The 55,777-nt window shown below is 73.9% G+C and carries 51 protein-coding genes and 1 pseudogene (2 of these 52 running past the window's edge); 21 read left to right on the top strand and 31 right to left on the bottom strand.

What is annotated here, in order from left to right:
- Positions 1-97, top strand: partial view of an AAA family ATPase gene (locus ACQYWQ_RS02480; protein ID WP_431032220.1) — the end only. It extends 2,909 nt beyond the left edge of the window; the window shows 97 of its 3,006 coding nt (coding positions 2,910-3,006); its start codon lies off the left edge, out of view; the stop codon is at positions 95-97.
- 20 nt (positions 98-117) lie between these two features.
- Here ACQYWQ_RS02480 and ACQYWQ_RS02475 read toward each other — a convergent pair whose 3' ends face one another.
- Positions 118-588 carry an Lrp/AsnC family transcriptional regulator gene (locus ACQYWQ_RS02475; RefSeq protein WP_431032219.1) on the bottom strand — a complete coding sequence of 157 codons (471 nt, stop codon included), beginning with the start codon at positions 586-588 and terminating at the stop codon, positions 118-120.
- 93 nt (positions 589-681) lie between these two features.
- Here ACQYWQ_RS02475 and ACQYWQ_RS02470 point away from each other — a divergent pair, with 93 nt between their 5' ends.
- Positions 682-1,152, top strand: a complete 471-nt coding sequence (locus ACQYWQ_RS02470; RefSeq protein ID WP_431032218.1) for a rhodanese-like domain-containing protein — start codon at positions 682-684, stop codon at positions 1,150-1,152.
- Positions 1,153-1,217: 65 nt separating this feature from the next.
- Here the strand turns inward: ACQYWQ_RS02470 and ACQYWQ_RS02465 are convergent, their stop codons facing one another.
- Positions 1,218-2,900 carry a DUF885 domain-containing protein gene (locus tag ACQYWQ_RS02465; protein ID WP_431032217.1) on the bottom strand — a complete coding sequence of 561 codons (1,683 nt, stop codon included), beginning with the start codon at positions 2,898-2,900 and terminating at the stop codon, positions 1,218-1,220.
- Between the two features lie 212 nt (positions 2,901-3,112).
- Complete coding sequence (locus tag ACQYWQ_RS02460; protein ID WP_431032216.1) at positions 3,113-4,519, bottom strand: GNAT family N-acetyltransferase; 1,407 nt, start codon at positions 4,517-4,519, stop codon at positions 3,113-3,115.
- Between the two features lie 118 nt (positions 4,520-4,637).
- Between ACQYWQ_RS02460 and ACQYWQ_RS02455 the strand changes: the two genes are divergently transcribed.
- From ACQYWQ_RS02455 to ACQYWQ_RS02445, 3 genes are all read left to right on the top strand, one after another.
- Positions 4,638-5,093 (top strand): SRPBCC family protein, encoded by a 456-nt coding sequence (locus ACQYWQ_RS02455; protein ID WP_431032215.1) that lies wholly within the window; start codon positions 4,638-4,640, stop codon positions 5,091-5,093.
- Positions 5,094-5,173: 80 nt separating this feature from the next.
- On the top strand, positions 5,174-5,698 hold the full coding sequence (locus tag ACQYWQ_RS02450; protein ID WP_431032214.1) for a GNAT family N-acetyltransferase: 525 nt from the start codon (positions 5,174-5,176) through the stop codon (positions 5,696-5,698).
- 250 nt (positions 5,699-5,948) lie between these two features.
- Positions 5,949-7,586 carry an alkaline phosphatase D family protein gene (locus ACQYWQ_RS02445; protein WP_431032213.1) on the top strand — a complete coding sequence of 546 codons (1,638 nt, stop codon included), beginning with the start codon at positions 5,949-5,951 and terminating at the stop codon, positions 7,584-7,586.
- Between the two features lie 134 nt (positions 7,587-7,720).
- On the opposite strand, the gene ACQYWQ_RS02440 is transcribed toward ACQYWQ_RS02445, so the two are convergent.
- The 3 genes from ACQYWQ_RS02440 to ACQYWQ_RS02430 all read right to left on the bottom strand — a co-directional run bounded on the left by ACQYWQ_RS02440 (position 7,721) and on the right by ACQYWQ_RS02430 (position 10,010).
- Positions 7,721-8,728 (bottom strand): zinc-binding dehydrogenase, encoded by a 1,008-nt coding sequence (locus ACQYWQ_RS02440; RefSeq protein WP_431032212.1) that lies wholly within the window; start codon positions 8,726-8,728, stop codon positions 7,721-7,723.
- 78 nt (positions 8,729-8,806) lie between these two features.
- Entirely contained in the window at positions 8,807-9,460 is a 654-nt protein-coding gene (locus ACQYWQ_RS02435; RefSeq protein ID WP_431032211.1) for a TetR/AcrR family transcriptional regulator, read from the bottom strand.
- Between the two features lie 100 nt (positions 9,461-9,560).
- Positions 9,561-10,010, bottom strand: a complete 450-nt coding sequence (locus tag ACQYWQ_RS02430) for a DUF6194 family protein (protein WP_431032210.1) — start codon at positions 10,008-10,010, stop codon at positions 9,561-9,563.
- Between the two features lie 41 nt (positions 10,011-10,051).
- Here ACQYWQ_RS02430 and ACQYWQ_RS02425 point away from each other — a divergent pair, with 41 nt between their 5' ends.
- A complete protein-coding gene (locus ACQYWQ_RS02425) occupies positions 10,052-10,777 on the top strand; it encodes a MerR family transcriptional regulator (protein ID WP_431032209.1) in 726 nt (241 codons plus the stop codon).
- Positions 10,778-10,794: 17 nt separating this feature from the next.
- Here ACQYWQ_RS02425 and ACQYWQ_RS02420 read toward each other — a convergent pair whose 3' ends face one another.
- Entirely contained in the window at positions 10,795-12,783 is a 1,989-nt protein-coding gene (locus ACQYWQ_RS02420; RefSeq protein ID WP_431032208.1) for a sigma-70 family RNA polymerase sigma factor, read from the bottom strand.
- 209 nt (positions 12,784-12,992) lie between these two features.
- Between ACQYWQ_RS02420 and ACQYWQ_RS02415 the strand changes: the two genes are divergently transcribed.
- The 3 genes from ACQYWQ_RS02415 (at position 12,993) to ACQYWQ_RS02405 (ending at position 15,573) form a co-directional block, all read left to right on the top strand.
- On the top strand, positions 12,993-13,577 hold the full coding sequence (locus ACQYWQ_RS02415) for a TetR/AcrR family transcriptional regulator (protein WP_431032207.1): 585 nt from the start codon (positions 12,993-12,995) through the stop codon (positions 13,575-13,577).
- A complete protein-coding gene (locus ACQYWQ_RS02410) occupies positions 13,574-14,281 on the top strand; it encodes an LmeA family phospholipid-binding protein (protein WP_431032206.1) in 708 nt (235 codons plus the stop codon). The genes ACQYWQ_RS02415 and ACQYWQ_RS02410 overlap by 4 nt, the downstream gene beginning before the upstream one ends.
- 545 nt (positions 14,282-14,826) lie before the next feature.
- Entirely contained in the window at positions 14,827-15,573 is a 747-nt protein-coding gene (locus ACQYWQ_RS02405; protein ID WP_431032205.1) for a GntR family transcriptional regulator, read from the top strand.
- Between the two features lie 129 nt (positions 15,574-15,702).
- Here ACQYWQ_RS02405 and ACQYWQ_RS02400 read toward each other — a convergent pair whose 3' ends face one another.
- The 3 genes from ACQYWQ_RS02400 to ACQYWQ_RS02390 form a co-directional block, all read right to left on the bottom strand.
- Positions 15,703-16,857: an ROK family transcriptional regulator gene (locus ACQYWQ_RS02400; protein ID WP_431032204.1), complete on the bottom strand. Its 1,155-nt coding sequence runs from the start codon at positions 16,855-16,857 to the stop codon at positions 15,703-15,705.
- Positions 16,858-17,060: 203 nt separating this feature from the next.
- On the bottom strand, positions 17,061-17,720 hold the full coding sequence (locus tag ACQYWQ_RS02395) for a response regulator (RefSeq protein ID WP_431032203.1): 660 nt from the start codon (positions 17,718-17,720) through the stop codon (positions 17,061-17,063).
- Entirely contained in the window at positions 17,717-18,937 is a 1,221-nt protein-coding gene (locus tag ACQYWQ_RS02390) for a sensor histidine kinase (RefSeq protein ID WP_431032202.1), read from the bottom strand. Before ACQYWQ_RS02390 ends, ACQYWQ_RS02395 begins: the two co-directional genes overlap by 4 nt.
- A 107-nt stretch (positions 18,938-19,044) precedes the next feature.
- Here ACQYWQ_RS02390 and ACQYWQ_RS02385 point away from each other — a divergent pair, with 107 nt between their 5' ends.
- The 3 genes from ACQYWQ_RS02385 (at position 19,045) to ACQYWQ_RS02375 (ending at position 21,303) form a co-directional block, all read left to right on the top strand.
- Complete coding sequence (locus ACQYWQ_RS02385) at positions 19,045-19,974, top strand: ATP-binding cassette domain-containing protein (RefSeq protein ID WP_431032201.1); 930 nt, start codon at positions 19,045-19,047, stop codon at positions 19,972-19,974.
- A gap of 55 nt (positions 19,975-20,029) precedes the next feature.
- Positions 20,030-20,773 carry an ABC transporter permease gene (locus ACQYWQ_RS02380; RefSeq protein ID WP_431032200.1) on the top strand — a complete coding sequence of 248 codons (744 nt, stop codon included), beginning with the start codon at positions 20,030-20,032 and terminating at the stop codon, positions 20,771-20,773.
- A gap of 104 nt (positions 20,774-20,877) precedes the next feature.
- A complete protein-coding gene (locus ACQYWQ_RS02375; RefSeq protein WP_431032199.1) occupies positions 20,878-21,303 on the top strand; it encodes a hypothetical protein in 426 nt (141 codons plus the stop codon).
- 32 nt (positions 21,304-21,335) lie between these two features.
- Here the strand turns inward: ACQYWQ_RS02375 and mug are convergent, their stop codons facing one another.
- Together mug and purB are read right to left on the bottom strand one after the other, a co-directional pair.
- Entirely contained in the window at positions 21,336-21,881 is a 546-nt protein-coding gene (gene mug / locus ACQYWQ_RS02370; RefSeq protein ID WP_431032198.1) for a G/U mismatch-specific DNA glycosylase, read from the bottom strand.
- A gap of 52 nt (positions 21,882-21,933) precedes the next feature.
- Positions 21,934-23,367: an adenylosuccinate lyase gene (purB, locus tag ACQYWQ_RS02365; RefSeq protein ID WP_431032197.1), complete on the bottom strand. Its 1,434-nt coding sequence runs from the start codon at positions 23,365-23,367 to the stop codon at positions 21,934-21,936.
- 512 nt (positions 23,368-23,879) lie between these two features.
- Here purB and ACQYWQ_RS02360 point away from each other — a divergent pair.
- Positions 23,880-24,521: a ScbR family autoregulator-binding transcription factor gene (locus tag ACQYWQ_RS02360; protein WP_431039038.1), complete on the top strand. Its 642-nt coding sequence runs from the start codon at positions 23,880-23,882 to the stop codon at positions 24,519-24,521.
- A gap of 41 nt (positions 24,522-24,562) precedes the next feature.
- Here the strand turns inward: ACQYWQ_RS02360 and ACQYWQ_RS02355 are convergent, their stop codons facing one another.
- Positions 24,563-25,213: a ScbR family autoregulator-binding transcription factor gene (locus tag ACQYWQ_RS02355; RefSeq protein ID WP_431032196.1), complete on the bottom strand. Its 651-nt coding sequence runs from the start codon at positions 25,211-25,213 to the stop codon at positions 24,563-24,565.
- A gap of 234 nt (positions 25,214-25,447) precedes the next feature.
- Here ACQYWQ_RS02355 and ACQYWQ_RS02350 point away from each other — a divergent pair, with 234 nt between their 5' ends.
- The gene (locus tag ACQYWQ_RS02350) at positions 25,448-26,398 is read left to right on the top strand and encodes a ScbA/BarX family gamma-butyrolactone biosynthesis protein (RefSeq protein WP_431032195.1); all 951 of its coding nucleotides are present in this window, start codon (positions 25,448-25,450) and stop codon (positions 26,396-26,398) included.
- A gap of 2 nt (positions 26,399-26,400) precedes the next feature.
- Positions 26,401-27,396: an NAD-dependent epimerase/dehydratase family protein gene (locus ACQYWQ_RS02345; RefSeq protein ID WP_431032194.1), complete on the top strand. Its 996-nt coding sequence runs from the start codon at positions 26,401-26,403 to the stop codon at positions 27,394-27,396.
- 384 nt (positions 27,397-27,780) lie between these two features.
- Here ACQYWQ_RS02345 and ACQYWQ_RS02340 read toward each other — a convergent pair whose 3' ends face one another.
- From ACQYWQ_RS02340 to ACQYWQ_RS02295, 10 genes are all read right to left on the bottom strand, one after another.
- Positions 27,781-28,500 carry a 2OG-Fe(II) oxygenase gene (locus ACQYWQ_RS02340; protein ID WP_431032193.1) on the bottom strand — a complete coding sequence of 240 codons (720 nt, stop codon included), beginning with the start codon at positions 28,498-28,500 and terminating at the stop codon, positions 27,781-27,783.
- 196 nt (positions 28,501-28,696) lie between these two features.
- On the bottom strand, positions 28,697-29,236 hold the full coding sequence (locus tag ACQYWQ_RS02335; protein ID WP_431032192.1) for a methylated-DNA--[protein]-cysteine S-methyltransferase: 540 nt from the start codon (positions 29,234-29,236) through the stop codon (positions 28,697-28,699).
- A gap of 28 nt (positions 29,237-29,264) precedes the next feature.
- The gene (locus ACQYWQ_RS02330) at positions 29,265-30,065 is read right to left on the bottom strand and encodes an MGMT family protein (protein WP_431032191.1); all 801 of its coding nucleotides are present in this window, start codon (positions 30,063-30,065) and stop codon (positions 29,265-29,267) included.
- Positions 30,062-30,652: an RNA polymerase sigma factor gene (locus tag ACQYWQ_RS02325; RefSeq protein WP_431032190.1), complete on the bottom strand. Its 591-nt coding sequence runs from the start codon at positions 30,650-30,652 to the stop codon at positions 30,062-30,064. Before ACQYWQ_RS02325 ends, ACQYWQ_RS02330 begins: the two co-directional genes overlap by 4 nt.
- 48 nt (positions 30,653-30,700) lie before the next feature.
- Positions 30,701-31,477 (bottom strand): AfsR/SARP family transcriptional regulator, encoded by a 777-nt coding sequence (locus ACQYWQ_RS02320; protein WP_431032189.1) that lies wholly within the window; start codon positions 31,475-31,477, stop codon positions 30,701-30,703.
- Positions 31,478-31,733: 256 nt separating this feature from the next.
- Positions 31,734-32,966 (bottom strand): methionine adenosyltransferase, encoded by a 1,233-nt coding sequence (gene metK, locus ACQYWQ_RS02315; protein WP_431032188.1) that lies wholly within the window; start codon positions 32,964-32,966, stop codon positions 31,734-31,736.
- On the bottom strand, positions 32,963-34,414 hold the full coding sequence (locus ACQYWQ_RS02310) for a class-II fumarase/aspartase family protein (protein ID WP_431032187.1): 1,452 nt from the start codon (positions 34,412-34,414) through the stop codon (positions 32,963-32,965). The genes metK and ACQYWQ_RS02310 overlap by 4 nt, the downstream gene beginning before the upstream one ends.
- Positions 34,411-36,363 carry an FAD/NAD(P)-binding protein gene (locus ACQYWQ_RS02305; RefSeq protein ID WP_431032186.1) on the bottom strand — a complete coding sequence of 651 codons (1,953 nt, stop codon included), beginning with the start codon at positions 36,361-36,363 and terminating at the stop codon, positions 34,411-34,413. The genes ACQYWQ_RS02310 and ACQYWQ_RS02305 overlap by 4 nt, the downstream gene beginning before the upstream one ends.
- Positions 36,364-36,413: 50 nt before the next feature.
- Positions 36,414-37,427 (bottom strand): methyltransferase, encoded by a 1,014-nt coding sequence (locus ACQYWQ_RS02300; protein ID WP_431032185.1) that lies wholly within the window; start codon positions 37,425-37,427, stop codon positions 36,414-36,416.
- 2 nt (positions 37,428-37,429) lie between these two features.
- Positions 37,430-39,148 (bottom strand): class I adenylate-forming enzyme family protein, encoded by a 1,719-nt coding sequence (locus ACQYWQ_RS02295; protein WP_431032184.1) that lies wholly within the window; start codon positions 39,146-39,148, stop codon positions 37,430-37,432.
- Positions 39,149-39,365: 217 nt separating this feature from the next.
- Here ACQYWQ_RS02295 and ACQYWQ_RS02290 point away from each other — a divergent pair, with 217 nt between their 5' ends.
- Positions 39,366-41,027 (top strand): FAD-dependent monooxygenase, encoded by a 1,662-nt coding sequence (locus tag ACQYWQ_RS02290; RefSeq protein WP_431032183.1) that lies wholly within the window; start codon positions 39,366-39,368, stop codon positions 41,025-41,027.
- Between the two features lie 186 nt (positions 41,028-41,213).
- Positions 41,214-42,086 carry an AfsR/SARP family transcriptional regulator gene (locus ACQYWQ_RS02285; protein ID WP_431032182.1) on the top strand — a complete coding sequence of 291 codons (873 nt, stop codon included), beginning with the start codon at positions 41,214-41,216 and terminating at the stop codon, positions 42,084-42,086.
- 168 nt (positions 42,087-42,254) lie between these two features.
- Here ACQYWQ_RS02285 and ACQYWQ_RS02280 read toward each other — a convergent pair.
- The 3 genes and pseudogenes from ACQYWQ_RS02280 to ACQYWQ_RS02270 all read right to left on the bottom strand — a co-directional run.
- Positions 42,255-43,502, bottom strand: a pseudogene (locus ACQYWQ_RS02280) (MFS transporter); the annotation flags it as partial.
- Positions 43,503-44,126: 624 nt separating this feature from the next.
- Entirely contained in the window at positions 44,127-44,933 is an 807-nt protein-coding gene (locus ACQYWQ_RS02275; RefSeq protein WP_431032181.1) for an SDR family NAD(P)-dependent oxidoreductase, read from the bottom strand.
- A gap of 119 nt (positions 44,934-45,052) precedes the next feature.
- Positions 45,053-45,679, bottom strand: coding sequence for a cupin domain-containing protein (locus ACQYWQ_RS02270; RefSeq protein ID WP_431032180.1), 627 nt, complete (start codon positions 45,677-45,679; stop codon positions 45,053-45,055).
- A gap of 258 nt (positions 45,680-45,937) precedes the next feature.
- Between ACQYWQ_RS02270 and ACQYWQ_RS02265 the strand changes: the two genes are divergently transcribed.
- The gene (locus tag ACQYWQ_RS02265) at positions 45,938-47,614 is read left to right on the top strand and encodes an FAD-binding oxidoreductase (protein WP_431032179.1); all 1,677 of its coding nucleotides are present in this window, start codon (positions 45,938-45,940) and stop codon (positions 47,612-47,614) included.
- Positions 47,615-47,689: 75 nt separating this feature from the next.
- Here ACQYWQ_RS02265 and ACQYWQ_RS02260 read toward each other — a convergent pair whose 3' ends face one another.
- Entirely contained in the window at positions 47,690-48,352 is a 663-nt protein-coding gene (locus ACQYWQ_RS02260; protein ID WP_431032178.1) for a class I SAM-dependent methyltransferase, read from the bottom strand.
- Positions 48,353-48,554: 202 nt separating this feature from the next.
- Here ACQYWQ_RS02260 and ACQYWQ_RS02255 point away from each other — a divergent pair, with 202 nt between their 5' ends.
- The 3 genes from ACQYWQ_RS02255 to ACQYWQ_RS02245 are packed head-to-tail and all read left to right on the top strand — an operon-like array spanning position 48,555 to position 51,935.
- On the top strand, positions 48,555-49,118 hold the full coding sequence (locus ACQYWQ_RS02255; RefSeq protein ID WP_431032177.1) for a flavin reductase family protein: 564 nt from the start codon (positions 48,555-48,557) through the stop codon (positions 49,116-49,118).
- Positions 49,119-49,144: 26 nt separating this feature from the next.
- Positions 49,145-50,725, top strand: coding sequence for a 4-hydroxyphenylacetate 3-hydroxylase family protein (locus tag ACQYWQ_RS02250; protein ID WP_431032176.1), 1,581 nt, complete (start codon positions 49,145-49,147; stop codon positions 50,723-50,725).
- Between the two features lies 1 nt (position 50,726).
- The gene (locus tag ACQYWQ_RS02245) at positions 50,727-51,935 is read left to right on the top strand and encodes an MFS transporter (protein ID WP_431032175.1); all 1,209 of its coding nucleotides are present in this window, start codon (positions 50,727-50,729) and stop codon (positions 51,933-51,935) included.
- Positions 51,936-51,987: 52 nt separating this feature from the next.
- Here ACQYWQ_RS02245 and ACQYWQ_RS02240 read toward each other — a convergent pair whose 3' ends face one another.
- From ACQYWQ_RS02240 to ACQYWQ_RS02225, 4 genes are all read right to left on the bottom strand, one after another.
- Entirely contained in the window at positions 51,988-52,866 is an 879-nt protein-coding gene (locus ACQYWQ_RS02240) for a bifunctional transcriptional activator/DNA repair enzyme AdaA (RefSeq protein WP_431032174.1), read from the bottom strand.
- Positions 52,863-54,254: an AMP-binding protein gene (locus ACQYWQ_RS02235; RefSeq protein WP_431032173.1), complete on the bottom strand. Its 1,392-nt coding sequence runs from the start codon at positions 54,252-54,254 to the stop codon at positions 52,863-52,865. The genes ACQYWQ_RS02240 and ACQYWQ_RS02235 overlap by 4 nt, the downstream gene beginning before the upstream one ends.
- A 63-nt stretch (positions 54,255-54,317) precedes the next feature.
- Complete coding sequence (locus ACQYWQ_RS02230; RefSeq protein WP_431032171.1) at positions 54,318-55,427, bottom strand: 3-dehydroquinate synthase II family protein; 1,110 nt, start codon at positions 55,425-55,427, stop codon at positions 54,318-54,320.
- On the bottom strand, positions 55,427-55,777 hold the 3' portion of the coding sequence (locus ACQYWQ_RS02225) for a 2-amino-3,7-dideoxy-D-threo-hept-6-ulosonate synthase (protein ID WP_431039037.1). 453 nt of this gene lie beyond the right edge of the window; only the last 351 of its 804 coding nucleotides appear in the window; the start codon falls outside the window, past its right edge; it ends in the stop codon at positions 55,427-55,429. The genes ACQYWQ_RS02230 and ACQYWQ_RS02225 overlap by 1 nt, the downstream gene beginning before the upstream one ends.

Genomic DNA, 55,777 nt, shown 5'->3' with positions numbered 1-55,777 from the left:
CGTGAGCCACGTCGGCGAACTGCGCCGCCGCGTGCCCGCGCAACTGGAGGTCGTGAAGGGGCGCGCGGGCTCGACGGTAAGGGAGCGGGGGCTGTAGCCGCAGCCCCGGCTGGGCGCTCAGTCCTCGGGGGCGCGCAGCGCCCGGCCGGGGAGCGGCGAGGAGTACACGACGTTCGTCGTCACGGCGCCGAGCGTACCGATCCGCCCCACCTGCGTCTCCAGGTCCCGCATCGAGCGCGCGGCGACCTTCAGGAGGAAGCAGTCCTCACCCGTCACGTGGTGCGCTTCGAGCACCTGCGGCATGACGGCCATGAGGTCGTGGAACGGCTTGTAGTTCGTCGTGGGATAGCGAAGGCGTACGAAGGCGAGCACCGTGAGTCCGAGCCGCTCCGGGTCGAGCACCGCCGTGTACCCGCGCACGTACCCCGCCTCCTCCAGGCGCCGCACCCGCTCGGTCACCGCGCTCGGCGACATCGCGACCTCGCGCGCCAGCTCGGCGAACGAGGCGCGCCCGTCCCGCTGGAGCGCGTCGAGAAGGCGCCAGTCCGTCGCGTCGGGGGAGTGGGGTGAAGGGGAATGCGTGGTCATGGGGCGGGTATACCAGGGATTCCCTGGTCGTCGCCAGGAAAGGCCGGGGATCGCCCCTGTGAGTGCCCGCCCCCGCTTCGTACCGTTTCTCCCATGCACCCCACCACCCTGCTCGGCGCCTTCGCCGAACCCGCCGCGGCAGCCGCCCACTTCCGCACCCTCCTCGCGCACGCCGCCGACGTCTCCGACCTGGCCGCCGCGCTCGCCGACGGAGGCGACCCCGGTGTCGTCCTCGTCGACACCCGCTCCGACGCCGCCTGGGCCCAGGGCCGCATCCCGGGCGCCCGCCACCTGCCCACGGCGGTCCTCGCCGCGGGCGCCCACGGGCTCGATCCCGCGGTCCCCGTCGTCGTGCACTGCTGGGGTCCCGGCTGCGACGGCGCGCGCCGCGCGGCCCTCGTCCTCGCCGAACAGGGCTATCGGGTCAAGGAGTTGATGGGCGGCTTCGAGTACTGGGTGCGCGAGGGCTTCCCGTACGAGACAGGGACGGCGCCCGCCGTGACGCGCCGCGACCCCGCCGACCGCCTGACGGCCCCGCTCGCCGCGGACGACTGCGGCTGCTGACCCGCGGGGCCGCACGGCACGGGGGCGGGAACCCCGTGGGTTCCCGCCCCCGTTTCCCGCGTCGCTCAGAGCCGCGACAGCTCCTCGACCAGGTCGTCGAGACCCAGCGAGCCCTGCGAGAGCGCGGCCATGTGCCACTTCTTCGCGTCGAAGGAATCGCCGTGCGCCTTCTGGGCGTTGGCGCGGCCCGTGAGCCAGGCGCGCTCGCCGAGCTTGTAGCCGATGGCCTGGCCCGGCATCGACAGGTAGCGGATCATCTCGCTCGCGACGAAAGCGGCCGGGCGGCTGCTGTGCGCGGCGAAGAACTCGTGCGCGAGGGCCGGGGTCCAGCGCTCGCCCGGGTGGAAGGGCGAGTCCGCCGGGATCTCCAGTTCCAGGTGCATGCCGATGTCGATGATGACGCGGACCGCGCGCATCATCTGCGCGTCGAGGTAGCCGAGGCGCTTCTCGGGCGTGTCGAGGTAGCCCAGCTCGTCCATGAGCCGCTCGGCGTACAGCGCCCAGCCCTCGACGTTCGCCGAGACCATGCCGATCCCGGCCTGGTAGCGCGAGAGGGTGTCGGCGACGTGCGTCCACTGCGCGAGCTGGAGGTGGTGCCCCGGGACACCCTCGTGGTACCAGGTCGACGTCAGGTCGTAGACGGGGAAGCTCGTCTCGCCCATCGTGGGCAGCCACGTACGGCCCGGGCGCGAGAAGTCCTCGGACGGCTCCGTGTAGTACGGGGCCGCCGCGCTCCCCGCGGGGGCGATGCACGCCTCGACCTCGCGGACCCGGTCGGCCAGTTCGAAGTGGGTGCCGTCGAGCTGCTCGATGGCCTCGTCCATGAGGCCCTGGAGCCACTGGCGGGTCTCCTCGACGCCCTCGATACGAGTGCCGTGCTCGTCGAGGTGCGCGAGCGCGACCCACGGGGTCGCGGCGCCGGGCAGCACCTTCTCGGCCTCGGCGCGCATCTCGGCGAGCAGCCGGTGGAACTCCGACCAGCCGTACGCGTACGCCTCGTCCAGGTCCAGGTCGGCGCCGTTGAAGTTCCTGGCCCAGCGCGCGTAGCGCTCGCGGCCCACGACGGCCGGGGCGTCGGCGATCTCGGGCGCGTACTCGTCGCGCACCCAGTCCCGCAGCGCGGCGACGGCGGCCGTGGCGCCGCGCGCGGCCTCGTCCAGCTCGGCGCGCAGCGCCTCCGGGCCCGCGGCGACGAAGTCGTCGAACCAGCCGCGGCCCTCGCCCGCCCACTCGGTGAGCTGCTCGACGAAGGTCGCGGTCGGCTCGGGCTGCGCGGGCAGGTCGCGCTCCAGGCCGAGCGCGAGCGACTCCTGGTAGCCCTCAAGGGCCGCGGGGACCGCGCGCAGGCGCGCGGCGATCGCCCGCCAGTCCTCCTCGGTCGCGGTCGGCATCAGCGTGAAGATGTCCCGCACCGGGTGGGCGGGGGTGTTCATGTTGCCGACGGTGCGCAGGTGCTCGCCCGCCTCGTGGACGGCGAGTTCGGCGGTGAGGCGCTCGCGGAGCAGGCGGGCGCAGCGCCGCTCGATGTCGCTGTCGGCGCCCGGCGCCCGCTCGGCCTCGGCGAGCCGGTCCAGGGTGGTACGGGCGAGCGCGGCGAAGGCCTCGGCCCCGGTGGGGGAGAAGTCGGGCAGCCGCGTGGCGCTCTCGGCGACACCGAGGTACGTACCGGTGATCGGGTCGAGGGCGACGAGGTCGTCGACGTAGGCGTCGGCGACCTCGCGGGGGAGCGGGGTCTTGGTCTCTGGCATGGGGCTCATCTTGGTACCTGACGGCGGGCGGTGTCATCCGGATGGCGGGCCCTGGGGTGTCCGGTTTCCGGACGGCTTGCCGAAAGGTACGGGGTGAAAGCGCCCGTTCGTGCCAGAAAACGGGCCGGGGACGGAGGCGCCCCGGGCCCGTTTTCGCGGCGGCGCGGGCGGGTGCACCGCTCCCGCGACGCGGGTTCTCCGCCGGTGCGGACTCAGGCGTTGCGGCGCCCCTCGGCCACCGTGTCCCGCACCGGGGCGCGCTCCGGCACGTACCCCGTCAGGCGCGCCGTGATCACGAGCGTGCCTTCCTCGATCTGGTAGTCGAGCGGCAGCCCGAGGCCCCGCATCGCGGAGACCATGCCGGTGTTGGAGGCCTGCGTCACCGCGTACACGCTGTCGGCCCCGGCGTCGGCGGCCATCGCGACGAGCCGTTCCAGGAGCCGCGAGCCGACGCCCTTGCGCTGCCAGGAGTCCTCCACGAGCAGCGCGATCTCGGTCTCCTCGCCGTCCCACAGCAGGTGCCCGAGCGCCACGAGACGCCCGGACGCGGTCCGTGCCGCGAGGGTGCGGCCGTGCCGGGGGCTGAGCAGGTGCGCGAGGTAGCGGTCCGCGTCGCGCACCGGGCCGTGGTAGCGGCGGGCGAGCGTCGCGGGGGAGCAGCGGGCGTGGAGTTCCTTCGCCTCGTCGAGATCGCCCTGCCCGGCGCGCTCGACCGTGACGGCCTCGCCGCGCGGCAGCGTGTAGACCTCGGCACCGCCGGGGAGCCGGGGGCCGAGGCGCGCGTCGAGCGCGAGGAGCGCGCGGGCGCGGGCGAACTCGGTGGGCGTGAAGGGCAGGTAGGCCCGTTCGGCGGTGACGACGTCTCCTTCGGGGGTGTGCAGGCGCAGGACGGTGCCGGGACCGCCCTCGCCGTCGTGGATGCCCTCCGCGCCCTGTGCCGCCTTCCCCGCGGGCAGGGAGCGGATCGCGCAGCGGCCGAGCAGTTCGCGCAGCGCGAGGGGGAGTTCGGCGGGGTCGAGCGCGGTGCGCGTGGCGAGGTGCAGGATGCGCGCGGGCGGGTCGACGAGGTCGTGGGCGTCGGCCCGCTCGATCCACGTACCGCTGCCGCCCGCCGCGGCGACCGCGCGGGTCAGCGCGCTCGCCTCCAGGCTTGCCGGGGCGCGCAGCGAGAACTCGTCCACGGTGCCCTCGGCGAGCGGGTGGGTCTGGAGGCTGAGGATGTCGACGCGGTGCCCCGCGAGCGCCCCGCACAGCGCGGCGAGCGAGCCGGGCTCGTCGCGGACCGTGGTGCGCATGCGCCACAGGACGGTCGCGCCGGGCTGCTCCCGGGCGTCCGGCTCCGTACCGGTACCGCTGTCGCCCTCGGTACCGGTACCGGTATCGAGCGGGGGAGGGGCGTGTCCGTGGCGGCGTGACCACCACACGTGGAAAGCGGCCGTCGCCGCGAGCAGCACCGCCGAGGTGATCAGCAGTTCGGGGCCCCCTGGCCCGTGCGCGACGGTGTTGGCGACCGCGTCGGCGACGGCGACGGCGGTGAAGAGCGCGGCGAGTTCGACGAGTTCGCGGCGCCAGTGGCGGGGGCGCGGGGCCGCTTCGCGCACAGGGGTCTCAGTGTTCATGCGCTCAGCTTTGGGCACGGGTGTTGCGCGACAACGAACGCTTTGTGACTGATCGGTTAAGTATCGTTCCGATCCGGAACACACCGATCTGCTCGCTATTCTCCGGGAAAGGCATCTCTTGGCTCTCTTCGTGATCGAGCGTGGCAGCCCGCTCCCGGCGGCACGCGTCTGGGACCTGCTCACCGACTGGCACCGGCACGGGCGCGTCGCCCCGCTCACCGCGGTACGGGTCAGGAGCGGACCCCCGGGCGGCGGGCTCGGCACGGTCTTCGTCGCCAGGACCCGTGTCGGCCGCTTCGGCTTCGACGACCCGATGGAGGTCACCGTGTGGCGGCCCCCGCGGGGGGACACCCCGGGGACGTGCCGCCTCGACAAGCGCGGGCGGGTCTTCACGGGCTGGGCGCTCATCGATGTCCTGCCGCTCCCCGCGGGGTGCCGGGTCCGCTGGACGGAGGATCTGGGGCTGCGCGGGCTCCCGCGCGCGGCGGACCCGCTGACACGAGGCGTCGCCGCCGCGGTCTTCGGGCGGGCGGTGGACCGGCTGCTCGTCCCGGACGGGCCACCGGAGCACTGACGGGCCCGCGCGCTCGTGGCCGGAAACCGCGCCGCCCCTCCCGACGGCCCGAAGGCCGACGGCCCCGTAGGCTCCTCGTCATGCCCGTACTCACCGCCCCTGCGACCGCCACGGCCCCCGCCCTGCGCCTGCGCCCCTGGTCGGCGGCGGACGCCGCCGCGCTGGCCGAGGTGTGCCCGTACGAGGACCTGTCCACCGGACCCCACGACGCCGCCGCGCTGCCCGCGTGGCTGCGGACGCAGGAGGAGGGGTGGGAGCGCGAGGACCGGTTCGGCTTCGCGATCCTGGAACGGGACGGAGCGGGGGAGCGCCTCGTGGGACACGTGCTGCTCAAGGACCTCGCCCCGCCGCAGGCCGAGGTGGGCTACTGGACGACGCGCGCCGCGCGCGGCAGGGCGGTCGCCCCGCGCGCCGTCGAAGCCGTCACCGGGTGGGCCTTCGCGACACGCGGCCTGACCCGTCTTCACCTGCTCCACCAGGAGGACAACACCGCCTCGTGCCGCGTCGCGGAGAAGAGCGGATACGCCTTCAGCCGGGTCCTGCCCGCCTTCCCTCCCGCCTTCCCGCGCGACGGCCACCTGCACGTACGGCACCTGACGGCCTGACGCCCCGTTCTCGCGCGGGCGCCCCCCGCCCCGCGCCCGGCAACGCGTCCGCCCCCGCGCTCGGCAACGCGTCCGCGCCCCGCCCCTTCGTCCCCGTCCTCCGTCCCGCTCTCCCGCCCTCCGTCCGCGCGCACGTCCTCCCCGGGAGAAGTTCATCCTCCGTTCCCCCGCACGCCCCGGCGCCCGTGGGGGCGGCGCCGGGCACACTGCGGCCCGTAGTGACAGGCCGCCCCGAGGAGGAGCAAAAGCGATGAGCGATGCCGTCCGCCCGAACACCGCTTCCGGCGCACCCGACGCCGACGCACCGGCGTCCCCCCGCCCGGCGCGCAGATCCCTCCTCGCCGGGGCCGCCCTCGCGGGCGCGGGGCTCGCCGTTCCCGCGTTCACCGCCGGGAACGCACGCGCCGCGGGGCCCGCGCGTGCCTGGTCGGGGCGGCCCTCGGCCGACTGGGGCGTGCAGGCCGGGGACGTCGGGGAGCGCTCCGGGGTGATCTGGGCCCGCAGCGACCGCCCGGCCGTCATGACGGTCGAGACGGCAGCGACCGAGTCCTTCCGGGGCGCCCGCCGCTGGCGCGGCCCGCTCCTCGGGCCAGGCACCGACTTCACCGGCACGACGGCCCTGCACGGGCTCCCGCCGGGCGAGCAGATCCACTACCGCGTCACGCTCGCCGACCCGGACGACCCGCGCCGCGCCTCCCGCCCCGTGACCGGCACCTTCCGCACCGTCCCCGCGCGCCGCTCGGCGGGCGTGCGCTTCCTGTGGTCGGGGGACATCGCGGGCCAGGGCTGGGGCATCAACCCCGACCGGGGCGGCTGGCGCGTGTACGACGAGATGGCGCGCCTGGACCCGGACTTCTTCCTGTGCAGCGGCGACACGATCTACGCGGACGGGCCGATCGCGCCCAGCGTGACGCTCCCGGACGGCACGGTGTGGCGCAACCTCACGACGGAGGCGAAGTCCTCCGTCGCGCAGACGCTCGACGAGTACCGGGGCGCCTTCCGCTACAACCTCCTGGACGCCCACCTGCGCCGCTTCAACGCCCAGGTCCCGCAGATCACGCAGTGGGACGACCACGAGGTGCGCAACAACTGGTACCCGGGCCAGATCCTCGACGACCCGCTCTACACCGAGAAGCGGGTCGACGTCCTCGCCGCCCGCGCCCGCCGCGCCTTCTCCGAGTACTTCCCGCTCAGCACGCTCGCGCCCGGCGACCCCGACGGACGCGTGCACCGGGTCATGCGGCACGGCCCGCTGCTCGACGTGTTCGTCCTCGACATGCGCACCTACCGCGACCCCAACTCGCGCAACCGCCAGGTCGACGACCCGCAGGGCATCCTCGGCGCGCACCAGCTGAAGTGGCTCAAGCGTGAGTTGTCGCGCTCGCGGGCCGTGTGGAAGGTCATCGCCGCCGATATGCCGCTCGGTCTCGTCGTCGCGGACGGCGAGACCGACTTCGAGGCCGTGTCCCAGGGCGATCCCGGCGCCCCGCTCGGCCGCGAACTCCAGATCGCCGAACTCCTGCGCCACATCAAGCACTCCCGCATCACGGGCACGCTGTGGCTCACCGCGGACGTGCACTACACCTCCGCGCAGCACTACGCCCCGGAGCGGGCCGCCTTCAAGGACTTCGCGCCGTTCTGGGAGTTCGTCTCGGGGCCGCTCTCGGCGGGCGGCTTCCCGAGCGTTCCGCTCGACGGCACCTTCGGGCCCCGCCAGACCTTCCTCAAGGCGCCCACGCGCGCCAACGTCTCCCCGGCCGAACTCCCGCCGAACTACGGCGAGGTGAGCATCGACGGGCACTCCGGAGAGCTGACGGTCCGGCTCCGCGAGGAGGGCGGCAGGGTGCTGTACACGCAGGTGCTCAAGCCGGGTCGGGTCGGCCAGTAGGCAGCCGGTCCCGGCAGGCCCTCGGGCCGGTACGGGTGGTGGCCGGTACGCGTACGCGTACGGGCACGCCACGGGCCCGGTGCGTGCCGTCCCCCACGCACCGGGCCCGCGTCACGCCCGTACCGCCGTGGACGTCACGGCTTCAGGACGAGCCGCACCGGGGCGGGGCCGCCGGTCTTGTGGAGCAGGCGGTCGACGGCCTTCGGGGCCTCGCTCAGCGGCAGGACCTCGCTGATCGAGCGCGCGAAGTCGAGCCGGCCGCGCGCGGCGAGCCGCACGAGCTGGTCGACGTGGGCGTCCGAGGAGCCGTAGTGGCCCAGGATCTGCTGCTGGAAGTAGCTGAAGGCGGTGCCGTCGGGGATCGTGAGGGGCTTGTTGGTGAGGCCCACCAGGACGAGGCGGCCGCCGGGCGCGAGGCACGTGATGGCCTGCTCGCGCACGGCGGGGACACCGGCGAAGTCGAAGGCGGCGGCGAGACCGGCGCCGCGCGTCTCGGTGCGGATCTTCTGCCGCAGCTCGGGGTCGGCCGCGTCGAGTGCGAGGTCAGCGCCGAAGGCGAGGGCCCGCTCGCGGGCCTCGGGCGAGGGGTCCACGGCGATGACGGGCGCCGCGCCGATCGCGCGCAGGAGCTGCACGCCGTGCGCGCCGAGGCCGCCGACGCCCCACACGCCGACCGGCTGCGCCGGGCGCACCTGGCCCGTCGTGGTGATCGCGGCCCACGGCGTGGAGACCGCGTCGGGGATGATCGCCGCCTCCTCGAAGGAGAGGGTGTCGGGGAGGGCGAGCAGCGTCTCCGCGGTGGCCACGGTGTACTCGGCCCAGCCGCCGTCGTAGTCGACGCCGCGCGTCCACACGGCGCCGTCGCGGTGCTCACCGGCCTGGAGCAGCACGCGCTGCCCCGGCTCCCAGCCGGTCACGCCCGCGCCGAGCTTCGCGACGGTGCCGGACACCTCGTGCCCCAGCGTCACCTCGTCGCCGGTGAGGTAGAGCGGTGTGAGCGTGCCGTCGACGAGGTGCGCGTCGGAGAGGCAGACACCTGCGGCCTCGACCTTGACGAGTACCTCACCTGCGGCGGGCTCGGGGGTGGGCACCTCCTTGACGGCGAGGGTGCGGGAGGGGATGTGAAGTCGTCCGGCGAGCATGCCGATCACCTGTCCTGATGTGCGGGAGAACCGTCGCGGGTTCTGGGGGGGGCGAAGTCCCGGGGGTCCGGGGCGGGGCTAGGGGCGGGGTGGGGAGCCGAGCGCGGCCAGGGCCCCGGCGAGCGCGCCCACGGCGCTCTCGACCAGCGGGCTCCGCAGCTCCTCGGGGCGGCCGGCCTCCCACCAGCGCAGACAGGCGTTGTCCACGTAGGCGAGATAGCCGTCCACGACGAGGCGCACGGCGGGGTCATCGGCGTCGAGGCCGAGGCGCGTCGTCACGCGCTCGTGGAAGACGGCCCTGCCCCGGTCGCGCTCGGCGAGCGCCTCGGGCGGTACGGAGCCGGGGGCGCGCAGGAGCGTGGCCCAGCCGTTGGCGCCCTCGGCGATGAAGCCGAGGTAGACCCGCAGGCTCGCGCGCAGCCTGGCCCAGCCGTCCTGCTCCGGGCCGAGGTCCGCGTCGCACGCCGCGTCGCGGGCGAGCAGTTCGCGCAGTCCGTCGGTGACCATCGCGGCGTACAGCCCGGACTTGCTGCCGAAGTAGCGGTGCGCGAGGGCCTCCGAAGCCCCGGCGGCGTGTGCGATCTCGGCCACGGAGACCTCGGTGTACGCCCGGGTGCGGAAGGCGGCGTGGGCCGCTTCGAGCAGCGCGGCCCGGCGCTCGTCCGCGCCGAGCCGACGCCGTACCGGCCGGACGGTACGGTCCGGGTCCGGAGTGTCCTCCTTGGCGTTCATGCGACCACCGTACCTCTTAGTGAGTCGGACTCAATAAGAGGTGGATGTGACACCGCTCTCCTGGTGCGGACGGTTTCACGGCGGCCGGGTGAGGCGTCGGCTAGCGCGGTCCGGCGCGGCGCTCGTGCCGGGCGCGTGCCGCCGCGTGGGCCGTGCGGAGGAGCCCGAGGAGGGTGTCCGTGGTGCGGGGGCCGGGGTTCACGACGCTGAGCCAGCCCTGCGCCCCGTAGAGCGGGTGCGGGAAGAAGACGTCGGTGGCGGCGGGGTCGGCGGGGCCGGCGGGAGCGTGACGGCGCGTCGCGAGGCGGCCCGCGTGCACGTTGACGCGGTGGCGCCCGGGGGCGTCGAGGCGTGAGGAGGTGTCGCCCGGATAGTCCTTGGTGATGACCGTGCCGTAGGGCTGGGTGCGGGCGGGGACGTGGCCGTCCGGCGCGTGGAAGAAGAAGGCGTCGCCGTGGGCGAGCGGCGGGATGCCGCTGTCGGGGCCCGCTACGACGACGAGGGCGCCGTCGAGGCGGCGCACGGCCGCGAGGATGTGCTCGATACTCATGGTTCGAGCATGACCTTCGAGTGCTTCTGTGGGGTTCCCCGATGAAGAACGCGGCGCCGCTGCGCACCGCCGAGCTGGTCCGCCGCTCGGGCTACTCGTTCCAGCAGGTCCGTGACCTGGAACGACTCGGTGTGCTGCCGCCCGCACCGCGCGCCGCGAACGGCTACCGCGAGTGGTCCGAGGTCCACATCCACGCCCTGCGCGCCTACCGGAACCTCGCCCACGCCCTCGGCCCCGTCGCGGCCCGCCGCCTCCTCGCCGAGGCCCGCACCGCGCCGTTCGCCGAGGCGGCGGCGGCCGTCGGCGCGGCGCACGCGGATCTCGCCCGCGCCCGCGAGGAGACGCTGCGCGCCCTGGAAGCGGTCCGTGCCCTCCGCGCGGAGGGCACGGACCCCGACGACGACGCCATGACGATCACCCAGCTCGCCGCCGCCCTGGGCGTGCGCCCCTCCACCCTCCGCTTCTGGGAACAGGAGGGACTGCTCACCCCGGACCGCGTCACCTCCCACGGCGCCCGCCGCTACCCCCAGCCCGCGATCCGGGCCGCCCGCGTCGTCGCCGTCCTGCGCGCCGCCGGCCACGGCATCCCGCGCGTGCGTGAACTCCTCGCGGCGCTGGACCGCTTCGACGGGGCCGAGGAGGCCGCCCGTCTCCTGTCGGCCCGCCTCGACCACCTGGGCACGCGCATGCTGGCACTGCTGCGGGCGGGATCGGACGTGGCGGAGGTGGTGACACGGGCGCACGAGGAGGCGGGTCCGCCCGCCTGAGAGCGCGCGCCGCCCCCTCACCTGGCCGTGCGGAACGCCTCCCCCGCCTCCGTCCAGGAGCCGTCCGGGCGGTAGAGACCGGTGTTCGCCTCCCCGGCGGCGGAGGGGAGCCCGAACCAGGCGTAGCGCTGGAGCCAGGGCAGGGTGTCGAGCATCCTCGTCGCGGAGGAGAGGAACGCCGCCTGCTCGGCCGGGGCGGGGAAGCGGACGCCCTGCGAGAAGTCCGTGAGCGCGAACTCCGTGAGCCACACCGGTTTCCCGTACCTGCGGTGCACCGCCTCCAGGTAGGACTTCAGCTGCTGGACCGCCGCCTCGGTGCGGAAGTCGCCCCCGTACCAGTGCACCGCGACGAAGTCGACGCGGTAGCCGCGCTCCCGCGCCCCCGTCATGAAGCGGTCGAGCCAGCCCCCGGGGGTGTCCCCGCCGTAGGCGACGGCCGGGCTGCCGAGGATCTTGCCGTGCTCCATGAGCTTCGGCCACAGAGCGAGGGCCCGCTCGACGGACAGGTTCGCCTGCCCGTCCATGTCCGGCTCGTTGAAGCCGAGGAGGTACGGACCGTTCGCGCGCGCCGTCGCGAGGGTCGCGGCGTCCGTGTTCTTCTCGCCCCAGATCATCGGGACGAAGCCGGGCGCGCCCGAGTCCACGATCCCGCGCGGACTCGCCGACCACGTGTAGTACCAGCGCGCCCCCGAGGCGGCGAGCCCCCGCTCGTCGCCGGGCGCGTCCCACACCCCGACGCCCTTGCGGTCCGAGGCGACGACGGCGGTCTCCGGGGTACGCGCCGGTGTCGTCTCCCGCTTCGTGGGGGCGGGGCTCTTCCGCGCGGGGGTACGGGGCGAGGGCGTGGGGCTCGCCGAAGGGGAGGGGGTGGGTGACGGGCTGGGCGACGATGTCGACGGTGCGGGCGTCCCGGGAGCGGAGAGCGGCGCGTCCGCGACCCGCACCGCCTCGTCGGCCGGCTTCTCGCCCCCGCCCAGGAGGAGGGGCGTCGCGACGGCGGCGGCCACGGCCACGGCCGCCGCGCCGATCCCGACGGGGCCGTGGAACAGCCGCGCCGCCGTGCGCGGACCCCGGTGCGCACCGCCCCGCCGGGGGGAGCGCGGCGCGGTGCGCGGGCCCGCCGCGGGGGCGGCGGGGGAGTGGGAGCCCGCGGGGGCGTGGGGGTGGTCCACGGGAGTGTGCGCGGGTGCGGGCGCGGTGCCCCCCGCCCCGTACCCGGGCAACTGCGGCGCGTGCGCGGCGGGGAGCAGCAGCGGCAGGCCCGCGAGCAGGCGATCCATCGGCAGGAGCCTGCGCCCCTCGCCGCAGCGCGCGCAGCCGCGCACGTGCCGCGCGATCCGCTTGCGCCACAGCGGCGAGGGCGTCCCGTCCCAGCCGCCGAGCACCCCGTCGAGTTCCGCGCACTCGCCGCGCAGCGCGAGCGCGTGCACGACGGTGCGCGCCGTCTCCATCTGCTCCTTCATGCGCTGCACCCGTACCGCGGCGTGGCGCCGCGAGACGCCGAGCGCGTCGGCGAGTTCGGCACGCTCCAGCTCGCCCGTCTCCTCCAGCCACCACAGCGCGAGCAGCGCGCGGTCGTCGCCGTCGAGCCAGCGGGTCGCCTCGGCGATCTCCCTGCGCTGGTCGGTGAGACCGAGCCGCAGCACCGTCAGGCCCACGAAGTCCGCGGCGGGATCGGGTACGTCGGCGGCGCTCTCCCAGTCGGCGAGGTGCTGCCCCGCCGCGCGCAGGGCCCGCTCCCTGTCGCGGATGCGCCGCACCGTGATCGCCATGAGCCAGGAGCGGTACGCGTGTTCGTCCCGCAGTTGGGGCAGGGCGCGCACGACGCGGAGCAGTGTCTCCTGCACGACGTCGTCGACGTCGCTGTGCCCGTTGAGCGCGCGCCCCACGACGTTGTAGACGAGGGGCAGGCTCTCGGCGAGCAGCCGGTCGAGCGCCGCCTCGTCCCCGGCCCTCGCGGCACGCACCGTCCCGGCCCCGGGCCCGCTGTGACCGGTCTCCCGCATCTGGCTGCTCCTTCACGCGCTGTACGCAGATCCGCGCGGCACGCCGACCGTGCCGCCCTGCCTGGGAGACGGAACGCCCCGGCTCACGACAACGAAAACTTCCGTACCCGGCCCGCGAAATCCATCCCCGGGCGATGACGGACCACGTGGTCCGTGAGGGACCACGTGGTCTGTTACGGTGCGTGAGACCAGAGACTGAGGAGGGGCACATGCCACGCCCCAGCAGGGCCGCGCTCGACGCGGAGATCGTCGACGCCGCCACCGCGCTCTTCGCCACGCGCGGTTATCCCGGCACCTCGGTGCGGGAGATCGCCGACCGCGTCGGCTACTCCAAGACAGGGCTGCTGCACCGCTACCCGTCGAAGGAAGCCCTGCTCGTCGCCGTACTGCGGGGCCCGCTCACCGAGTTCGCCGCGCTGCGGGCCACCTGGAACGCGCTCCCGGCGGGCCCGGAGCGCGCCTCCGTCGCGGCCGGGGACCTCGTCGGGCTCGCGCTGCGCCACCGCGGCGCGCTCGCCCTCCTCTCTCACGCGGGCCTGCCCGTGCTCCCCGACGCGCTCGCCGTCCTCATCGGCGGCGCCGACATCGGACGCCATCGCGCCGAGACCCTCGCGGCCCTGGCCGACCCGGCCGACATCGAGGCCACCGTTCGCGCCGAACTCGCCGTCACCGGGCTCGTCCACACCGTCGCCGCCCGCCAGGAGACCCCGGCCGATGACCTGCGCGGCCCGCTGCTCCGTGCCTTCCGCGACGCGGCGGGACTCACGGCGGTACGGGACGGGGGCGCCCCGTGAGCGCGATACGCCGGGTCCTGTACGGGTGGCGGAAGTACGCGCTCGCCGTCGTCGCGCTCGCCGGTGTCGGCACGGGCGCCGACCGGGGGCTCGCGCGGTGGCCGGAGAAGTCCGCCGCCGAGGCGTTCCAGGAGGCCCAGGACCTGCCCACCACGCCCGAGGTCCACGTGCGCGGCTTCCCCGTGCTCACGCAGGCGGCGGGCGGCAGCCTCGACCGCGTCGACGTCACGGCCGATGACGTGCCGGGGCGCGGCGCCCGCCCGGTCCCCGTCACCCGGCTCGACGTCCGCCTCGACCACGTACGGCGTGCGGGCGAGGCCGGGGCGGCGCACGCGGACACGGCCCGGGCGACCGCGTACCTCTCCTGCGCCGACCTCTCCTCGGCGCTCGGCATCGACATCCGCTCCGCGGGGGACGGCCGGGTCACCGCGGGGACGGCACCGCCGCTCCTCGGCGAGGCCACGGCGAGCGCCCGCCTCGCGGTCTCGGGCACGCGCGGCATCGTCTTCCGTGACGTCGAGGTGGACGCGCGCCCGCCCGCGCGCCTGCGCACCGCCGTCGCCGGAGCCCTCGGCCGCGGGATCACCCTCGAAGGTGTCCCCGGCAACCTCCGCCTGATCCGCCTCACCACGGGCGAGGACGGAATCCGCGCCGACCTCGCGGGCGAGAACGTCACCTTCCGCACGGACGAGGAGCGGGCCTGAGGCGTGCGGGGGGGGGCGGGCCTGAGGCGTGCGGGGGAGGACGGGGGCGGCGACCCTGGGGCGTGCGAGGGAGGACGTCGGCATCCCGCCGTGGCGGGTGCTCGCCGTGATGCCCTCGCCCACGACGTGGCAGCCGTGCCCGAGTGCGTGCCGCGTCGTGGGCGCGGCACGTTCGACGGTGGCCCCGCCCGGCGCGTCCCGCTCGCGCTGTCGACCCGCACCGTCACGAGGACCGCCTCCTCCATTCGCCCCGCCTCCCGCGCCCTCTCAGACGGGCGAACTCCCGCTCTCCTGTGGCACGGAAACCCCCGGAACGAGTGATTCGCGAACACCTGATGAACCCTTTGCCAGGATCTGACCGCGCCGTGGGAGAGCCGTCGATGATTGGTCTTGACCAAGGGTGGGGGCGGGCCTACGCTCGCCAGAGTCGGATAGTGCAACAACCTTTAATAAAGAAGTCCGCGTAAAGCTCTCCGGCACGTGAGGGACGCGAGTCCAGCGGGACGCGGCACCACGCACGGCACACGGCGAAGGCGGAGGACAGGGTGGGGACCAGGCTGCACACGGTGCCGGAGCCCAAGTACCGGCATCTCAAGACGGTCATCGGCGAAGCGCTCGACCACGAGTTCGCGGTCGGCGAGGTGCTGCCCAATGAGCGCGAACTCGCCGCCCGTTTCGGGGTGGCCCGCGCCACGCTCCGTCAGGCGCTCGAACAACTGGAGCTGGAGGGCCGCCTCCAGCGCCGCCGCGGTGTCGGCACCACGGTCGCCCCGCCCCGCGTCGGCGTCGATGTCGGCAGCGAGAACTGGCCGGGCGCCCCGTGCGACCCCTGGCAGGCCCGTGACGCGCACCGTGCGGTGCCGCCCGCCGCCGTCGCCGAACTCCTCGGCACCGGCGAGGAACCGGTGCACGTCCTCACCCGCGTCCGGCTCGACGAGGCCGTACCCGTCGCGACCGAGGTCCTCTACGTCCCCGCCGCCTCCGTGCCCGGGCTCAGCGCCATCGACGCCCCAGGCGGCACCGCGCGCGCCCGCGCCGTCCTGCGCGAACTGGGCCACCTGGACCCGGAGGGCGAGGACCGCGCCGTCGAACTCGGCTCCGCCGAGGCCGAGGACGCCCGCCGCCTCGACCGTCTCCCCGGCTCGCCCGTCCTCCTCGTCACGACCCGCTTCTTCGCCGAGGGCGCCACGGCCGCCGTCTCCGTCGCGACCTACCGCGCCGACACCTGCCGCCTCACCTTCGGCAGCGACGGCGCGGGCGTCGAGATCGCCACAGCGCGCCGCGCCTCCTGAGCGGCGGCACTCCTCCGGCCGGTACGGGTACGGGGCCGCGCACACCGGGGCGCGGCCCCGTACCCGTACCGCCGCCCCGCGGGGGCCGCCCCGGCCTACCGCCGTCCTGCCCGGCCGCCCGCCCGCCCCTCACCGCCGCGCCGACACCGTGCTCTCCACGGCGAAGAGTTCCTTCTCGACGTGGTCCAGCGCGAGCCGCAGTGCCCCCGTCGTGATCGCCGCCTCGCCGAGCGCGGACAGTTCGACGCGCGGCGTGCGCAGACAGTACTTCTCCAACTGCTGCCGCAGCGGCTCCAGTACGCCGTCGAGCCCGGCGGCCCAGCCGCCGATCACGACGAGTTCGGGATCGAGCGCGAGCACGAGCGCGGCGACGTCGTGCACGAGCCGCGCGAGGAACCTGTCCACGGCGGCGCGTGCCTGGTCGTGGCCCTCGCGGGCCAACGCGAACACCTCCGTCACGGCCCGCTCGTCGAGCGGGTGGAGCGGCCGCCCCGTCGTCGAGAGCAGCGTCTCCGGCGTCTCCTCCTGGCCCAGCAGGTGCAGGGCGCCGATCTCCCCGGCGGCGCCGCCGAAGCCCCGGTGGAGCCGCCCGCCGATGAGCGAACCGGCGCCCGGGCTCAGCCCCGCGAGCACCACGACGACGTCCTCGCTGCCGCGCGCGACGCCCTGCCAGTGCTCGGCGAGCGCGGCCGCGTTCGCGTCGTTCTCGACGAGCACGGGACAGCGGAACGAGCGCCGCAGTCGTTCCCCGAGCCTGAGCCCCGTCCACTGCGGCAGCGCGGTTCCCAGGCGGATCGTGCCGTCCGCCTCGACGATCCCGGGGCTGCCGACTCCCACCGCGCGCAGCGAGTCGCGCGCGACACCGGTACGCCGCAGCAACTCGCCCACCGTCGCGCGCAGCCGCTCGATCCTGTCGTCGGCGCCCGCCGACTCCTCGACCTCACGCGCCGCCGTGCCGAGTTCGCGGCCCTCCAGGTCGGAGACGGTCGCCGCGACGCGGTGCGGCCCGATCTCCAAACCGAGCAGGTGCCCCGCCTCGGCCCGGAAGCGGTACAGACGGGCGGGGCGGCCCTGCTTGCGCGTCCCCGCGTCGGCGGCCGTCTCGACGACGAGCCCCGCCACCGTGAGGTCGTCCACCGAGCCTTCGACGGTGGGCCGGGACAGTCCGGTGAGGCGCGCGATCTCGGTGAGCGTACGAGGCTGCCCGCCGCGCAGCGTGTCGAGGACCACGGCGGAGTTGATGCGCCGCAGCAGAGAGGGATCGCCACCGGTCAGCCGCCCCACGTCCCGTCCTTCCCGCTCGCACTCTGTGTGGCCGGATCGTACAAGGCGGGGGAGCGCCCGGGGACGGGGGAGGCAGGACCGTACGGGGCTTGTGACCTGGGAGGCGGGAAGGTCCGTACCAGCGCCGCCAAGGTACGGACCAATGCGGGGTCCCTTGTCCGCACCCCCTCGCCGGCCCCCTCGCCCGCCCCCCGGTCCGCCGCTCAGCCCACCCCCTCCGCGCTGCCCGGCGTCACGAACCCCGAGTCGTACGCGCGCACCACCGCCTGCGTGCGGTCCCGCGCCCCGAGCTTCGCGAGCACCGCGCTGACGTGCGTCTTCACCGTCTCCGCGCCCACCACGAGCCGCTCGGCGATCTCCGCGTTCGACAGCCCGCGCGCCATGAGCCGCAGAACCTCTCCCTCGCGCTCCGTCAGCTGCGGGAGCGGAGCCGGTCCGCGCCCGCCGTGGTGATCGGCGAGGCGGCGCACCGCGGCGGGGAAGAGCAGCGAGTCCCCGGCGGCGACGACCCGCACCGCGTGCACGATCTCCGCCGGACGGGCCCGCTTGAGCAGGAAGCCGTCCGCGCCGGCGCGGAGCGCGTCGTACACGTACGCGTCGTTCTCGAACGTCGTCACGACGAGGATCTTCGGCGGCGGCCCCGCCATCGCGAGCACCGCGCGCGTCGCCTCGATCCCGTCCATGAGCGGCATCCGCACGTCCATCGCCACGACGTCGGGCCGCAGGGAGCGCACGAGCGGCACGACCTGCGCGCCGTCCCCCGCCTCGCCGCACACCTCCAGGTCCGGCTGCGCTTCGAGCACGGCCCTCAGCCCGGCCCGGACAAGGGGCTCGTCGTCGACGAGGAGCACCCGCAGCGTCATCGCGCCGCCTCCCCGAGCGGCAGCCGCACCCGTACGTGCCACACGCCGTCCTCCGGGCCCGCCGTCGCCGTGCCGCCGAGGATGCCCGCCCGCTCGCGCAGTCCGCGAACGCCGGTGCCGCCGCCGGGGAACGGCGGGGCGTCGGCGGGCAGCGGATTGGTGAAGTCCAGGGTCAGCGCGCCCCCGCCGACCCGGAACACGACGTCCACGCGGACCGGGCCCGCGTGCCGCAGCACGTTCGTCAGGGCCTCCTGCGTCATGCGGTACGCCTCGCGCGAGACGGGCCCCGGCAGCGCGTCGAGCGCCCCGTCGACCCGTACGACCACATCCGCGCCCGCACCCCGCGCCGAGGCGAACAGGCGCTCCGCCCGGTCGAGCCCGGGACGCCCGCGCGCCGCGCTCTCCGGCTCGCGCAGCACCCCGAGCACCCGCTCCAGGTCCTCCAGGGCGGCCCGCCCGGTCTCCTCGATCGCCCCGAGCGCCCGCTCCGTGAACGCCGCGTCCCCGGCGGCGCGCGCCGCCCCCGCCTGGAGCACGGCGACCGTGAGCGCGTGCCCGATGGAATCGTGCAACTCACGAGCCAGGCGCGTCCGTTCGAGCAGTTCCTCGGTACGCGCCTCAAGCGCGGCGACGCGTTCGGCGCGCGAGGGCCCGAGCAGTGCCCCGGCGAGCCGCGCCATGAGCGCCCCGGCGCCCACGATCACGCCGTACAGCGCGAGCAGGGGGAGCGGCGCGAGCCAGGCCCACCAGTGCGCGCGCGGGGGCAGGAAGCCCAGTTCCCTCGGCACGGGCCCGTCCAGCATGACCTCCGTGAGCGCCGGCAGCCACACGCACAGCATCACCACGCCCATGCCGAGCATGAGGCGCGACTCCAGCCACACCAGGAGCCGTACGCGCTCCGCCGCCCCCGCCGAGGCCCGCGCCACGATGCCGGAGTCCGCCTCCACCCGCCCGAACAGCAGCCGCGCCTGGAGCGCCTCGCCCGTCCGCATGGCGGGAAGCAGCCCGAGGACGAGGAGGACGAGCGCGGCCACCGCCAGCGCGGTGCCGAAGTCGCCCGTGAGGAAGACGAGCAACCCGGGCCCCGCGGACACGATCAGCAGGTGCAGGAGCCTCGTGTACGTGACCGAGCGCACCAGCGGGCGCACGGCGGCGCCCAGCGCGCGGGCCGGGCGCGGGAGCCGCCGGGGTGGTACGAGGAGGGCGGTGGCGTTCACCCCGCCATCATCACCCGCGCGCTCGCGCACCGTCTCCCCCGCGCGGGGGAGCACGTCCCCCTCGGCGGGGGAGGTGGGGACAGGGGTCCGGGCGCGAGGCTCGGGGCATGACAGCGATCGACGTGCACGAACTCACCAAGGAGTACGGCGGGAACCGCGTCCTGGACGGGCTCGGCTTCTCCCTCGCCCCCGGACAGGTCACCGGCTTCCTCGGCCCCAACGGCTCCGGCAAGTCCACGACCCTGCGGCTGCTGCTCGGCCTCGCCCGCCCCACCGCGGGCACGGCCCTCGTCGACGGCCGCCCGTACGCCGCGCTCACCGCCCCGCTCCGCCGCGTCGGCGCCCTCCTCGACGCGAACGCCGCCCACCCCCGCCGCTCCGCCCGCGACCACCTGCGGGTGCTGGCCGCGAGCAACGGCATCCCCGCGGCCCGCGTCGGGGCGGTGCTCGACCGGGTCGGCCTCACCGAGGTCGCCGGACGCCGCGTCGGCACGTACTCGCTCGGGATGCGCCAGCGCCTCGGCATCGCGGCGGCGCTCCTCGGTGACCCCGACGTCCTCGTCCTCGACGAACCCGCCAACGGCCTCGACCCCGAGGGCATGACGTGGCTGCGCGAACTGCTCCGCGAGCACGCCGCGGCGGGCGGCACCGCGCTCGTCTCCAGCCACCTCACGCACGAGACCGCGCGCTACGCCGACCACCTCCTCGTCATCGGCGGCGGTGTGCTCCTCGCCGACCAGCCCCTCGACACCTTCCTCACCGACCGCGGGGCCCGCCTCGTCCACTTCCGCAGCACCGACGGCGAACGACTCGCCGAGGTCCTGCGCTCGCGCGGCCACCAGGTGCTGCCGGGCGAGGAGGGGGCGTGGCGCGTGCCCGGCGCGCGGCCCGACGAGATCGGCGCGATCGCCGCGGCCGAAGGGCTCGGCGTCCTCGAACTGCGCGCGGAGGAGACCGGGCTGGAGGACGTCTACCTCGCGCTCACCGAAGGCACCGGGGCCCACCGCGGGCGGCCGAGCACGCCCACCGGGGGCTGAGCCGTGCCCGCCCGCCCGCCCCGGCCCCGTACCTCCCCTCACCCAGGAGTCCCGCATGACGACCCCGACCGCCTTCTCGCCGCTCGGCGCGGCCGTGCGTGCCGAACGGCTGCGCATCCGCACCCTGCCCTCGCTGCGGCTCACGCTCCTCCTCGTCCCCGTCCTGACCGCGCTGACCTCGCTCGCCTACGCGAACGGGGACGTGAGGGACGGTGATCCGCTCTACCACGCCTTCTTCGGCGTGATGTTCGGGCAGCTCACCGCGCTCGTCCTCGGCACGCTCGCCGTGACCGGGCAGCTCGCGGGGGACGGCGGGGCGCACGTGCTCCTCGCGGTGCCCCGCAGGGGCCGCGCCTACGCCGCGCGGCTTCTCGCCACCGGGGTACACGTGCTGCTCGCGGGGCTCCTCGCGGGTGTCCTCACGAGCGGGTGCGCGCGGCTCGCGACGGGCGATCCCTCGGTGGGGCCGGGGGACGCCACGGCTTGGCGCGCCATCGTCGGCTGCGCCCTCTACCTCACGTGCGTCGCGCTGCTCGCGACGGGCGTGGCGACGTGGCTGCGGCACGGGGTCGCGACGCTGTCCGTCACCGTCGCCGTGTTCTTCCTGCTGCCTTTCATCGTCGGCGACTCGGCCGGCGGGGCCGCCCGCTTCCTGCCCGCGACGGCGGGACAGCTCGTCCTCCAGGCTCACCCGGCCGAGGGACCACTCGGCCCGTGGACGGGACTCGGGGTGCTCGCCCTGTGGACCGTGCTCGCGCTCGGCGCGGGGTGGCGGCGGCTGAGCGGGCGCGACGTCTGAGGCGGGCGTACGGGGTCCGCGTGCGGGAAGGCGCGGGGCGCTCGTACGAAGAGGTGCGGGGGCCGCCGTACGGGGGAGTGCGGCGGCCCGGTTTACTGGACCGCATGAGCGGCACGGCCCAGCACCTGGACACCATCGAGTCCCTGTGCGCCTTGCCGTTCCCCGAAGTCGATTCGCCTCTCGGGTACGAGAGTTCGGGGCCGCGCCACCACCTCGTCACGCTGGTCGTCGCGTCCGCGGGGGACACGGACGAAGGGTTCGAAGACCAGTTCGAATCCGAACGCGAGGCGCTGTCCCTCCTCCTGACGGTACGGGGCTGGGGCCCGCCGGACCGTTTCGCCCTGACGGGCGCCGCGCTGCGGTCGGCCGACGAGCCGCTCCCCGCCCCCTGGGACTTCCTCGTCCACACGGTTCCCGACGTGCACCTGTGGCGCCGCGCGGACCGCTGGACGGGCATCGGCACGGCGCACCACGGCCCCGGCCTGCCGCTCGCCCTCGTCGCCTTCACGACGACGGAGGACCCGCCCTGAGCGGCGCGACCCCGCGGACCCCGCAGGCCCCGCTACGACTCCTCGGCTGCCTCGCGCAGCCGCCCGAACTCCTCCGCCATCGCCGCGAGCGACCAGTGCGCGTTGAGCCCGCTCGGATTGGGCAGCGCCCACACCCGCGCCCCGCCCACGCGCTCCTCCTGCGGCCCGATGACCGCCTTGGGCGCGTCGAAGGCCGCCCGGTACGCGGTGATCCCGACGACGGCGAGCCACGCGGGCCCGAGCCGGGCCACCTTCGCGGCGAGCGCGGCACCGCCCGTACGGAATTCCTCCGCGCTCAGCTCGCCCGCCCGCGCCGTCGCCCGCTGGACGACATTGCTGATCCCGAGCCCGTACGACAGCAACTCGCCCTGTTCGTCGGGGCGCAGGAGACGCGGAGTGAACCCGGAGAGGTGCAGCGCGGGCCAGAAGCGGTTGCCGGGGCGGGCGAAGTGGTGGCCGCTCGCGGCCGACAGGAGGCCCGGGTTGATTCCGCAGAAGAGCACGCGCAGGCCCGGGGCCACGACATCGGGAAGCAGCGTGTCCCGTGCCGCCTCCAACTGCTCCGGCGTGAAGCGCACCGCGCTCACCGCCCGGCCAGGAGGGCGGACGGCGAGCGGGGCACCGGGCGGTTCAGAGGATCGCGCCCGGGGCGTAACCGGCGGCCTCGGGGCGCTCGGCGACGACGGCCTCGACCCGCGCGACGACCGCGGCGACCTGGTCGCGGGCGGCACCGGTGAAGGAGAGCGGGTCGCCCATCAGCGCCGCGAGCTGGGCGCGGTCGAGCGGCAGGCGCTCGTCGGCGGCGAGCTTGTCGAGCAGGTCGTTGCGCTCGGCCCCCTTCTCGCGCATCTCCAGGGCGGTCGCGACCGCGTTCTCCTTGATCGCCTCGTGTGCCACCTCGCGGCCCACGCCCCCGCGCACCGCGCCCATGAGGACCTTGGTCGTGGCGAGGAAGGGCAGGTAGCGGTCCAGCTCCCGCGCGACGACGGCGGGGAAGGCGCCGAACTCGTCGAGCACGGTCAGGAAGGTCTCCAGGAGACCGTCGAGCGCGAAGAACGCGTCCGGCAGCGCGACGCGGCGCACCACCGAGCACGAGACATCGCCCTCGTTCCACTGGTCCCCCGCCAGCTCCCCGGTCATCGAGGCGTAGCCGCGCAGGATCACCATGAGGCCGTTGACGCGCTCGCAGGAGCGCGTGTTCATCTTGTGCGGCATCGCGGACGAGCCGACCTGGCCGGGCTTGAAGCCCTCGGTGACCAGCTCGTTGCCCGCCATGAGGCGGATCGTCTTGGCGAGCGAGGAGGGCGCGGCGGCGAGCTGCACGAGGCTCGTGACGACCTCGTAGTCGAGCGAGCGCGGGTAGACCTGGCCGACCGAGGTGAAGACCTCGCCGAAACCGAGGTGCGCGGCGATACGGCGCTCCAGCTCGGCGAGCCGCTCGCCGTCGCCGCCGAGCAGGTCGAGCATGTCCTGCGCGGTGCCGACCGGGCCCTTGATGCCGCGCAGCGGGTAGCGGCGCAGCAGCTCCTCGACGCGCCCGTAGGCGACGAACAGCTCGTCGGCGCCCGTCGCGAAGCGCTTCCCGAGCGTCGTGGCCTGCGCGGCGACGTTGTGCGAGCGCCCGGCCATGACCAGCTCGCCGTACTCACCTGCGAGCTTGCCGAGACGGGCGAGGACGGCGACGGCGCGGTCCCTGATCAGTTCGAGCGAGAGGCGGGTCTGGAGCTGCTCGACGTTCTCGGTGAGGTCGCGCGAAGTCATGCCCTTGTGCACGTGCTCGTGGCCCGCGAGGGCGTTGAACTCCTCGATCCGGGCCTTCACGTCGTGCCGCGTGACCTTCTCGCGCTCCGCGATCGAGGCGAGGTCCACGGTGTCGACGACGCGCTCGTAGTCCTCGACCACCCCCTCGGGCACCTCGATGCCGAGGTCGCGCTGGGCGCGCAGCACGGCGATCCACAGCCGGCGCTCCAGCTTCACCTTCTGCTCGGGCGACCAGAGCTCGGCCAGCTCGGGGGAGGCGTAGCGGCCTGCCAGGACGTTGGGGATACGGGGCTTCGCAGTCACGAGGTCGCAGTCTACTTGGCGATTCCCGCAGGTAGGCGTGGCGGGCGCCTTCGGAGGAAGCTCCAAGGGCGGGACGCGCGGCGGAGGGGCCGGTCCGTGTGCATCCGGCCGTCACCCGCGGGCGGCGCGCGAGCGGGTCAGGGGACGGAGCGGGGCGAGGCGAGGCGGGGAGCGGGGCGGGGCGGGGGCAGGCCGGGCCCTGGCGCGGGGGCGGGGGAGCCGGGCCGGGTCCTCGCCGGGGCATCGGGCCGGGTGGGCCCGTCGGGGCGCCGTGTTCGCTCCCGTCCGTGCCCGCTCCTGAGCCCCCTCGCGGGGGCCTCGTGGACGCCGTCGTCCGGCGCGGCTGCCGGGCCGCTCAGTGCTCCGTCGGCGGCCTCGGCAGGCTCCTTGACATACCGTTCGACCGGTTTCTAGCCTGGCGTCCGACGGGAGAAGCCGCCCCGGCCTGGGCGGGATCGCCCTCGGGTGCGTCGGGTGGGGCGGCCGTGGCGGGTGGAGGCGGGGGCGTCGTGATGGCGAAGCAGGAGCGTGCTGGGCGCACGCGGGAGAAACTGGTGACCGCCGCGGCCGGGCAGTTCGCCGCGCACGGATACGTGAAGGCCACGCTCGGTGACGTGAGCAGGGAGGCGGGGGTCACGAAGGGCGCGCTGTTCTTCCACTTCGCGACCAAGGACGATCTCGCGGCCGCGGTGCAGGCGCGCGGTCGGGACCTGCTGGAGATCATGGTGGAGGAGCTGGCCTGCGAGAGGGGCGCCTCCCTCCCGGTGCTCGTGGAGGCCACGCACCGCCTGAGCCGCATGCTGCGCGACGACCCCTTCGTCAGGGCCGGTGTCCGCATCACGAGGGAACGCGTGACGGGATGCCCCTCGCCCCTGGACTTCTACCCGGTGTGGCTCGAACGGCTGTGGGAGGTGCTGGAGGATGCGCGCGCGCACGACGAGCTGTCTCCCGCCGTCCCCGACGCGTCCGCCCGTGCCCTCGTCACCGCCGCGGTCGCCGGGGTGGAGATCCTGGCCTGGATGGGGGTGCCCGCCGAGGAGGGGGAGGAGTGGCTGCGGCACTTGTGGGGGCTGCTGCTCCCGCTGGTCGCGGCCCCGCGCGGCTTCGGCGATTCCCCCGGGGTGCCCGGTCTGCCGTCGGCCGACGCCCTGTGAGCCTCCCGCCCTGTGAGCCTCCCGCCCTGTGAGCCTCCCGCTCAGTCCCGCCCCGGGGCGCCCTTGATCGTCGCCCACACGTCCTCGGACCCCGCGGGCGTGAACCGCGACTGCCGGCGCGGCGGGACGACCCCCGGCAGCAGCCAGCCCCACAGGTCCGCCACCCGTTCGTGGAGGTCCGTCCGCGAGGTGCGCACCTGCGAGGTGATCTGCACCCCCGTGAACGCCCCGACGATGTACGTCGCGAGGTCCCCGATGTGCACCTCGGCCCGGAGGTCCCCGTGCCCCTGGGCATGGGCGAGCAGTTCGCGGACGGTGTCGATCCACTTGTTGTACAAGGTGGGATCGGGCTCCGTGAAGGAAGCGAGTTCGATGACGAGGCGGATGCCCGCCCTCATGCGCACGCTCGTCCGCAGTCCGTGCGCCATCCGGTGCGTCAGGTCGATGGCGCCCTGAAGACCGCCCGGACCACTTCCGCCGGGACCCGCGGGGAGCAACTCGAACTGGGTGGCCATCAGTTCCCGCGCCAGCGCCTCCTTGGAGGGGAAGTGGAAGTACATCGCCCCCTTCGTGACACCGGAGTGCTGGGTGATGTCAGTCAGGCTGGTGCTCCCGAACCCGCCCGCGTCGAACGCCGCGGCCGCGCCGTCGAGGATCGCCTGTCGTGTGGCCTCCGCTCGCTCCTGACGCACTCTGCCTCCTGATGTCACAGGAAGTCCCCTCCTGTCGTACGCGGTTGGGTGCGCGTTCACCCTCGTGTCACGCGCCCGGATTCTTTTTCCCGCATCTTGCTCACTCCAGTCAAAAAATACCAGTCGACTAGTATTCTCATCCCTGCGATGAGCCGCACGCGTCTCGGTATCCGGGACATGGTTCCTCCTGTTCACAGCGCCACTCCATCCGCAACTTCCCCACGGGAGTCCGTAATGGGTGCACTTCTCCACGCCGGTCGGCCGCTTCGCGCGCAGGACGACCCCGAGTTGTTCGAACAGACCGTTCCCCGCAGTCTCGTCCACCGTGCCGCCGTCTCGGAGGTGCTGCTCACGGGCCGGCGCTCCACCCCGGACGCACACCACATCGGCGCGCAGTGGTCGCGAGGCCACGGCTTCTACGGTGTCGTCGACGGACGGTGGCACGACCCGATGGTGTTCGGTGAAACCCTGCGGCAGGCCTGCCTGTTGCTGGCGCACGAGGCCCTCGACGTCCCGATGGACTTCAGCTTCCTCACCGAGAGCACGTCCTTCGAGGTCTCCGAGGCCGGAATGCGGCTCTCCCGGCCGAGCGGCCCGGCGCACGTGGTGTTCGAGATGCGTCTCGAAGAGGTCAAGCGCCGTGCGGGAGTGGTCAGTTCGTACGCGTACGGGGTGATCGCCCAGCGCGAGGGCGTACGTGTGGGCAGCGGCAGGCTCGGCGGCAAGTGCATCTCCCCGGCCGTCTACCGGCGGCTGCGCGCCGACCGGCTCGAAGCGGTGCCCCCGCGGACCCCCGTCGAGCCGGTGGACCCCCGGCTCGTGGGCAGGGACAGCGCGGCCGACGTGGTGCTGGGCGCCTCCGTCCGCGAAGGCGCACGCCCGCTGCGCATCGCCGCTGAACACCCGGTGCTCTTCGACCACGCCGTGGACCACGTACCGGGCATGGTGCTCATGGAGGCCGCCAGACAGGCCGCCTTACTGGCCCTCGGCACCCCGCGCGGACTGCTGGTCGCCTGCGCGGCGCGCTTCCTGCGCTACGTCGAGTTCGACAGCCCCTGCCTCGTGTCGGCCGACCCGCCGGAGCGCGAGGAAGCGGGCAGGCACGCGCTCACCGTCCGCTTCCACCAGGACGGGACCGAGGTCGGGAGCTGCCGCGTCGCGATACACGCGGCGGACGGGGAGTGAGCGTGCCGGAGGCGCCAGGCCCGGCCCTCCCTGCCGCCCGCACCGTCGTCGGCACCGTACTCGTGGCGGGCGGTACGGGGTTCATCGGCGGCGCGGTCGTCCGCGCCCTGAAGGACCACGCCGAACGGCACGGCGGACCAGGTGTCCGTGCCCTGTCCTCGCGCGGCGCTCCCGCCGGAACCTCGACCGGCCCGGTGACGCATCTCGCCGCGGACCTCACCCGCCCAGGGACACTGCGGGGGGTGTGCGAAGGCGCCACGACACTCGTGCACGCCGCCTCCTACGTCGGGCGCGACAGCGAGCGCTGCGAGGCCGTCAACCGGCTCGGCACAGTGGCCCTGCTCGCCGAGGCCCGCAGGGCAGGGGTCCGGCGCGTGCTGTACGTCAGCACGGCGTCCGTCTACGGGACGGGACCCCACCGCGGTCCCGATGAGGGGGCTCTCTCGCCGCGCCCCGCGTCGGCCGCCAGCGCCTCCCGGCTGCACGCGGAGCGCGCGGTCCTCGCCGCGGGCGGCGTCGTGCTGCGACCGCACCTGGTCTACGGGGAAGGTGACCGCTGGCTGATCCCGGCACTCGCCGCGATGGCGCGCGCCGTACCGGACTGGCCCGTGGCGGGACACCCGCTCACTTCGGCGATCTCGGTGACCGATCTCGCGCGCTGCGTCGCCGCCCTGGCCCTCGCCCCCGGCGGACCGGAGGGACCCGAGATCCATCACCTCGCCGATCCGCGTCCGCTGCCGGTGAGCCGGCTGGTGCGCGCCGCGCACGACCTCCTCGGCATGCCCCCTCCCGCGGGCGCCATCGCGCCGGAGACGCACAGGTCGCGCCTCGCGGAGGCGCTTCCCTCGCTCTCCGCCCACCAGTACGCCCTGCTGACCCGGGATCACTGGTACGACAGCCGCAAGGTGTGGCGCCGCACCGGCCGGGACCCGGGACCGGGCTTCGCGCACCGGTTCGCCGAGTCCCGTGGGTGGTACGCCGGTTACCTGGGGCTGTGACGGGAGAACCCTCGCAGGCCCCGCGACAGCGGTCACGACGTCGCGCGCCCTGCCGAAGCACGGCCGGTGGGCCCCGTCACCGCGGACGCCGTCGAGTGGGCCGCGGGCATCCCGCGGGACGCGTCTCCGTCTTCGCCGACCGCGGTGCGGGTCCGGCCGGTCGGGTGCGGGTGCGGGAGGCGCGCGCGGTGCGCCGCTGGTGGCTGTGGTGCCGACCAGGCCGCCCCTGTGGTGCGGACCGCGCCGCCCGAGGCCCGCGCCGTCCACGACGCCGGGGGTGTCGGGCCGTGAGGGCTTCGTGGCGCCGAAGCCGCGGGAGACGCCGGTGCGCACGCACGCTCCGGCGGGAGGCTACGGGTTCGGCCGGACTCCGCCCGCCGCCCGTCAGGGGGCGTCGTGGAAGATCACCCCGAGCACGTGCCGCTGCCCGTCGTGCACCGCGCTCACTCCGTGCCGCACCATGTAGCGGCTCCACCCCCGTGCCGAGGGCACCGGGCGGCTGTGGACCGAGAAGACCAGGCCCTGGCCCTGCGAGGGACGCTTGACGACGGGGCGCGACTGCGCCCGGGGGCGCTGCTCGACGAAGACGCTCTCCCCGCCGGTGAAGTCCACGTCGGGGCGGTCGAGCATCACGGCGACCTGGAGCGGGAAGGTTAGCGCACCGTAGACGTCCTGGTGCATGCAGTTGTAGTCACCGGCGACGTAGCGCAGCAGCAAAGGCGTGGGTCGCGTCTGCCCCTCGGCGGCGCACGCCTTCGTCAGTTCCTCGTGGGTCCCGGGGAAAGGGGGCTCGCCCAGGCGCGCGGCCCACTCGTTCGCGATCCGGGCGAGGGGTGGGTAGAGCCCTTCTCGCAGGGCCCGCACGACAGGGGGCAGGGGAGCGGCGAAGTACCGGTACCTCCCGCTGCCGAAGCGGTGCCGGCGCATGTCGACCGTGCTGCGGAAGGCCTCGTCCCGCGTGAACAGGGCACGGACATCGGCGCACTGTTCGGGCGTGAGGAGCGGCGGGGTGACGGCCACCCCCTCCTGGTCGATGGCCTTGCCGAGCGCGGACCAGTCGATCCGGTCGAGCGCGGGGAGCGCGATGTGCCCGGTTGCGGGCACGGCCTGTGCCGGTGCCTGAGGCCCGCCCGGCGTTTCGTGTGCGGCGACTTCCGGCAGGTGGGGTGTCTCGTAGCTGGTCAGCGTGGTCTCCGCGAGAGGTGGCGGGCAGGAAGGGGAGGCGGGTGCCGCGCACGGGGGATGGAGCGACACCCGCCGTCTGAGGGGCGGCCGGGACAGGACCGCGTCGGGCGGGGGCTCAGCTCGCCTCGGCGCGCTCGGACTCCAGGTCCAGGAGGTAGCGCTTGGCGGTGACCCCGCCGGCGTAGCCGGTCAGCCGCCCGCCCGCGCCGACGACGCGGTGGCAGGGAAGGACCACGCACAGGGGATTCGCGCCGAGAGCCGTGCCCACGGCCCGGGCCGCGCGCGGCCGCCCGAGCAGGGAGGCCAGCTCGCCGTACGTGGCGGTGCTCCCGTAGGGCAGGAGTTCCCCGAGGCGTGCCACGGTCGCGCGGCTGAAGGGTGTCGCCAGGCGCAGGTCCGACGCGACGGTGAACGCCCTGCTCCGCCCGTCGAGGTAGGCGTCCAGCTCGCGTCGCGCCTCGTCGACGAGCCGCCGCTGCGCGAGGTTCGCCCCGCCGCCCTCCACGGCCGCCAGCTTGCCGCGCGCCAGCCGTGCCTGGGCCTGCTCGGGTTCGTCGAAGGCGCACAGGACGAGCGCGTCGTCGGTCGCGGCGAGGGAGAGCGGGCCAAGGACGGTGCGGTGCGTGCGGAGGGTCGCGGTGGGGAGGGGGCTCATACGGGTGCCTTTCTGTGGTGCGCCGGGCTCAGGCGGCGAGTGGCCGGCAGTTCTTGCAGGCCCGGAATCCCGCCTCGCGGGCGAGGCGCGCGCTGGGAAAGGGCACCCGGTGCCTGGGGGTGATACGGCGCGCGTGCGCGCACGTCGGATGGCAGTAGATGAAAGTGGTGTCGCTGCCGAGGAAGACCGTGCCCGCGCGCGACAGCTCCGTGACCCGCTCCATGTCGATGCCCTCGGCCCGGCGCAGCGCGTCGGCCGCGTCGGGCGGGTGGACGGCCTCGGTGGGCAGCCCGTTGTCGTACGTGATCCGGTGCGTGGGGATCAGCACGGCGACGGGATTGGCCGCGAGCGCGCCGAGCACGAACGGGGCCGGGGGCGGCTCCGCCGGGTCCACCTCGTGGGCGATCCACCGCAGCGGCCGCAACTGCCCGGCGGGTACCGTGCGGACGGCGTGGAGGACGGCCTGCTGCGCGGCCGACAGGCCGGTCAGGTCGAGCGCCAGCCGGTGCGCCCGCCCGGTGCGCAAGGCGGTCACCAGGCCGGGGAACGGCCTGTCACCGGGAAGCGCGGACCGCCCGGTGCGCGCGAGGTGCAGTTCCTCGAACTCCGTGGGGCCCAGGCCGTCGACGGCCAGGGCGGCGCCCGTCACGGCCTCGGGGCCGGACGCCACGAACAACTCGCCCGCGGCGGTGCGACGGCGTACGTACGTGTCGTAGCGGTGCGCGGGGATGTTCACGTGACGCGCCACGCGCAACGCGAAGTCATCCGGCGCGTCCGATGCGAGGCCGTGCAGGCGCCGGGCGAGCACGTCGCCGTCGCTTTCGTTCACATCGTCACCTCCCTCAGGGCCGCCGGTTCCGGAGCGAGCAGGCTACGCAGGCTGTTCAGCCCGCGCGAGACCTGGGCCTTGGCGGTTCCGACGGCGCACCCCTGCACCTCGGCCACCTCGGCATAGCTCATCCCGATCACATGGTGGAGCACGACCGGTATGCGGTGGTGCTCGGGCAAGGCCGACAACGCCGTGACCAGGCGGGACCTGTCGTCGGTCGTCGCCGCGCGTTCCTCCGGGCCGGGATTGTGGTCCGGCCAGGCGTCCACGGTCTCCTCCACGGGCACGCCGACGGTCGCCGGTCGCCGGGTACGCGTGCGTACGTGGTTGCGCCAGACGTTCGCGGCGATGGTCATCAGCCACGCACGCGGACGCAACTCGCGCCGCCGCCCCGGGGCGTAGCCCTGGAGGGCGGTGTAGGCACGCAGAAACGTGTCCTGTCCCAGGTCGTCCGCCTCGGCGGACGAGCCGGAGACCCGGTACAGGAACGCGTGAACCGCCTTGGCGTGCACCCGGACCAGCTCCGTGAAGCCGGTGTCGAGATCCACTGCCAAGAGCTCGGTCATCTGCTCGGCCTTGTCGTCCATCACTGAAACAAACACCGTCCAGGGGCAGAGGGTTGCAGACGGGCGAGGTCACTTCCGCGCGGCGGGCGCGTCCAGTGCGGCGCTGCCGGCCAGCACCGCCTGGTACAGGCGGCGCATCCGGGGGGCGGGTTCGATGCCGAGCGATTCCCCGAGCACCTGACGGAGCCCGCGGAAGACGTCACCCGCGCGCTTGCGATCACCGGAGCGGTACAGGGCCACCATCAGCTGGGCGTGCACGTTCTCGTGCGTGGGGTGCCGCGCGATGAGATCGCTCAGCTCGTCGACCAGCTCCCTGTGACGGCCCAGGGCCAGGTCGGCCTCTATGCGTTGTTCGAGGACGCCTTGCCGCGACTCCGCCAGTTCCGCCAGGTGCGGGGAGCTGAGCGGACCGGGACTGACGTCGGACAGGGCGGTGCCGCGCCACTGGGACAGGGCCAGCGAGAACAGCGCCGAGGCGGTGCGGTTGTCCCCGGCGGCGGCCGCGGCCCTGCCCTGCCAGGCGAGGTCCCTGAACCGGTGACGGTCGTACTCCGCGGTGTCGAGGGAGAGCTGGTACCCGTGGTTGCGGGTCACAAGGAGGTGGCTCCGGTCGACCCGGTGGCCGCGCAGGGCCTGCCGTACGTGCAGGACGTAGGTCTGGAGTGTCGACATCGCGCTCTTGGGCGGTGCGGAGCCCCACAGCTCGGTGATGCAATCGCTCGCCCGCACCATCTGAGGAATGTTGAGCATCAGGTACGCGAGGAGCTGACGCGGTTTGGGGGCGCTCGGTACCAGGTTCTCCCCGGCGTCCACAAGTAAGAGAGGGCCGAGAACACCTGAGTTCATGGGAATTCCCATCACAGTTAACCTTGGATTCTGAACAGGAATTGTGCTCCAGTGGAGAATAAAGATACGGGGTTTCCGTGTCAATTATGCGGAAGGGGAGGGGCGTGAATGAAATTCGGCCGGCCGGTAGGTTATTTTTCCGGCCGGGCGGCCGCTTTTTCTTGGTTTTACCACCGGATTACGGGCGGATTTCGGGGGCGGGAAGGGGAACGGCCCCGGACGAGTGTCCGGGGCCGCGGTCGCGCGGGCGAGAGGACTAGGACCGGACGGCCCTGCGGAGCGCGTCGACCCGGTCGGTGCGCTCCCAGGTGAAGTCGGGAAGTCGGCGGCCGAAGTGACCGTAGGCGGAGGTCTGGGCGTAGATGGGCCGCAGCAGGTCGAGGTCGCGGATGAGGGCGGCAGGGCGCAGGTCGAACACCTCGGTGACGGCCTGTGCGATGAGGGACGGGGAGACGGTCGCCGTCCCGAAGGTCTCGACGAACAGGCCGACGGGCGCGGCCTTCCCGATGGCGTACGCCACCTGCACCTCGCAGCGGCTCGCCAGCCCCGCGGCGACCACGTTCTTGGCGACCCAGCGCATGGCGTAGGCGGCGGAGCGGTCGACCTTGGAGGGGTCCTTGCCGGAGAAGGCGCCGCCGCCGTGGCGGGCCATGCCGCCGTACGTGTCGATGATGATCTTGCGCCCGGTGAGCCCCGCGTCGCCCATCGGGCCGCCGATCTCGAAGCGCCCCGTCGGGTTGACCAGCAGCCGGTACCCGTCCGTCTCCAGCTTGATGCCGTCCTGGGCCAGCTGTTCCAGCACGTACTCGACGACGTGTTCGCGGACATCGGGGGTGAGCAGCGCGGCCAGGTCGATGTCGCTCGCGTGCTGCGAGGAGACGACGACGGTGTCGAGCCGCTTCGGCTTGCTGCCGAGGTACTCGATCGTCACCTGGGTCTTGCCGTCCGGGCGCAGGTAGGGGACGGTCCCGTCCCGCCGCACCTCGGCCAGCCGCCGCGAGAGCCGGTGGGCCAGTTCGATCGGCAACGGCATGAGGCTGGGCGTCTCGTCGCAGGCGTAGCCGAACATGAGCCCCTGGTCCCCCGCGCCCTGCTGGTCGAGCGCGTCCTCGCCCGCCGGGGCCTGGGCGGCCGCCGCGGTCCCGGCCCGCTTCTCGTAGGCCGTGTCCACGCCCTGCGCGATGTCGGGCGACTGGGCGCCGATGGACACCGAGACCCCGCAGGAGCCGCCGTCGAAGCCCTTGGCGGAGGAGTCGTAACCGATCTCCAGGACCGCCTCCCGCACGAGCGAGGGGATGTCCGCGTAGGCCGTCGTGGAGACCTCTCCCGCGACGTGCACCTGACCGGTGGTGATCAGGGTCTCGACAGCCACGCGTGCCGAGGGGTCCTGCGCCAGAATCGCGTCGAGGATCGTGTCGCTGATCCGGTCCGCGATCTTGTCGGGGTGACCCTCGGTCACCGATTCCGAGGTGAAAAGCCGTGTCGTCATGAGTCCTCCAGGGGTACGGAACGAGCAACGGAAGTTCGGCCGGCGCGGGCGTCCGCGAGGGCGAGCCGGACGAGCGAGGAGGCGGCCCCGGTGTACGCGGCCGGGTCGAGGAGCGCGGCGATTTCCTTCTCGTCCGCCACGGCGGCCACCCCGGGATCGCTGACGAGCAGTTCGGCGAGAGGGCGCCCGGTGCGCGCCGCCGCGGCGGCCGCGTCGGAGACGACTCGCTTGGCGGTGGACGTGCCGAGCCGGAGGGCCAGGACGGCCGACACGCGTTCGGAGGCCATCAGCGCGCCCGTGGCACGCGCGTTGGCACCCATCCGCGCGGCATCGACGGCGAGGCCCTCGCACAGTTCGACGGCGGTGTGCGAGGCGCCCCCCGCCAGCCGCAGGCACTCGCGCAGCAGCAGCCATTCGGCGTGCCACACGCCGCCCGAGCGCTCGTCCTCGGTCACCAGGCACTGCGTCAGCGCCCCCGCGAGCGCGGGAACCTGGAGCGAGGCCGCACGGATCAGCGTGGCCAGCACGGGATTGCGCTTGTGCGGCATGGCCGACGAGGCGCCCCGCCCGGACACGGCAGGCTCGGCCACCTCGCCCACCTCGGTACGGCCCAGGGACTGCACGTCCACGGCGATCTTCCCGAGCGACCCCGTGACGAACGCCAGGGCGGCGGCGACGTCCGCGAGCGGCCCCCGCAGCGCGTGCCACGGCAGTACGGGCGCAGCCAGCCCGGTCTCCGCGGCGAACGCCCCGGTCAGCGCGGTCGCGTACGCCGCCGGGTCCGGGGCGGGGGAGCCGTCGGGCGCCGCGTACTGGAGATACCCCGCGAGCGTGCCCGCCGCCCCGCCGAGCGAGACGGGCAGACCGCCGTCGACGAGCCGCCCCACGCGCACCCCGGCCTCGCGCACCTGCGCGCCCCACCCGGCCGCCTTCAGCCCGAAGGTGGTCGGCACCGCGTGCAGGCCCAGCGTCCGGCCCGCCATCAGCGTGTCCCCGTGCCGCTCGGCCAGCGCGTCGAGCGCGTCGGCGACGCGCAGGAGGTCCGCCCGCACCAGCCGAAGGGCACGGGCGCACACCAGCATGGCGCCGGTGTCGAAGATGTCCTGGCTCGTCGAACCACGGTGCACGTACTCGGCGGCCGACGGATCGTGCGCGGCGACGACCTCGGTGAAGGCACGGACGAGGGCCACCACGGGGTTGGCGCTCTCGCGTGCCGCCACAGCGAGAGCCCGCAGGTCGATACGGTCCGCGCGCGCCACGCGGCCGATCACGTCGGCCGCCTCGGCGGGCAGCGCCCCGAGCCCGGCCTGCGCCCTGGCCAGGGCCACCTCGGCGTCCAGCATGGCCTGCAACCACGCGTCGTCCGCGACCTCCCGCTCCACGGGGGTGCCCGCCCGTACGGGGGAGAGCAGCCCGGAATCCATGCCCGGTGTCTCGTCGTTCGTCATGCCGAAGCCTCCGTCAGACTCTCGTCCTGCCGCGGGGAACACACGGAGAGCGCCAGGACCGCGCGCGCGATGGCGTCGGAGTCGCCCAGCGTCACCGAGTTGACCCCCGGCCTGATCCCCGCCGCTGTCACCCAGTGCACGGCCTCCGTCGGCACCCCGTAGGCGAACCGCCGGGGGTGCGGACGGCCGTAGGCGTCCACGACGTGGTACGGGCGTTCCGTGACCTCCAGGCCGCCCGTTTCGTAGCTCGTGCCGCGCGGGCCCCGGATACGGAAGGGACGGCACTGACCGGCGCGCAGCAGACCGCGCAGCAGCGGGTCGGCCGACTGCCGCAGGTCCGGCTCAGGCAGCCGGGCCTCGATCAGCACCCTGGCCCGCGTCGGGGCGCCGCCCACACGGTCCGAACCGGCCACGAACACGCCCGCCGTGTGATCGATGCCCACCTGCATGCCGGGGCCCACGAGATCCAGCACGCCCGCCTCGATGAGCGCGATCAGCTCCTCGATGCGCGAGACCGGGGGGCCGATCGAGAGGAAGGCGTTGAGCGGCGTGTACCAGCCCTCGATCTCGTCCCGGTAGGAGTCGCCGTCCAGGCCGCCGTGATCGACCGCGAGCCGCACCTCGTTGCGCAGGTCGCGCAGGACGTCCAGCGCCGCCTTGAGCGGGCCGCTCACGTTGCCCGCCAGCGCCTCCCGCACGTCCTGGCGCAGGTGCTCCAGGAGCCAGCCCCTGAAGTCGGCCCGGTCCGTGAAGTGCCTGTCGCCGTAGGGCCTGGAGATCCGGTCCCAGTCCCACCGGTCCTCGTCCGCGATCCCGTGGGCCGCCAGCAGTTCGGCCACGGGCGTGCTCCCCCCGGTGTGCGCGAGGTAGTCCCGTACGAACGCCTCGCGCGCGTCGGGGCGCCCCCGGGAAGCCAGGAGCGCCGCGTAGTAGACGCTCTCCACCTCGCGGGCGATGAGCGGCCACAGGTCGGCGGCGAAGAGGACACGTTCCTCCGCCGCCGCGCGCTTGCGCAGCCCGGCGACGACGTCCTCGGTCAGCAGCCGGGGCTCGTACCGGCCGTGCGCGCCCTTCTCGTTGGCGCCGCGCGCGTGGTAGGGCACCCCGCGCCGCGAGCCGGCGACAAGGAAGGGCTCGCGTCCCGACGGGCGGTACACGAGCCGGTCGCCGACGCGGTCGAAGCGGCCGCCCCGCCCGGCCGTCAGGAGGGCCATGTGGTCGAAGAAGTTCAGGCCGAGGCCGCGCAGCAGCACCGTCTCACCTGCCCGTACGTCCGAGAGGTCGAGATCCGCGGGATTGGCGGGCGGCACGTACGACAGACCCTTGCGCCGCGACCGCCGCGCCAACGACTCCCCGTCCGGCGCCCGCGCCGCGGTGTGCCCCTGCGCGAGCACCACGGCGTCGACCCCGTCCAGGACCGCACCGCTGGACAGGACGACCTGCTGCGCCCCGTGTGCCTGCTCCTCCCGCAGCGCGACCACGCGCGCCTGGTGCACCCGGACCCGCAGGTGCGCGGGGGCACCGGAGACGACGCGGGCGAAGGCGTCCTCCAGGTAGCGTCCGTAGAAGGCGCGCGAGGGATAGTCGTCCGGGCCCAGCCTGCGTGCTTCGAGGAGCACCGCCTCCTCGTACAGCCCCGGCGGCGCGGTACCTGCGGCGAGCGAGCGCGCCCACTCGTACAGGCTCGGACCCGGCTCGACGGGGCCGTTCATCTCCACGCTCGCGTCCGTGAACACGGTGACCTGCGAGGCGACGGTGTTCATCAGGAGGCGGCGTGACTGGCCGGTGCGCCACACCTTCCCCGCGCCCGGCCGGTAGGGGTCGACGACGTGCACGGTGACCGTGCGGTGTCCCGGCGAGGCGCGTTCGTTGGCGCACAGCCGTTCCAGCACCGACAGTCCGCGCGGACCCGCGCCGACGAGGCACACATCGAGGCCACCGCTGGGCATACGTACTCCATGAGTGTTGAGGGGCCGAAGGCGGAGGGACGCCGACCTCGTCAGAGGGGGGCGGCGACCAGGAGGGTCGTCTCCAGCGACAGGGCGTGCGTGCTCTCCAGGCGCAGCCCCGCCGCGTGCAGCACGGAGCGGTACCCGTCGAGGGTGCGTTCGCGCCCGCCCGCCGCCATGAGGAGGTGCAGGTCCCACAGGAGCGGCAGCACCGGCGGCTCGCCCTCCGTGGCGATGACGCGGTCCAGGACCAGCAGCCGTCCGCTCCCGGGCATCGCCTCGCGGATGTTGGCGAGCAGCGTGGCGCAGTGCTCGTCGTCCCAGTCCTGGAGCACGCGGGACAGCAGATAGACGTCGTGCCCCGCGGGCACCTTGTCGAAGATGTCGCCCGCGACCGTCTCGTAGCGGCCGGAGTCCACCACGTCCCCGAGGTACCGCTCCGCCACCGGCAGCATGTGCGGCAGGTCGAAGACGGTGCCGCGCAGGTGCGTGTGCGCCTTGAGGACCGCGGCGAGCAGCAGCCCGCTGCCCCCGGCGACGTCGACCACGCTCTGCGCCCGGGTGAAGTCGAAGGCGGCCGCCACCTCGGGGAAGAAGACGTTCCCCGCGTTCATCGCGCGCAGGAAGCGCGGTCCCGCGCCCGGCTGTTCGCGCAAGTACGTGTGCAGCGAGACGCCGTGCGCGTGCGCGAAGCCGGACGTGCCGCTCCGCACGGCGGGCACGACCGCGCCCCAGGCGCGGTGGAACTCCTCGCCGTACAGCAGCACCATGTCGCGCATCGACTGTTCGCCGTCGCCGGTGAGCAGCGCGCCCACCTCGGTGAGCCGGTAGCCGTGCTCCTCGTCGCCCGCGAGGACGCCGAGCGCGGCGAGCAGCCGTGTCAGGCGGGCGAGCGCGTCCTCGTTCGCGCCGGTGCGATCGGCGAGCGCGGACACCGTGCCGTGTCCCGCCGCGATGTGGTCGGGCAGCGACAGGGCGGCGGCCGCGTGCAGCGCCTGGGCCCGCCAGGTCCCCGTGATCAGCTCCACCACCCGGCGCGCCGCTGTGGTCTCCGTTCCGGCCATGATCAGTCCTCTCGTACGGCGGTGGACACGGCGAGCGCCGGGTCGCCCGTGCGGGCCAGGGCGGAGCGGTGGCGCTCGCGCAGGGTGCGCTTGAGGACCTTGCCCGTCACACCGACGGGCAGCTCGGAGCGGTCGGCGGCCAGGAGCAGTCCGCCGAGCCGGGGAAGACCCTCCCGCTCCAGGGCCGCGTCGCACGCGGCGAGGAACCGCGCCGGGTCCCCCTCCTCGCCCTCGTGGAGCAGGACCACCGCGAGGGGAAGGGCGTGACCGGGCGACGCGGGGTCCTCGACCGCCACGACCGCCGCGTCCAGGGCTTGCGTCGCGAGCAGCACGACCTCCTCGGCGGGCAGGCTGTACACCGGTCCTCCGGCGGTGTGGATCACGTCGGGGGTGCGGTCCAGGTGGTACCAGGTCCCGTCGCTCTCGCGGCGCATGATGTCGCCCGTGAGGAAATAGCCGTTGACGGTCGACTCCTCGGTCAGCCCGGGGTCGTCCAGGTATCCGGCGGTCACGCTCGCGCCGCGCACCCCGAGGCGGCCGGCCTGCCCGTCGGGCAGCTCGCGGCCTCGCTCGTCCAGCACCGCGGCCTTGCGCACCACCTTGGCAGGGACCCCGATGTGCCGCGCGTAGCGGGTCGTCCCGGGGTCGTACGCCTGCTTGAAGAGCACCATGCCCATCTCGGAGGAACCGAGCCCGTCGAGGTAGCGCGAGCCCTCCAGCGTCCTGCCCCCCGACACCCGTTGTCCCAGCGCGATCAGCGGCCGGATGTGCCGCTCGTGGGAGGCGTCGCCCATCCCGTGCCAGGTGTGGAGGTGCCGGGCGGACGCGGGCCTGATGTCCCCGGGACGGATCTCCGCGAGGGTCAGCGGGAAGGCCAGGACGGTGGTGGGACGGAACAGGTTGATCGCCGAGGCGGTCCCGGCGCCGTCGGCGTCGTCGAGTATCAGGGTCGGGATGCCCAGGAGTATGGCGATGCTGAGGTAGCTGATCCCCGCCGAGTGACTGTGCGGCAGCGCTGTCAGCAGCCGGTCGGAGCGGGAGGAGGGGAAGGTCCACAGCCGTTCGCGCTTGCCCGCGAAGAAGGAACCGTGGTGGAACACCGGGGCCTTGGGCCGCCCGGTGGTCCCCGAGGAGTGGGAGATCATGACGAGGTCGTCGTCGGTGTGCCGGTGCGGGAAGTCCGCCAACCGGCCCGGCGGCGCGGAAGCGGTGCTCGCGAGGGCGGCGATGTCGGCCACCTCCGGGAGCTGGTGCGCCCCCGGCGTGGCGTCCCAGGAATCGCGCAACCCCTTGAGGAGGTCCGCGTCGCCGGCCAGCACGGTCACGCGGGTGCGCAGGAAGTACTCCGCGGCCGTCGCGGGCGCCATCTTCGGGTTGCAGTGCACGGCGGCCGCGCCAAGACCGGTGATCGCGATGTGGTGGACGAGGCCGAGGAGCCCGTCGCGGGTGTGCAGCCCCACGTGGGACCCGGGCCGCACGCCCCGCTCGCGGTACCAGTGCGCGTAGCGGATCGCGGCCCTACGGATGTCGTTGAGCGAGACACCCCGCGGCTCCTCCTCCGCCCACGCCGGGGAGCCGACGTCCGGGTGGAACAGCAGGGGACGGTCCCGGTCCGTGGCGACGCGCCAGGCGTGCCAGAAGAAGTTCCCCGCGCCCAGCCCTCGGTTGGTGTACAGGCGCAGCCGCTGGGCGGCCGACCTGTGTGTACCGAACAAGAACATTGGAATACCTCACACTTCGCAGTGACGCGCCGAATTCGTCGACCCGGCGAGATGGCGCGGCCCAGGACACCCAGCGGTCGGAAAGGTGCGACCAGAAGTCTCCGGGCGGCTGCTAAAGGGCCGATGGAAAAGGGCCGGGCGATCTTGCTTCGTTCTTCAGAATGGCCTGCGACGATCACGGCTGTTCCCCTCGGGAAAGGGCTGGAGGCCGCATCGGATGGACACTTCGTTCACCACCCCGGTAGCCGTCGTGGGCGGCGGGCCCGTCGGGTTGTTGCTCGCTCTGCTCCTGGACCTGCACGGCGTCCCCTGCGTGGTGTTCGACGCGCAGGAGAACGTGCCGGCCCAGCCCCGGGGCAGCACGCACGGCGCGCGGACGATGGAGCACTACCGCCGGCTCGGCCTCGCCGAGCGCGTCCGGGCCCTCGGGCTGCCCGCCGGGCACGCGGCCGGGATCTCCTTCTCCACCCGCTACGACGCCCACCCCCTCGCCCTCCTGCCCTGGCCGGGAACGGCGGAGGTCCTGCGGCGCCGTGAGACGGCGGACCGCGCGGACCCCACCCCCGAACCGATGCACCGGGCCAACCAGATGTACGTCGAGCGACTCCTGCGCGACCACGCCCGCAGCCGGCCCCGCATCACGCTGTGCTTCGGGCACACGGTCACCGCGCTGCGCGAGCACGCCGCCCACGTCGATGTGGACGTCCGGCACGAAGGCGGCGAACGGACCGTCAGGGCGGGATACGTCGCGGGGTGCGACGGCGGGCACAGCGTCGTGCGCCGTCACCTCGGCATCAGGTACGAGGGCGAGGGCACCCTCGACCAGGACGTACTCGGCCGCAGGTCCACCGCGGCCCACCTGCGCGTGCCCACGCTCTACCGCGACTTCCTCGGCGGCCGCGCCGCGTGGAGCAACTGGGCCGTCAACAGCGAGCTGGCCCTCAACCTGATCGCCCTCAACGGCGTGGACGAGTTCTTCCTGCTCACGAGTTCCGTCGACCCCGACACCGCGACCGCGGCGGACCTCGCCGGGCTCGTACGGCGGGCGGCGGGACGGCCGCTGCCCGTCGAGGTACTGAGCCACCGGCCCTGGACCGCGGGCGCCGCCCTGGTCGCCGAGTCCTTCGGCACCGGCCGGATACGGCTCGCCGGTGACGCCGCGCACCTCTTCACCCCCAACGGCGGCTTCGGCATGAACACCGGCATGGACGACGCGGCCAACCTCGCCTGGAAGCTCGCCGCCGCCGTTCAGGGCTGGGCCGGGCCCCGGCTCCTGGACAGCTACGGCATCGAGCGCCGGCCGACAGCCCTGCGCAACACGCACGCCGCCAGGACCCTCGGCCAAGGGCTCGGCGCGATCGCTCGCCCGGCTCTCCTGGAGGAGGATTCGGCCGCAGGGCAGGCGGCGCGCGCCAAGACAGGCGCGGAACTGGCCGCATACGGCACCCGCACCCTGGAGACCCTGGGCGTGCAACTCGGCGCCCGCTACGACGGCTCGCCCGTGGTGGCCGAGGACGGCTCAGCCCCCGGCCCCGACTCCTTCGCCACGTACACGCCTTCCGCCGTGCCGGGCGGCCGCGCCCCCCACCTCTGGCTCGACGGGCGGCGGACGGAGGGCAGTTCGCTCTTCGACCGGTTCGGTCCCGGCTTCACCCTCCTGAGACTGGGCCCCCGCGCCCCCGCAGCCTCCGGGCTCGAAGCGGCGGCGCTGCGGCGCGGTGTCCCCCTGCGCACCCTCGGTCTCGACGACCCGCTCGCACGCGAGGTGTACGAGCGGCCCCTGGTCCTCGTCCGCCCCGACCAGCACGTCGCCTGGCGCGGCACCCACGATCCCGGCGACCCCGACGCGCTGTGGGCGAGGCTGACGGGCACACCGTGATCCACGCGGGTACGAGAGAACCCTCGCGGTCAACACCCCTTGTGTGAGCCGCGTTTCATGCCGGACGCGGCCGGTGCGAGGGGCCGCGATCTGTGGTCCAATCCGCTGGATGCCGAACCGGGACACCACCTGGCCCGACGGGGTGACCTCCCGGCGATCGGTGCTCGGACAACGATGGGGGAAGCGATGGACTTCCGAGTCCTCGGACCTATGAGCGTGTACGACGACGACCGGCACAAGACACCGACCGCGCCGAAACAGCGCCAACTGCTGGCCCTGCTCGCCCTCAACGCGAACCGTGTCGTCTCCGTGGCGCACATACGTGAGGAGATCTGGGAGTACCACCCGCCCGCCAGCGCCGTCGCGGCCGTGCACACGTACGTCATGCAGCTGCGCCGTGCCCTCAACGGCTCGCGGAGAGGACCCGGCAGGGACCGGGGCCGCCTTCGGACCCACGACCAGGGCTACCTGCTGGAACTGCGCGAGGACGAACTGGACCTGCACAGGTACGAGAAGGGGGCCAGGGACGCCCGGGCGGTGCTGGAGCACGGCGACGCGGCGGAGGCCGCGGAGCGACTGCGTGCCGCCGAGCTGGTGTGGAGCGGCCCGATGCTGGTCGACGTCCCCACGGGGCCCCTGCTGCGCGCCGCCGTGGAACTCGCCGAGCGGGACAGGCTCGACCTGGTCGGCCAGCGGCTCCTCGCCGAGTTACGGCTCGGCAGGCACCACCAGATTCTCGGCGAACTCACCGCCCTCGTGCACCGGCACGGCACCCACGAGGGACTCGCCACCTACCTCATGCTCGCCCTGTACCGCTCAGGACGGCAGGCGGACGCGTTGCGCGTGTACCACGGACTCCGGGCCCGGCTGCGCGAGGAACTCGGCACGACGCCCTCGGAACTCCCGCAGCACCTCTACACCGACATGCTCACCGGGCATCCCCGCCTGGAGCACTCCCTGGGGACCAGCAGCCGGCTCTCGTGCGACCTGCTCGCGGAGCCCACCGCCCCCGGGCCGCCGCTTCCGCCCCTCGCCGACGGCGGCCTCATACGCATCTGAGTCCGGTCCGGTCCCCCCGCGCCGCAAACGGCCGCGCCCCGTGCACAGGGCGCCCGCCAGGGCCGGCACCATGAGCAGGGCCGCGGCGGCGAACGCCTGCCCCGCCCCCGCGGGGCCTCCCGCTCCTCGCGCGCACACCGCCGTCGCGAGCACGACCCCCAGCGCGGTGCCCAGCTGCCCGGCACACTGCACCACCCCGGCGGCCAGCCCGGTGGGCGCCACGGTGCCCGCGCGCGGGGCGAGCGCCACGAACTCGCAGGACATCCAGACCAGTGGCAGTCCCGAGCCCGCGAGCACGAGCCCGGGAAGCATGCCGCTCGCGTAACCGGCGCCCGAGGAGCGGACGGAGAGCAGGAGGAGGCCCGCTCCCACGAGAGCGCACCCCAGGACGCACGGCAGCCGCGCCCCGTGCCGGGCGAGCAGGGAGGCACACCACCGGCCGACGAAGAAGATCCCGCCCGCCATCGGCAGGAGCGCCAGTCCCGCGCCCGCCGCCGAGTACCCCTGGACCTCGCGCAACTGCATGCCCCCGAGAAAGGTGACGGGCGCGGCGGCAGCGGACACCAGCGCGATCCCCGCCGTCCCGCGCACGAGTGCCCTGTCACGGAGCAATGAGGGCGGGACCAGTGGAAAGGCACACCGGGGCTGACGGAGCAGGAAGGCGGCACCGAGCAGCCCGGCCCCCGCGCCCGCGCCGGCCGCGGCCGGGTCGGGCCCGTGTCCGGCCAGCCGCAGGAGGGCATAGGCGAGGGAGAGCAGAGCGCCTGTGAGGGCGGCGGCCCCGGGAAGGTCGAGCCGGGTACGGTCCGGGCGCGGCGTGTCGGGCAGCGGGGCGCGACGCGCCAGGGCGAGTGCCCCGAGGACCAGCGGCACGTTGAGGGAGAAGGCCCACCTCCAGCCGAGCCCTCCCACGGCGAGCCCGCCCAGGAGGACGCCGCCCACGGACCCCGCGCCGCCCGCGCCCGCCCACAGCGCCAGCGCCCGTGCCCGTTGCCCGGGAGCGGCGGCCGTCACCAGGAGCGCCATCGCTGCGGGCACGAGGACGGCGGCGGCCACGGCCTGCCCGGCGCGCGCCGTGATGAGGACAGGGCCGTTCGGCGCGGCTCCGCACGCGGCGGACAGGAGGGCGAAGGCGCCCAGCCCGCCGAGGAAGAGCCGCCTGGCCCCGGCCAGGTCCGTCAGCCGCCCGCCGAGCAGTTGCAGTCCGCCGACCAGCAGGACGTAGACGGTGGTGACCCACTGCACGGCGGCCAGGGACATCGACAGCTCGCGCCGGATGTCGCTGAGCGCGAGGGCGACCACACCCGCGTCCGCGTTGGCAAGCAAGGGCGCCAGCACGGTCAGCACGAGCAGGCGACGGTCGAGGCGCGGCGGCGCGGAGGGGGCAGGGGGGCGGGCAGGGCTGCGCGAAGGCATGACGACTCCGGGGTGAGGCGCGTGGCGGGGCGGCGGCGGTCTCCACGGCACCCCGGGTCCGTCTTCGCGGTGACCCGGGGCCGCCGGAGGACCCGGCTCAGCCCGAGGAACGAAAGGGGCACAGCCCGGCACGGGGCACGGCGCGTGAAGAGGAGAGGCGGGAGCACGCGGCGGCCTCGCGCGTGGGCGGACCGGGGCCGCGGTGCGCCGGGCGCCGGGCGCCGGGCGCCGGGCGTGGCGGCCGGGGCGCGAGGTGCGGGTTCCCGGCACGCGCCCGGTCCGACGCGGCGCGCGCGGGAGGGTGTACGGGTGGGCGGGGAAACCGGCCGCTGGAAGAAGCGGCTACACGGGTGTGGCCACACAGGTTGGGGCCACACGGGTGCGGCCACGCGGGTGGGCCTACACGGGTGCGGCCACGCGGGTGGGCCTACACGGGTGCGGCCACGCGGCTGCGGCTGCACGGCTGCGGCAAGAAGCGGGGCGGTGACGCCCGTCCGCACCCGCGAGCGGCGCCGGGGGAGCCCGGCGCGGACGCCTGATCAGGCGAAGACGCTGCCCCGCCGCGGGCGGCGAGGCAGCGTGTGTGCGGGGGCCAGGCCGGGCCAGGACCCCGCGAGGTCCTGCTCAGAGCTCCTTGAGGAGCCCGCCGTCCACGACGAAGTCGGCACCCGTCGTGCTGCCCGAGCGGGGGGAGGCGAGGAGGACGACCGCGTCGGCCACCTCCTGCGGCTCGACGAAACGGCCCGTGGAGAGGTTCAGCATCTCCGGGACCACGGTGTTGAGCACGCTGTCCTTGTCGGTGCCGGCCTGCGAGGCGATCATGTCGGCCACCCCGCCCTCGTCGGTCCACCACGGGGTACGGACGACACCGGGCGAGACCGTGTTCACGCGGATGCCCTGCGGCGCGAACTCGCCGGACAGCACCTTCGTGACGTTGCTCAGGGCCGCCTTCGCCGCGCCGTAGTCCACGTTGATCGGCGAGGGCTGCCGGGCGTTGCCCGAGGAGACGTTCACGATCGCGCCACCACCGCGCTCCTGGAGGAGCGGGAGCGCCGCGCGGATGGCGCGCACGGCCGAGAAGAGGTTGAACTCGAACATGGCACGCCATTCCTCGTCGGAGGCGTGCAGGAACGAGCCGCGCGGCAGGGTCACGCCGGGCGGCGGGCCGCCCGCGTTGTTCACGAGGATGTCCAGGCCGCCGAACTGCTCCACGGCGCGGGCGATGACCTGCGCGGGGGCGTCCTCGTCCATGAAGTCGGCCGAGACGTGCACGAGGTTCGGGCCGGCCAAGGCGTCCAGCTCCGGAGTGCTCTTTCGCGAGGTGGCCACGACCTTGGCGCCCTCTTCGAGGAGCGTGCGGACGACGGCCAGGCCGATGCCCTTGGAGGCGCCGGTCACAACGGCGACGCGGCCGGAAAGCTGCAGATCCATTGAGTTCCCTCATCGGTGGTGGGCCCCGCCCTTCGGCGGGGAGGAGCGCGGTGCGCTGTGCTCTCGTCAGGAAGAACACCGCTCGGCGCCAAGGTGTTGCGGTCCCTCTCGGCGCCGGCTCAGCGGTGCCAGCGCAAGACCTCTTCGGGAAGCTCTTCCAGTTCCGCGGTCTCGGACGGCTTGCGCTCCAGGTACTCGGGGTCGCAGCCCTTGTAGCCGAGCAGCCGGGCGACCGGGGCCAGGACGGTGAACAGCGTGCGCTGAAGAACCCACGGCGGGGTGGTGAAGCGGACGACGTCACCGAACTCAAGAGTGGTCACCGCCTGCTGCAACAGCCGCGGCATGCCCTCAGGGGTGGTCTTGCCGTCCTGCGCGAGTCCGAAGAGCTGGCGCAGGACGAGCTGCTCGAAGCGGTCGCTGTTCTTGCGCACCTCGCAGATGTGAAAGGCCCGCTCACCACTGCAATTCCACCAGCGATGCTCGATGCCGGGCTGGATGAGCACGCTCTGCCCCGGCTCGTCCAGGGTCACGGGCCGCCCGCCGATGAGGAAGGCGACCTTGCCGCGTACCAGCGTGAAGCGCTCCTCGCTCACCGGGTGCACGTGCGCGCCCGACACGGCTCCGCCGGGCTCCGAGTACACATCCATCACGGTGCGGGCGCCGCCCGTCTCCGAGGACGGTGTCCTGATCACCACCCGCTCCCTGCACCGCGGGTTCTCGTAGACCTCACCGACGCTGACCGTCACCGGCCCCGCCTCCTTCCAGTGGGATGAATCGGCCTGGAGTCGATGGTGGCAACGCCTTTCGGCGCCGACACTCCCCATCTTGCGGTGGTATCCGGCGGCGCCCCCTGCCGGGCGTTCCCCTCCGTACCGGTTCCCTCCGCGCGCGCCCGCTGCGGATTCGAACGCAAGATCCGGGGTGTTTCCGGGATGGCTCATTCGTACTGTCGCCGCGCAAGGAGGGCGCGTCGGGCGCCGCGTGCGAGAAGGGAACACACCAAGGTGAGCAGCAAGGACGGGATAGGCCGCAGACGACTCTTCACCACGGCGGCGGCGATGGGCGGCACGGCCGCGCTCGGCGGCGCGCTGGGCGGGCAGGCACACGCGGCGACGACGCGGGAGGCCAGGACGGCGACGGGTTTCGGCCCCGTCAAGGTGACGGCCTCGGACGCGCAGTACGGGGAACTCGTGCACGGCGCGAACCGCCGCTACGTGGGCAGCCCCGAGGCGGTGCACCTCGTGGACGACGTCTCGCAGGTGGCCGGCGTCGTACAGGCGGCGGTGACCGCGGGCAAGCGGCTGACGGTCACGTCGGGCGGTCACTGCCTGGAGGACTTCGTCTTCCACCCGGACGTCGATGTGGTGCTCAACGTCTCCCGGCTGAACAAGGTCTCCTACGACGCGGGCCGCCGGGCCTTCGCCGTCGAGACGGGCGCACAGCTCCTGGACGTCTACACCCTGCTCTACGAGGTCTACGGCGTCACCGTGCCCGGCGGAATCTGCTACTCGGTCGCCGCGGGCGGCCACGTCAGCGGCGGCGGCTGGGGCCTGCTGTGCCGTCCGCTCGGGCTGATCATCGACTACCTCCACGCCGTCGAGGTGGTCGTGGTGGGCGCGGACGGCAAGGTGCGCACCGTCGTCGCGACGAGCGACAGGAACGACCCCCACCGCGAGCTGTGGTGGGCCCACGCGGGCGGCGGCGGCGGGAACTTCGGCGTCGTCACGCGGTACTGGTTCCGTACCCCCGGGGCCACGGGGACCGACCCGAAGAAGCTGCTGCCCAAGCCGCCCCAGGAGGTCTACCTCTCGGCCGTGTCCTGGCCGTGGGACAGCATGACGGAGGCGAAGTTCTCCCGCCTGGTGCAGAACTACGCACGCTGGTTCACCACGCACAGCGCGCTCGGCGCCCCCGAACTGGCCCTCGCCAGCTTCCTGGTCCTGACCCACAGGTCGAGCGGCCAGATGGCGATGGTGACCCAGGTCGACGCGACCGTCCCGCACGCCCGCGCGATGCTGGACGACTTCCTCGCCGCGATGGGCGAGGGCGTCGACGTCCGCACGGGCGCCGTCACCCGTCGCTTCGCCGAGTTCGGCGCGATGGCCGAGTACGCCGAGCCGCGCCGGCTGCCCTGGCTGGAGGCCACCCGGTACCTCGGGATCACCAACACCAACCTCACCGACCCGACGTACCGGCAGGAGTACAAGTCCTCCTACATGCGCGCGCTCTTCCCCGACGAGCAACTCGCTGCCCTGTGGCGGCACCTCACCACCGACGCCACCCTGCCCGGCGCCTCGATCACCCTCAGCTCCTACGGCGGGGAGGTGAACCGCCCCGCCCCCTCGGCCACCGGCTACCCGCACCGCGAGGCGTTCTTCAAGATGATGTGGATGTCGCTGTGGAACGACCCGGCCCAGGACGCCGACTACATCGCCTGGAACCGGCAGTGCTACGCCGACGTGTACGCGAGCACGGGCGGTGTCCCGGTCCCGAACGACGTCACCGACGGCTGCTACGTCAACTACCCGGACAACGACTTGAACGATCCGCGGTACAACCAGTCGTCCACGCCCTGGTACACGCTCTACTACAAGGACAACTACCCGCGTCTCCAGCAGGTGAAGAAGACGTACGACCCGAAGAACTTCTTCCGGCACACCCAGTCCGTGCGATTGCCGTGACCCGGCACACGCCGTGACGCGGGACGCGTGGCCCGCCCCGGTGTTCCCCGGGGCGGGCCACGCCCGCGCGCCGGTTCAGCGCTTGACCGCGAAGGTCAGGCCGTCGGCGTAAGGAATGAGGCTCAGCTCCACCCGTTCGTCGTGGTGCAGCCGCGGGTTGAAATCGCGCAGCGCCCGCGTCTCGGAATCCTGGGCCGACTCGTCGAGCAGGGCGCCGTGCCACAGCACGTTGTCCACGACGATCAGGCCGCCGGGACGCAGCAACTGAAGCCCGTACTCGTAGTACGCGGCGTAGTTCTCCTTGTCCGCGTCGATGAAGACGAAATCGAAAGTACCGGCGGCGTTCTCCTCCTTCAGCAGGTGGTCGAGCGAGGCGCAGGCGTCGCCTATGCGCAGATCGACCTTGTCGGTCACTCCGGCCCGCTTGCAGTAGTCGAGCGCCATCGCGCCCCACTCCTCGCTGATGTCCAGCCCGACGACCCGTCCGTCCGCGGGGAGCGCGAGGGCGGTGGAGAGCAGGCTGTAGCCGGTGAAGACGCCGATCTCCAGCGTGCGCCTGGCCCCGATCGCCTTGAGCAGGGTGCGCAGGAACTGCCCCTGCTCGGGCGAGACCTGCATCAGGCGCAGCGGCAGCCGCGAGGTCTCCGCGCGCAGTTCGCGCAGCACCTCGGGCTCGCGCAGAGAGACGTCGGCCACGTAGTCCTGGAGTGCGTCGGTCAGCTCTACCTGAAGTCTCATGTTGGCCCACCTCGTGTCGGAATTTCAGTCCGAGACGGAATTACAGGCGGAGTCCGTCACGGGTGTCAATCGCCGCGGGCTCCTGGATATTGCGGAGAAAAACCCGGCCCTTTCCTTTGATCGATCCTTCAGCGATCGCTGCCACCATGCCGATGCACGGAAATCGCTGAATTCGAGGAATCGACCTTTCCGAGGAGTACAGGTGGCAGACGCAGAGCGCCTTTTTCGTGACTGCCTCGGCCGCTTCGCCACCGGGGTGACCGTGGTCACCACCTCGCACGGGGACGGTGTGCACGGCGCGACGGTCGGCTCGTTCGTCTCCGTGTCCCTCACGCCCCCGCTCGTGATGGTGTCCCTGGACCGCCGCAGCCGGATGTGCGGCCTCCTCCTGGAGACGCCCTCGTTCGGCGTCGACATCCTCGCCGAGCACCAGCGCGGGCTCGCGCTGCACTTCGCCGGCCGCCCCCTGCCCGCCGACGTCCCGCTCCCCTGGGAACCGGGCGCCCCGCCGCGGCTGGCCGGCTGCGCCGCCCACCTCGACTGCGTGCCCTGGGCCGCGTACGACGGCGGGGACCACGTGCTCCACGTCGCCGAGGTGCGCGCCTTCTCGGTGGGCGACGCGGAGCCCCTCGTCTTCCACAAGGGCGCCTTTCGCGCCCTGCACAGGGCCCCGGCGCACCAGGCGTGGACCGGCACCCTCGACGGGCCGGCGGACGGCGTGTGGGCGCAGGGCCTCGCCTCGCGGTACTCCCCGTTGGGCCACTGACCGCCACGACCGGACAAGGACACATCATGACGCTTGACCAGGGACAGGGCGCGGCCCCGGAAGAGGGCGCCCGCACCACTCGGCCGCTGACCGGTGCGGAGTACCTCCAGAGCCTGCGGGACGACCGCGAGGTGTACATCTACGGCGAACGCGTCGACGACGTCACCAAGCACCCGGCGTTCGCCAACTCCGCGCGCATGACGGCCCGCCTGTACGACGCCCTGCACGACCCGGCCCGCCGCGAGGTCCTCACGACCCGCACCGACACCGGCAGCGACGGCTACACGCACAAGTTCTTCCGTACCCCGCGCAGCGTCCAGGACGTCGTCGAGGACCGGGACGCGATCGCCGAGTGGGCGCGGATGACCTACGGATGGATGGGGCGCAGCCCGGACTACAAGGCCGCCTTCCTCGGCACGCTCGGCGCCAACTCCGACTACTACGCGCCGTTCCAGGACAACGCCGTGCGCTGGTACCGCGAGTCCCAGGAGAAGGTGCTCTTCTGGAACCACGCGATCATCCACCCTCCGGTGGACAGGCACCGCCCCTCGGAGGAGGTCAAGGACGTCTTCGTCCACGTCGAGAAGGAGACCGACGCGGGACTCGTCGTGAGCGGCGCCAAGGTCGTGGCGACCGGCTCCGCCATCACGCACTACAACTTCATCTCCCACTACGGCCTCCCGCTCAAGGAGAAGGAGTTCGCGCTCGTCGCGACCATCCCGATGGGCGCCCCCGGGCTCAAGCTCATCTGCCGCCCCTCGTACGCGGCGACGGCCGCGGTGATGGGCAGCCCCTTCGACTACCCGCTCTCCTCGCGCCTGGACGAGAACGACACCATCTTCATTCTCGACAAGGTGCTCATCCCCTGGGAGAACGTCTTCCTGTACGGCGACGTGGACAAGGTCAACGGCTTCGCGCCGAAGTCCGGCTTCATCCCGCGTCTGACCTTCCACGGCTGCGTCCGCCTCGCCGTCAAGATCGACTTCATCGCGGGGCTGCTCGCCAAGGCCGTCGAGATGACCGGCACCCAGGACTTCCGGGGCATCCAGGCGCGGGTCGGCGAGGTCCTCGCCTGGCGCAACATGTTCTGGGCGCTGACCGACGCCTCCGCCCGCAACCCGGAGGAGTGGAAGGACGGCGCGCTGCTGCCCCGGCTGGAGTACGGCATGGCCTACCGCTGGTTCATGACCATCGGCTACCCGCGCATCAAGGAGATCATCGAGCAGGACGTCGCCAGCGGCCTCATCTACGTCAACTCCAGCGCCGAGGACTTCAAGAACCCCGAAGTGCGCCCGTACCTCGACAAGTACGTACGCGGGTCCAACGGCTACGACGCCGTCAGCCGGGTGAAGCTGATGAAGCTGCTGTGGGACGCGGTGGGCACCGAGTTCGGCGGCCGCCACGAGCTGTACGAGCGCAACTACTCGGGCAACCACGAGTCGGTGCGCGGCGACATCTACATGACGCAGCTGGAGACCGGGCAGCTCGACAGCTACAAGGGCTTCGCCGAACAGTGCCTCCAGGAGTACGACCTCGACGGATGGACCGTCCCCGACCTCGACTCCTTCCAGGGACTGCGGGACGCCAGGAAGAACTTCTGGCGCTGACATGGCGGACCTCACCAGCAGGCGGGGGCCCCGCCCCGGCCCGGCACTCGGCGCCCTCTTCCTCGCGACGTTCGTCATGGGGAGCGCCGAACTCGTCGTCGTCGGCCTCCTGCGGCTCGTCGCCCGCGATCTCCACGTCGGGACGGAGACCGCGGGCACGCTGGTCACCGCGTACGCGGTCGGCATCTGTCTCGGCGGGCCGCTCCTGACCGCGCTCACCATCCGCGTGCGACGGCACCTCCTGCTGTGGTGCGCGCTGGGCGGCTACGTGGGCGGGAACCTCGTGGCCGCCCTCGCCGCGGACTTCGGCGTCCTCCTCGCCGCGCGAGCCCTCACGGGAGCCCTGCAAGGACTCTTCCTCGGCGTCGCCTTCACCGTCGTCACCAGGCTGGTGCCGCCCGAGCGCGCCGGACGCGCGATCTCCGTCGTCTTCGGCGGCATCGCCGTGTCGACCGCTCTCGGCGTGCCGCTGGGCACCTTCGCCGCCCAGCACCTGGGGTGGCGCGCGGCGTTCGCCGCCGTCGTCGTCCTCGGCGCGCTGGCCCTGTCCGCCGTCGTCGTGTGCGTTCCGCCCGTGGCCGGGGCGGGAGCGGGCGGGCTGTGGACGCAGAGCAGGCACGCCCTGGCCCCCCGCGTCCTCGCGCAGCTCGGCGTGGGATTCCTGCTGATGGGGGGCCAGTTCACCGCGTTCACCTACATCACGCCGTTCCTGGAGGACGTCACCGGCGTCTCCGGTGCCCGGCTCAGCGTCTTCCTTCTCGTCTACGGAACGGCGACGGCCGTCGGCACCTTCGCCGGAGGCCGGGCGGCCGACCGCGACGCGGCCCGCACCCTCGTCGCGGCGAACCTCGCTCTCGTCGCCGCCCTCGCGCTCCTGCACCTCGCCGGTCAGGCCCCTCCGGTGGCCGCCGCGGCCCTCGCCCTGTGGGGCCTCGTCGGCTTCGGGCTCGTCCCCTCGCTCCAGTACCGGGTCGCCTCGCTGGCAGGCCCGGGGCGCGAACTGGCCTCGACCCTGCCGGCGTCGGCGGTCAACGCGGGGATCGCCGCCGGAGCGCTGGCCGGTGGCGGGGTCGTCTCCGGCGGCGGCGCGGGACGCGCGGTACTCGTCGGCCTCCTCGTGGTGGCGGCGAGCGTCCCCGTCACCTGGGCGTGCGCGAGACTGCGCCCGGTGCGGGCCGCCCCGGCTCCGGAGCGGCCCGCGCGCCGGTAGCGCGGGCGCGCGGAAACGGCCCGGGGCCGGGGCGCGGGGGAGGGGCGGGGCGTTACGCGCGGCACACCGACGCCAGCGCGGAGGCGCGCCGTACGCGTTCGGCCAGGGCGACCCTGCGGATGTGCTGCGGCAGCTCGTGCCCCAGCTCGGGCGGCTCGGCCTCGCGCACGGCCCGGGCGACGGAGGCGACGAAGGAGACGTCCGCGGGCACCAGGAGCGCGCGCGGGAACATGCGGTGCAAGCGCCGGGCCAGGGACGCGGGCTCGCTTCCCGTCAGCACTCCGCACACGCCCTTCGCGGTGGCGGCGACGAGTACCTGGCCCAGGGAGGAGGGTGCCTGCGCGTGGCGGATGACCACGCCCTCGCCCCCCGCGCGGTACGCCTTGGGGGTCATGCCGAGGATGTCCGTCGCCGCCGCGTAGAAATGGCCTCCCGAGTTGAAACCCGAGCTGTACATGGCATCGGCTATCGTCCCGGCCCCTGGCAGCGCCGCGCGTACCCTGCGCGCCCGCGCGGCGGCCAGGTAGGCGTGCGGGGTGACCCCCGTGTACGCCTTGAACATGCGGTGGAAGTGGAAGCGGCTGTAACCGACCGTCCGCGCCAGCTCGTCCAGGCTGGGCGGTAACGGAGCCTCGTCGATGAGCAGGCAGGCACGCGCGACCGCGGTCGCGCCCGCCGTGTGCTGCTCCGCGTCGTCGGGGCGACACCGCAGGCAGGGCCGGAAGCCCTCGGCGCGCGCCTGCTGGGGCGTCGGGCAGAACCGCACGTTCTCGCGGCGGGCGAGCTTCACCGTGCACGAGGGGCGGCTGTAGACGCCGGTCGTGAGGACCACGTAGCAGAAGTGGCCGTCCGCGCGGCGGTCGCGCTCGCGCACGGCCTGCCAGCGTTCCTCGTCATGGGCGTACGCCGTCGCGGTCGTCGCCACCGTCATGCCCGCTGCCTCTCGTCGGTCGGATTCCCGCGCGGGGCCGTCGTGTGCCGACGGAGTACGACGCGGTCGCGGATGGCCTTGCCGTTGGCGGTCCTGGGCAGCATCCGCAGCAGGTGATAGCGGTCGGGAGCGGGCGCCCCGCCGAGAAAGCGCCGGCACCAGGAGCGCAGGTCCGTGCTGTCCAGGTCCGCCCTCGTCGCCACGTGCGCCTCGATGGGCCCGACACCGAGGACCACCGCGTCGGTGACGTGGTGATGGGCTCGCAGGACCGATTCGATGCGCAGGAGGTCGGCCGTCGTGTTCCCCAGGCCCTGGACCCGGCCGCGCAGCTGCAGCGCGCCGGTCGCCGCCTCGACGGTGACGAGGTCACGCGTGGGCAGCCAGCCGCCGCGCCACGGCGTGTCCTCGTACAGGTAGGGCGAGCGGGTGAGGTGCACCTCCAGCACGCCGCCCACCACCCGCGTGCGCAGGCCGGGAACGGGAGGACCGACGAGAGGCGGGCCGAGGAGGCCGGCGGGGTCGGCGGCGATGATCCCGGTCTCGGTCGTGCCGTACGCCTGGCCCACGCGCACCCCGTGACGGCCGCGGAACACGGAGAAGGTCTCGGCCGGGAGCGCGTCCCCGCTGGACACGGCGAGCCGCAGTCGCGGCAGGCTCCCCCGCGCGGCCCCCGCGAGCCACGCGAAGTGCCGCGGGTTGCCCAGCACGGCGTGCGCCTCCGCGGCGGCGCGGACGGCCGCCTCGCCCGTACGGGAGGCGGGGAACACCGCGGTGGCGCCGGTCGCCAGCGCGTGCAGGACACCGCCGACCAGACCGAACGAGTGCGCGGCCGGTTCCAGGACGGCGACCCGTTCACCCCGCCGGGGCATCCCGTCCACGCGCGAGATCCGTTCCAGCTCCTCGCGCAGCGACGCCGGCCCCCGTCCGACCGCCTTCGGGCGCCCCGTCGTGCCCGACGACCACTGCACGAGGCAGCAGTCGCCCTCGGCGCCCCGGCCGCGGGGCCTCCGGCGCACCAGCACCTCGCACTCGTCGACGAAGTCGTGGTGGCTCTCGCGGCTCTCGCCGAGCGATACGGAGAACTGGACGGGACCCGTCTCCGGGGGCGGTCGCCGCCCGTACCGCTCCGGACGCCCGTCCAGGAGGGTCACCTGCGCGTCCAGCGACCACAGCGCGAACAGCGTGAACAGCTGAGTGAAACTCGCGCTGCCGTGCACGGCGACCGTACTGCGGGCCCCGATGCCGTGCGCGCGCAGCGCGGCCGCCAGCCAGGCGGTCTCCCGCCGCAGCACGCCGAAGGTCACCGTGCGTTCCCCGGCCTGTGCCCACACCTCGTCCTCGCCGTGCCGGCCGAGGAGGTCGGCGCCCCACCAGGAACCTTGCGTCATCGCCCCCACCGCCTCTCTGGCCGGGACGCCGGGGCGGCCCGCGGGACGCCCCGGCGCTCGCGCCTACTTCTCGACGCAGAACTCACCGACGGGCCAGCCCACGTGGCGCTTGTCGGTGGCGACGTGACCGAGCAGCTGGTCGCCCTTCTTCAGCTCCGTCACGTTGAGCACGGCCGCACCGGGGCCGAGGACCCGTACGTGCCAGTCGTCCTGCACGATGAGGTTGACCTCGACGCCCTCGGGCGAGGTCGCCTTGATGCCGAGCAGCGGACGGGACTCCAGCTTGATCCGGCCCACGACGACGCGCCGGGTACGGCCGTCGGCACCGACCGCCAGCACGGGGCTGCCCGCCTTCAGCTCGCTGAGGTAGTTGGTGCGGTTGTCGGCCCCGAACACGTAGCTGTGCAGGGCGCCCGCGTTGATGCGGAAGGGCCGGGTGGGCATGTACGGCAAGGGGTGGGTCTCGCTCACGCACAGCACGAAGCCGTGCGCGTACGAGCCGATCAGCATGCCCTCGTCCTTCTCGAAGTGCGTGCACGTGTCGATGCAGACCCGGTCGCCGAGGCCCAGGTGCTCGATCGAGTCGACCGTCAGCGTCTGGAGCTGGAGGTCCGGCGTCCTGACCCGCAGCATCTCCACGAGCGCGAAGACGTCGTTGGCCGAGCGCGGCGCGACGAGGACGCCCTCGGACCCCTTCTCCAGGACGTCGACGATGATCTGCGCTTCCTCGATGTCCCCCGCCTGGCAGATCAGCTGCCCCGGCGAGGCGTCGGCCGCCGCGATGACGATCTCCAGCGGGATCTTGGTCGGGTCCTTGAACTCGACGACCGTGTACGGCAGGGCGCGCGCCGCCTCGCAGGCCAGCTTGAGCGTCGGGTCGTCGACGACGTTCACCCAGGCCGCCGTGGTCTTCTCGCCCTCACGATGGCGGGCCTCCAGGACGCCGAGGCTCTCCGTGTCCCCGGCCTCGCGCAGCACGACGAGGTCATCGGGAGCCTTCTTGCCGACGGGCGCACCCGGGGCGAGAATCCGCTTGACGGTGTTCGGCAGGAGGGCGAGCCGCTCGATGTCGTTGTCGACGATGCCGTCCACGCGCGCGTGAATGGCGGCGTCCACGACCGCCTCGCGCTGCTCGGCGGGCACGGTACGGAGGTCGATCCAGGCAAACTTCACTACACACCTGCCATCTCGGTCTGCTGCGCGGGCCCGGTACCGAGCGCGCGCCGATGAATGATTGACACCAGTTCCCTGACCGCCTTCTCGGGCGCCGGGTGGGTGAACACCCTTCGCCCGACGGCGAGTCCGGCGCAGCCCGCGTCCACGGCGCTCACCGCGAACTCGAACAGCTCCTGTTCGGCCTGGCCCCCGCCCGCGACCACCACGGGCAGCGGCGACGAAGCGATCACCTCGGCCATGCGCTCGGGTGGGGCGGCCAGGACCGTCTTGACGATGTCGACGCCGAGGTCCGCCGCGATGTTGACCACGTGGGAGACCAGCGCGGGATCGGCGGGGTCGCTCACGCG

Origin of the sequence: Streptomyces sp. P6-2-1 (assembly GCF_050613165.1) — a bacterium.
In the GTDB taxonomy this organism is placed as follows: Bacteria; Actinomycetota; Actinomycetes; order Streptomycetales; family Streptomycetaceae; genus Streptomyces.
This window is presented reverse-complemented; position numbering and strand designations above follow the sequence as displayed.

Coding starts and splice junctions, on each gene's coding strand:
- ACQYWQ_RS02350 (WP_431032195.1), top strand. CDS start 25,448: ATGGGTGCACTTCTCCACGCCGGTCGGCCGCTTCGCGCGCAGGACGAC.
- ACQYWQ_RS02310 (WP_431032187.1), bottom strand. CDS start 34,414: ATGACGAACGACGAGACACCGGGCATGGATTCCGGGCTGCTCTCCCCC.
- ACQYWQ_RS02395 (WP_431032203.1), bottom strand. CDS start 17,720: ATGACGCTGCGGGTGCTCCTCGTCGACGACGAGCCCCTTGTCCGGGCC.
- ACQYWQ_RS02320 (WP_431032189.1), bottom strand. CDS start 31,477: ATGAACTCAGGTGTTCTCGGCCCTCTCTTACTTGTGGACGCCGGGGAG.
- ACQYWQ_RS02305 (WP_431032186.1), bottom strand. CDS start 36,363: ATGCCCAGCGGTGGCCTCGATGTGTGCCTCGTCGGCGCGGGTCCGCGC.
- ACQYWQ_RS02465 (WP_431032217.1), bottom strand. CDS start 2,900: ATGCCAGAGACCAAGACCCCGCTCCCCCGCGAGGTCGCCGACGCCTAC.
- ACQYWQ_RS02240 (WP_431032174.1), bottom strand. CDS start 52,866: ATGACGGTGGCGACGACCGCGACGGCGTACGCCCATGACGAGGAACGC.
- ACQYWQ_RS02285 (WP_431032182.1), top strand. CDS start 41,214: ATGGACTTCCGAGTCCTCGGACCTATGAGCGTGTACGACGACGACCGG.
- ACQYWQ_RS02450 (WP_431032214.1), top strand. CDS start 5,174: ATGCCCGTACTCACCGCCCCTGCGACCGCCACGGCCCCCGCCCTGCGC.
- ACQYWQ_RS02295 (WP_431032184.1), bottom strand. CDS start 39,148: ATGTTCTTGTTCGGTACACACAGGTCGGCCGCCCAGCGGCTGCGCCTG.
- ACQYWQ_RS02460 (WP_431032216.1), bottom strand. CDS start 4,519: ATGAACACTGAGACCCCTGTGCGCGAAGCGGCCCCGCGCCCCCGCCAC.
- metK (WP_431032188.1), bottom strand. CDS start 32,966: ATGACGACACGGCTTTTCACCTCGGAATCGGTGACCGAGGGTCACCCC.
- ACQYWQ_RS02430 (WP_431032210.1), bottom strand. CDS start 10,010: ATGAGTATCGAGCACATCCTCGCGGCCGTGCGCCGCCTCGACGGCGCC.
- ACQYWQ_RS02300 (WP_431032185.1), bottom strand. CDS start 37,427: ATGGCCGGAACGGAGACCACAGCGGCGCGCCGGGTGGTGGAGCTGATC.
- ACQYWQ_RS02385 (WP_431032201.1), top strand. CDS start 19,045: ATGACAGCGATCGACGTGCACGAACTCACCAAGGAGTACGGCGGGAAC.
- ACQYWQ_RS02375 (WP_431032199.1), top strand. CDS start 20,878: ATGAGCGGCACGGCCCAGCACCTGGACACCATCGAGTCCCTGTGCGCC.
- ACQYWQ_RS02250 (WP_431032176.1), top strand. CDS start 49,145: ATGACGCTTGACCAGGGACAGGGCGCGGCCCCGGAAGAGGGCGCCCGC.
- ACQYWQ_RS02440 (WP_431032212.1), bottom strand. CDS start 8,728: ATGCTCGCCGGACGACTTCACATCCCCTCCCGCACCCTCGCCGTCAAG.
- ACQYWQ_RS02420 (WP_431032208.1), bottom strand. CDS start 12,783: ATGCGGGAGACCGGTCACAGCGGGCCCGGGGCCGGGACGGTGCGTGCC.
- ACQYWQ_RS02260 (WP_431032178.1), bottom strand. CDS start 48,352: ATGAGACTTCAGGTAGAGCTGACCGACGCACTCCAGGACTACGTGGCC.
- ACQYWQ_RS02245 (WP_431032175.1), top strand. CDS start 50,727: ATGGCGGACCTCACCAGCAGGCGGGGGCCCCGCCCCGGCCCGGCACTC.
- ACQYWQ_RS02380 (WP_431032200.1), top strand. CDS start 20,030: ATGACGACCCCGACCGCCTTCTCGCCGCTCGGCGCGGCCGTGCGTGCC.
- ACQYWQ_RS02475 (WP_431032219.1), bottom strand. CDS start 588: ATGACCACGCATTCCCCTTCACCCCACTCCCCCGACGCGACGGACTGG.
- ACQYWQ_RS02235 (WP_431032173.1), bottom strand. CDS start 54,254: ATGACGCAAGGTTCCTGGTGGGGCGCCGACCTCCTCGGCCGGCACGGC.
- ACQYWQ_RS02325 (WP_431032190.1), bottom strand. CDS start 30,652: ATGGACGACAAGGCCGAGCAGATGACCGAGCTCTTGGCAGTGGATCTC.
- ACQYWQ_RS02435 (WP_431032211.1), bottom strand. CDS start 9,460: ATGAACGCCAAGGAGGACACTCCGGACCCGGACCGTACCGTCCGGCCG.
- ACQYWQ_RS02470 (WP_431032218.1), top strand. CDS start 682: ATGCACCCCACCACCCTGCTCGGCGCCTTCGCCGAACCCGCCGCGGCA.
- ACQYWQ_RS02425 (WP_431032209.1), top strand. CDS start 10,052: ATGAAGAACGCGGCGCCGCTGCGCACCGCCGAGCTGGTCCGCCGCTCG.
- ACQYWQ_RS02275 (WP_431032181.1), bottom strand. CDS start 44,933: ATGGATCTGCAGCTTTCCGGCCGCGTCGCCGTTGTGACCGGCGCCTCC.
- ACQYWQ_RS02290 (WP_431032183.1), top strand. CDS start 39,366: ATGGACACTTCGTTCACCACCCCGGTAGCCGTCGTGGGCGGCGGGCCC.
- ACQYWQ_RS02335 (WP_431032192.1), bottom strand. CDS start 29,236: ATGAGCCCCCTCCCCACCGCGACCCTCCGCACGCACCGCACCGTCCTT.
- ACQYWQ_RS02415 (WP_431032207.1), top strand. CDS start 12,993: ATGCCACGCCCCAGCAGGGCCGCGCTCGACGCGGAGATCGTCGACGCC.
- ACQYWQ_RS02445 (WP_431032213.1), top strand. CDS start 5,949: ATGAGCGATGCCGTCCGCCCGAACACCGCTTCCGGCGCACCCGACGCC.
- ACQYWQ_RS02360 (WP_431039038.1), top strand. CDS start 23,880: ATGGCGAAGCAGGAGCGTGCTGGGCGCACGCGGGAGAAACTGGTGACC.